Annotated in this window: 55 protein-coding genes and 3 riboswitches (2 of these 58 cut by a window edge); of the genes, 16 read left to right on the forward strand and 39 right to left on the reverse strand. The window is 42.6% G+C overall.

The window, feature by feature from the left end:
• The 13 genes from ACQYAD_RS12650 to ACQYAD_RS12710 all read right to left on the reverse strand — a co-directional run.
• Positions 1–767: the 5' portion of a solute carrier family 23 protein gene (locus ACQYAD_RS12650; protein WP_430238645.1), read on the reverse strand. 535 nt of this gene lie to the left of the window's left edge; only the first 767 of its 1,302 coding nucleotides appear in the window; it begins with the start codon at positions 765–767; its stop codon lies beyond the left edge, outside the window.
• Between the two features lie 150 nt (positions 768–917).
• Positions 918–1,028, reverse strand: a riboswitch (TPP riboswitch).
• 48 nt (positions 1,029–1,076) lie between these two features.
• Positions 1,077–1,772 (reverse strand): ECF transporter S component, encoded by a 696-nt coding sequence (locus ACQYAD_RS12655; RefSeq protein ID WP_430238647.1) that lies wholly within the window; start codon positions 1,770–1,772, stop codon positions 1,077–1,079.
• On the reverse strand, positions 1,751–3,376 hold the full coding sequence (locus ACQYAD_RS12660; protein ID WP_430238649.1) for an ABC transporter ATP-binding protein: 1,626 nt from the start codon (positions 3,374–3,376) through the stop codon (positions 1,751–1,753). Before ACQYAD_RS12660 ends, ACQYAD_RS12655 begins: the two co-directional genes overlap by 22 nt.
• Positions 3,358–4,236 (reverse strand): energy-coupling factor transporter transmembrane component T, encoded by an 879-nt coding sequence (locus tag ACQYAD_RS12665; protein ID WP_430238651.1) that lies wholly within the window; start codon positions 4,234–4,236, stop codon positions 3,358–3,360. The genes ACQYAD_RS12660 and ACQYAD_RS12665 overlap by 19 nt, the downstream gene beginning before the upstream one ends.
• A gap of 17 nt (positions 4,237–4,253) precedes the next feature.
• On the reverse strand, positions 4,254–5,000 hold the full coding sequence (locus tag ACQYAD_RS12670; RefSeq protein WP_430238652.1) for a DUF4430 domain-containing protein: 747 nt from the start codon (positions 4,998–5,000) through the stop codon (positions 4,254–4,256).
• A 16-nt stretch (positions 5,001–5,016) separates the two neighbouring features.
• Positions 5,017–6,831, reverse strand: coding sequence for a DUF4430 domain-containing protein (locus tag ACQYAD_RS12675; protein WP_430238654.1), 1,815 nt, complete (start codon positions 6,829–6,831; stop codon positions 5,017–5,019).
• 127 nt (positions 6,832–6,958) lie between these two features.
• Positions 6,959–7,153: riboswitch (cobalamin riboswitch) on the reverse strand.
• 141 nt (positions 7,154–7,294) lie between these two features.
• Positions 7,295–7,765 (reverse strand): 6,7-dimethyl-8-ribityllumazine synthase, encoded by a 471-nt coding sequence (gene ribH, locus ACQYAD_RS12680; protein WP_430238655.1) that lies wholly within the window; start codon positions 7,763–7,765, stop codon positions 7,295–7,297.
• A 67-nt stretch (positions 7,766–7,832) separates the two neighbouring features.
• Complete coding sequence (locus tag ACQYAD_RS12685; protein ID WP_430238657.1) at positions 7,833–9,026, reverse strand: bifunctional 3,4-dihydroxy-2-butanone-4-phosphate synthase/GTP cyclohydrolase II; 1,194 nt, start codon at positions 9,024–9,026, stop codon at positions 7,833–7,835.
• Between the two features lie 51 nt (positions 9,027–9,077).
• A complete protein-coding gene (gene ribE / locus ACQYAD_RS12690) occupies positions 9,078–9,734 on the reverse strand; it encodes a riboflavin synthase (RefSeq protein WP_430238659.1) in 657 nt (218 codons plus the stop codon).
• A 2-nt stretch (positions 9,735–9,736) separates the two neighbouring features.
• Positions 9,737–10,837: a bifunctional diaminohydroxyphosphoribosylaminopyrimidine deaminase/5-amino-6-(5-phosphoribosylamino)uracil reductase RibD gene (gene ribD / locus ACQYAD_RS12695; protein ID WP_430238661.1), complete on the reverse strand. Its 1,101-nt coding sequence runs from the start codon at positions 10,835–10,837 to the stop codon at positions 9,737–9,739.
• A 134-nt stretch (positions 10,838–10,971) separates the two neighbouring features.
• A riboswitch (FMN riboswitch) is annotated at positions 10,972–11,119 on the reverse strand.
• Between the two features lie 80 nt (positions 11,120–11,199).
• A complete protein-coding gene (locus ACQYAD_RS12700) occupies positions 11,200–12,516 on the reverse strand; it encodes a GH25 family lysozyme (protein ID WP_430238663.1) in 1,317 nt (438 codons plus the stop codon).
• A 195-nt stretch (positions 12,517–12,711) separates the two neighbouring features.
• Positions 12,712–13,191 carry a GyrI-like domain-containing protein gene (locus ACQYAD_RS12705; RefSeq protein ID WP_430238664.1) on the reverse strand — a complete coding sequence of 160 codons (480 nt, stop codon included), beginning with the start codon at positions 13,189–13,191 and terminating at the stop codon, positions 12,712–12,714.
• An 81-nt stretch (positions 13,192–13,272) separates the two neighbouring features.
• A complete protein-coding gene (locus ACQYAD_RS12710; RefSeq protein WP_430238665.1) occupies positions 13,273–13,794 on the reverse strand; it encodes a CBO0543 family protein in 522 nt (173 codons plus the stop codon).
• 196 nt (positions 13,795–13,990) lie between these two features.
• Between ACQYAD_RS12710 and ACQYAD_RS12715 the strand changes: the two genes are divergently transcribed.
• From ACQYAD_RS12715 to ACQYAD_RS12725, 3 genes are all read left to right on the forward strand, one after another.
• Positions 13,991–14,911, forward strand: a complete 921-nt coding sequence (locus ACQYAD_RS12715) for a DMT family transporter (RefSeq protein ID WP_430238667.1) — start codon at positions 13,991–13,993, stop codon at positions 14,909–14,911.
• An 83-nt stretch (positions 14,912–14,994) separates the two neighbouring features.
• Positions 14,995–16,431, forward strand: coding sequence for a 4-hydroxyphenylacetate 3-monooxygenase, oxygenase component (gene hpaB / locus ACQYAD_RS12720; protein WP_430238668.1), 1,437 nt, complete (start codon positions 14,995–14,997; stop codon positions 16,429–16,431).
• A gap of 44 nt (positions 16,432–16,475) precedes the next feature.
• Complete coding sequence (locus tag ACQYAD_RS12725; protein ID WP_430238670.1) at positions 16,476–16,652, forward strand: hypothetical protein; 177 nt, start codon at positions 16,476–16,478, stop codon at positions 16,650–16,652.
• A 125-nt stretch (positions 16,653–16,777) separates the two neighbouring features.
• On the opposite strand, the gene ACQYAD_RS12730 is transcribed toward ACQYAD_RS12725, so the two are convergent.
• From ACQYAD_RS12730 to ACQYAD_RS12775, 10 genes are all read right to left on the reverse strand, one after another.
• Complete coding sequence (locus tag ACQYAD_RS12730; protein ID WP_430238671.1) at positions 16,778–18,073, reverse strand: uracil/xanthine transporter; 1,296 nt, start codon at positions 18,071–18,073, stop codon at positions 16,778–16,780.
• A 60-nt stretch (positions 18,074–18,133) separates the two neighbouring features.
• Positions 18,134–18,502: a DUF3899 domain-containing protein gene (locus ACQYAD_RS12735; RefSeq protein ID WP_430238673.1), complete on the reverse strand. Its 369-nt coding sequence runs from the start codon at positions 18,500–18,502 to the stop codon at positions 18,134–18,136.
• 80 nt (positions 18,503–18,582) lie between these two features.
• Positions 18,583–20,211, reverse strand: coding sequence for an ABC transporter substrate-binding protein (locus ACQYAD_RS12740; RefSeq protein ID WP_430238675.1), 1,629 nt, complete (start codon positions 20,209–20,211; stop codon positions 18,583–18,585).
• Between the two features lie 22 nt (positions 20,212–20,233).
• On the reverse strand, positions 20,234–21,187 hold the full coding sequence (locus ACQYAD_RS12745) for an ABC transporter ATP-binding protein (protein ID WP_430238676.1): 954 nt from the start codon (positions 21,185–21,187) through the stop codon (positions 20,234–20,236).
• Positions 21,184–22,203: an ABC transporter ATP-binding protein gene (locus tag ACQYAD_RS12750; protein ID WP_430238677.1), complete on the reverse strand. Its 1,020-nt coding sequence runs from the start codon at positions 22,201–22,203 to the stop codon at positions 21,184–21,186. The genes ACQYAD_RS12745 and ACQYAD_RS12750 overlap by 4 nt, the downstream gene beginning before the upstream one ends.
• Before the next feature lie 12 nt (positions 22,204–22,215).
• A complete protein-coding gene (locus ACQYAD_RS12755) occupies positions 22,216–23,160 on the reverse strand; it encodes an ABC transporter permease (RefSeq protein ID WP_430238678.1) in 945 nt (314 codons plus the stop codon).
• A 2-nt stretch (positions 23,161–23,162) separates the two neighbouring features.
• Positions 23,163–24,089, reverse strand: a complete 927-nt coding sequence (locus tag ACQYAD_RS12760; protein WP_430238679.1) for an ABC transporter permease — start codon at positions 24,087–24,089, stop codon at positions 23,163–23,165.
• Between the two features lie 34 nt (positions 24,090–24,123).
• Complete coding sequence (locus ACQYAD_RS12765) at positions 24,124–24,972, reverse strand: M55 family metallopeptidase (RefSeq protein ID WP_430238681.1); 849 nt, start codon at positions 24,970–24,972, stop codon at positions 24,124–24,126.
• A gap of 44 nt (positions 24,973–25,016) precedes the next feature.
• On the reverse strand, positions 25,017–26,084 hold the full coding sequence (locus ACQYAD_RS12770) for a M42 family metallopeptidase (RefSeq protein WP_430238682.1): 1,068 nt from the start codon (positions 26,082–26,084) through the stop codon (positions 25,017–25,019).
• A 15-nt stretch (positions 26,085–26,099) separates the two neighbouring features.
• A complete protein-coding gene (locus ACQYAD_RS12775; RefSeq protein ID WP_430238684.1) occupies positions 26,100–26,546 on the reverse strand; it encodes an Lrp/AsnC family transcriptional regulator in 447 nt (148 codons plus the stop codon).
• Between the two features lie 189 nt (positions 26,547–26,735).
• On the opposite strand from ACQYAD_RS12775, the gene ACQYAD_RS12780 reads away from it, so the two are divergent.
• Positions 26,736–27,866 carry an amidohydrolase gene (locus tag ACQYAD_RS12780; RefSeq protein ID WP_430238685.1) on the forward strand — a complete coding sequence of 377 codons (1,131 nt, stop codon included), beginning with the start codon at positions 26,736–26,738 and terminating at the stop codon, positions 27,864–27,866.
• Between the two features lie 115 nt (positions 27,867–27,981).
• Here ACQYAD_RS12780 and ACQYAD_RS12785 read toward each other — a convergent pair whose 3' ends face one another.
• The gene (locus ACQYAD_RS12785) at positions 27,982–28,296 is read right to left on the reverse strand and encodes an iron-sulfur cluster assembly accessory protein (RefSeq protein WP_430238686.1); all 315 of its coding nucleotides are present in this window, start codon (positions 28,294–28,296) and stop codon (positions 27,982–27,984) included.
• Between the two features lie 136 nt (positions 28,297–28,432).
• Here ACQYAD_RS12785 and ACQYAD_RS12790 point away from each other — a divergent pair, with 136 nt between their 5' ends.
• A complete protein-coding gene (locus ACQYAD_RS12790; protein ID WP_430238687.1) occupies positions 28,433–30,499 on the forward strand; it encodes a peptidoglycan D,D-transpeptidase FtsI family protein in 2,067 nt (688 codons plus the stop codon).
• Positions 30,500–31,028: 529 nt separating this feature from the next.
• Here the strand turns inward: ACQYAD_RS12790 and ACQYAD_RS12795 are convergent.
• The 5 genes from ACQYAD_RS12795 to ACQYAD_RS12815 form a co-directional block, all read right to left on the reverse strand.
• Entirely contained in the window at positions 31,029–31,484 is a 456-nt protein-coding gene (locus ACQYAD_RS12795) for a (2Fe-2S)-binding protein (RefSeq protein WP_430238689.1), read from the reverse strand.
• The gene (locus ACQYAD_RS12800) at positions 31,481–32,323 is read right to left on the reverse strand and encodes an FAD binding domain-containing protein (protein WP_430238690.1); all 843 of its coding nucleotides are present in this window, start codon (positions 32,321–32,323) and stop codon (positions 31,481–31,483) included. Before ACQYAD_RS12800 ends, ACQYAD_RS12795 begins: the two co-directional genes overlap by 4 nt.
• Positions 32,323–34,638, reverse strand: a complete 2,316-nt coding sequence (locus tag ACQYAD_RS12805; protein ID WP_430238691.1) for a xanthine dehydrogenase family protein molybdopterin-binding subunit — start codon at positions 34,636–34,638, stop codon at positions 32,323–32,325. The genes ACQYAD_RS12800 and ACQYAD_RS12805 overlap by 1 nt, the downstream gene beginning before the upstream one ends.
• A complete protein-coding gene (locus ACQYAD_RS12810; RefSeq protein WP_430238693.1) occupies positions 34,629–35,240 on the reverse strand; it encodes an NTP transferase domain-containing protein in 612 nt (203 codons plus the stop codon). The genes ACQYAD_RS12805 and ACQYAD_RS12810 overlap by 10 nt, the downstream gene beginning before the upstream one ends.
• A gap of 89 nt (positions 35,241–35,329) precedes the next feature.
• Positions 35,330–36,328 (reverse strand): XdhC family protein, encoded by a 999-nt coding sequence (locus ACQYAD_RS12815; protein WP_430238695.1) that lies wholly within the window; start codon positions 36,326–36,328, stop codon positions 35,330–35,332.
• A 133-nt stretch (positions 36,329–36,461) separates the two neighbouring features.
• Between ACQYAD_RS12815 and ACQYAD_RS12820 the strand changes: the two genes are divergently transcribed.
• The gene (locus ACQYAD_RS12820; RefSeq protein WP_430238697.1) at positions 36,462–38,000 is read left to right on the forward strand and encodes a multicopper oxidase family protein; all 1,539 of its coding nucleotides are present in this window, start codon (positions 36,462–36,464) and stop codon (positions 37,998–38,000) included.
• A gap of 22 nt (positions 38,001–38,022) precedes the next feature.
• Here the strand turns inward: ACQYAD_RS12820 and ACQYAD_RS12825 are convergent, their stop codons facing one another.
• Both ACQYAD_RS12825 and ACQYAD_RS12830 read right to left on the reverse strand, forming a co-directional pair.
• On the reverse strand, positions 38,023–38,265 hold the full coding sequence (locus tag ACQYAD_RS12825) for a hypothetical protein (protein ID WP_430238699.1): 243 nt from the start codon (positions 38,263–38,265) through the stop codon (positions 38,023–38,025).
• Positions 38,266–38,336: 71 nt separating this feature from the next.
• Positions 38,337–39,029 (reverse strand): FUSC family protein, encoded by a 693-nt coding sequence (locus ACQYAD_RS12830; RefSeq protein WP_430238700.1) that lies wholly within the window; start codon positions 39,027–39,029, stop codon positions 38,337–38,339.
• Positions 39,030–39,188: 159 nt separating this feature from the next.
• Between ACQYAD_RS12830 and ACQYAD_RS12835 the strand changes: the two genes are divergently transcribed.
• From ACQYAD_RS12835 to ACQYAD_RS12845, 3 genes are all read left to right on the forward strand, one after another.
• On the forward strand, positions 39,189–39,890 hold the full coding sequence (locus tag ACQYAD_RS12835; RefSeq protein ID WP_430238701.1) for a response regulator transcription factor: 702 nt from the start codon (positions 39,189–39,191) through the stop codon (positions 39,888–39,890).
• Entirely contained in the window at positions 39,887–41,314 is a 1,428-nt protein-coding gene (locus tag ACQYAD_RS12840; protein WP_430238703.1) for an ATP-binding protein, read from the forward strand. Before ACQYAD_RS12835 ends, ACQYAD_RS12840 begins: the two co-directional genes overlap by 4 nt.
• Positions 41,315–41,524: 210 nt before the next feature.
• On the forward strand, positions 41,525–43,219 hold the full coding sequence (locus ACQYAD_RS12845; RefSeq protein ID WP_430238704.1) for a chloride channel protein: 1,695 nt from the start codon (positions 41,525–41,527) through the stop codon (positions 43,217–43,219).
• 53 nt (positions 43,220–43,272) lie between these two features.
• Here ACQYAD_RS12845 and ACQYAD_RS12850 read toward each other — a convergent pair whose 3' ends face one another.
• A complete protein-coding gene (locus tag ACQYAD_RS12850) occupies positions 43,273–43,683 on the reverse strand; it encodes a DUF4183 domain-containing protein (RefSeq protein WP_430238706.1) in 411 nt (136 codons plus the stop codon).
• Between the two features lie 197 nt (positions 43,684–43,880).
• Between ACQYAD_RS12850 and ACQYAD_RS12855 the strand changes: the two genes are divergently transcribed.
• The 3 genes from ACQYAD_RS12855 to ACQYAD_RS12865 all read left to right on the forward strand — a co-directional run bounded on the left by ACQYAD_RS12855 (position 43,881) and on the right by ACQYAD_RS12865 (position 46,422).
• Positions 43,881–44,264: a DUF4183 domain-containing protein gene (locus ACQYAD_RS12855; RefSeq protein WP_430238707.1), complete on the forward strand. Its 384-nt coding sequence runs from the start codon at positions 43,881–43,883 to the stop codon at positions 44,262–44,264.
• A 223-nt stretch (positions 44,265–44,487) separates the two neighbouring features.
• Positions 44,488–45,048, forward strand: a complete 561-nt coding sequence (locus ACQYAD_RS12860; RefSeq protein WP_430238709.1) for an isochorismatase family protein — start codon at positions 44,488–44,490, stop codon at positions 45,046–45,048.
• A gap of 15 nt (positions 45,049–45,063) precedes the next feature.
• Complete coding sequence (locus ACQYAD_RS12865) at positions 45,064–46,422, forward strand: MFS transporter (protein WP_430238711.1); 1,359 nt, start codon at positions 45,064–45,066, stop codon at positions 46,420–46,422.
• A 1,330-nt stretch (positions 46,423–47,752) separates the two neighbouring features.
• On the opposite strand, the gene ACQYAD_RS12870 is transcribed toward ACQYAD_RS12865, so the two are convergent.
• The 5 genes from ACQYAD_RS12870 to ACQYAD_RS12890 all read right to left on the reverse strand — a co-directional run bounded on the left by ACQYAD_RS12870 (position 47,753) and on the right by ACQYAD_RS12890 (position 51,278).
• Positions 47,753–47,947 (reverse strand): hypothetical protein, encoded by a 195-nt coding sequence (locus ACQYAD_RS12870; protein ID WP_430238713.1) that lies wholly within the window; start codon positions 47,945–47,947, stop codon positions 47,753–47,755.
• 428 nt (positions 47,948–48,375) lie between these two features.
• Positions 48,376–48,993: a LysE/ArgO family amino acid transporter gene (locus tag ACQYAD_RS12875; protein WP_430238715.1), complete on the reverse strand. Its 618-nt coding sequence runs from the start codon at positions 48,991–48,993 to the stop codon at positions 48,376–48,378.
• Positions 48,994–49,008: 15 nt separating this feature from the next.
• Positions 49,009–49,452: a GNAT family N-acetyltransferase gene (locus ACQYAD_RS12880; protein ID WP_430238716.1), complete on the reverse strand. Its 444-nt coding sequence runs from the start codon at positions 49,450–49,452 to the stop codon at positions 49,009–49,011.
• A gap of 14 nt (positions 49,453–49,466) precedes the next feature.
• Positions 49,467–50,090: a TVP38/TMEM64 family protein gene (locus ACQYAD_RS12885; RefSeq protein ID WP_430238717.1), complete on the reverse strand. Its 624-nt coding sequence runs from the start codon at positions 50,088–50,090 to the stop codon at positions 49,467–49,469.
• A 177-nt stretch (positions 50,091–50,267) separates the two neighbouring features.
• Complete coding sequence (locus tag ACQYAD_RS12890) at positions 50,268–51,278, reverse strand: LysM peptidoglycan-binding domain-containing protein (RefSeq protein WP_430238719.1); 1,011 nt, start codon at positions 51,276–51,278, stop codon at positions 50,268–50,270.
• 370 nt (positions 51,279–51,648) lie between these two features.
• Between ACQYAD_RS12890 and ACQYAD_RS12895 the strand changes: the two genes are divergently transcribed.
• From ACQYAD_RS12895 to corA, 3 genes are all read left to right on the forward strand, one after another.
• The gene (locus ACQYAD_RS12895; protein WP_430238721.1) at positions 51,649–52,842 is read left to right on the forward strand and encodes a TIGR04053 family radical SAM/SPASM domain-containing protein; all 1,194 of its coding nucleotides are present in this window, start codon (positions 51,649–51,651) and stop codon (positions 52,840–52,842) included.
• A 448-nt stretch (positions 52,843–53,290) separates the two neighbouring features.
• Positions 53,291–54,763 carry a hypothetical protein gene (locus tag ACQYAD_RS12900; protein ID WP_430238722.1) on the forward strand — a complete coding sequence of 491 codons (1,473 nt, stop codon included), beginning with the start codon at positions 53,291–53,293 and terminating at the stop codon, positions 54,761–54,763.
• A 44-nt stretch (positions 54,764–54,807) separates the two neighbouring features.
• Positions 54,808–55,758, forward strand: a complete 951-nt coding sequence (gene corA, locus ACQYAD_RS12905) for a magnesium/cobalt transporter CorA (protein WP_430238724.1) — start codon at positions 54,808–54,810, stop codon at positions 55,756–55,758.
• Positions 55,759–55,791: 33 nt separating this feature from the next.
• Here corA and ACQYAD_RS12910 read toward each other — a convergent pair whose 3' ends face one another.
• The gene (locus ACQYAD_RS12910; protein ID WP_430238725.1) at positions 55,792–56,100 is read right to left on the reverse strand and encodes a hypothetical protein; all 309 of its coding nucleotides are present in this window, start codon (positions 56,098–56,100) and stop codon (positions 55,792–55,794) included.
• A gap of 240 nt (positions 56,101–56,340) precedes the next feature.
• On the opposite strand from ACQYAD_RS12910, the gene ACQYAD_RS12915 reads away from it, so the two are divergent.
• On the forward strand, positions 56,341–57,363 hold the full coding sequence (locus tag ACQYAD_RS12915) for a M42 family metallopeptidase (protein ID WP_430238814.1): 1,023 nt from the start codon (positions 56,341–56,343) through the stop codon (positions 57,361–57,363).
• 45 nt (positions 57,364–57,408) lie between these two features.
• Here the strand turns inward: ACQYAD_RS12915 and ACQYAD_RS12920 are convergent, their stop codons facing one another.
• Positions 57,409–57,671, reverse strand: partial view of a hypothetical protein gene (locus ACQYAD_RS12920; RefSeq protein ID WP_430238727.1) — the final stretch only. It continues 571 nt past the right edge of the window; only the last 263 of its 834 coding nucleotides appear in the window; the start codon falls outside the window, past its right edge; its stop codon occupies positions 57,409–57,411.

Below are 57,671 nucleotides of genomic sequence, written 5' to 3' on the forward strand. Positions count from 1 at the left end.
CCCATTGCTTCAATTACGGCAACAACATAGGCAATAAAGAATGTGATGAAAGTTCCCCACTCAAACGTTAACCCGCCATATGGCAGAAAATGAGGCAAGCCGAACCAGCTTTTGTCAGCGATCATAGAAAAATTCGTCTTTCCCAAGGCAAATGCTATGATGTCACCAACAACTAATGCAATCAGAAACGAAAAAGACTTCCATGCCCCTTTGCCAAAAAGGGATAAAAAAATGACAATCACGGTAGTTGGAATCGACATGGCTAGCGTTGTCGCTGAAGCAAAAGTTTTCATTCCCGGTGTTCCGCCTAAAAATTCATATAAAGTAAAACCGGAAAGTGAGATTCCGACTACAAAAATAACGGTTCCAGATATGACCGGTGTAAACAAAGCCTTCAGTTTTCCGATCAGACCTGTAATCGATAAGAAAAAGACAATAATAGCGCTTAAGAAAATGGCACCGCTTGCTGCGGCGAGCCCGTTTGCCTTCCCAGCGGCAATCATAATCGAGTCAAAAGCAGCCGATGGGCCTTGAACAATCGGCAAGCGAACAAGCTTGGTTGCCTGAATGATGGTAACAAGTCCGGCGGCGATAAAAATCGCGTTGACAATATTAGCAGACAGCGTAAGTGGCAGCCCGACCATCGCTGCAACAAAAATCGGATCAAGCCAGACATTCGAAACAAAGACATGCTGCAGTCCATATAAAATTCCTTTTCCTGGCGGCAGTTTTTCGTCAAGTCCGACGACAATTTTTTCAGTTTCCATTTTCATTTTCCCCTTTTTCTAAATAAAATCGCTTCCGTTTTAACAAAAATATGTATAGTATAGCTCTTCTCAATCCCTCCTAACGATTGTTTCCTAAACGTAAAAAAGCCAGGAACCGATTGGAACCTGACTTTTAAAAGCAACAGAAAATCGTAATTTTCGCTACTTTCCTCCGCTGGAATAATCCAGATCAGGTTCGAAGGGTTGAAAAACAAACCGTTTTTCTCTCAGCCTGGTAAAAAGGCACCCCTAGTAGTCTTGTCAAAGTATGTCTTAATCTTATACTTTAGTAAAGAAAAGTGCAACCATTCAATTCTTGAGCAATCCATATTTTTTCCGAAATCTCGACAAAATTTGTAGCCAGCTGTTTCCGAACACAAGCAGAAAAAATGCATTTGAAAGGGCATGGAATGTATCGAACAAGGCACTCCCGGCAAAATAGCCAAGGACGGTCTGAAGCGTAACAGGGTTACCGAGCTGCACAAAGGAAAAGAACCCCCAAAGATTCATAATCCAGCCAAATAAAAAACCCCACACCACTCCAAATACAACTCTGCCGCATTTCCGATTCATGAAGTGTGTACGGCGAAATAAACCAGCCGTAAGACCAACCAATCCCCATGCGGCCATTTGCCAAGGTGTCCACGGTCCTTGCCCCAAGACCATATTGGAGGCAAGCGCAGCCACCGTTCCGATCATCAACCCGCTCTCAGCTCCAAAAACGAAGCCTGACATTATAATGATAAACGTGGTTGGCTGCACACTTGGAATACTTGCAAACGGAATTCGCGCAACCGCCGCAATGGCCGCCAAGACTGCCAGAAGAACGAGCTCTTTTGCTTCCACTTTCCTCTGTTCAAAACGGATGAACAAAAAAACAAGTGAGACAATCACAACCGCAAAGCTGATCGGAAAAAAATAGTCTTCAAACACAAGCGACAACCCCAGGAGGCTGCTAAACAAAAAAAGAAAAAAAAGATGGATTATGAATCTTTTAGCACGCATTGCCGGACCGCCTCCTCAATGGTCAGAACGCCATGATCAGCAATGTGGCGAAAAAGGCGCTGAACCATTGTGGTATAAAAGAAATTGCCATTAAAGAAACGATCGGGAACCTCTTCAGATGCGACTTTCCCCTGGAACAACATTCCACAGGCCGTTGCGTATTGAGCAGCAAATTCAATATCATGAGTGGACATCAAAATGGTCACCCCCGACTCCTTTAAATCGATTAAAATGGAAGCGAGGCTCTTTTTCGAAACAGGATCAAGACCTTTTGTTGGTTCATCAAGAAGCAACAATGCCGGTTTGCGCAAAAGCAAGCAGGCAAGAGCCGCTTTTTGCAGTTCCCCGCCGCTTAAATCGTAAGGATGGCTGTTCATTAAAGCGGAGATTCCAAGCCCCTCCACAAGTTGCTCAACTTTACTGTGATCTGGAATCCCCCATTGCTCCATCGTTGCTTCTAGTTCTTTTCCGACTGTATCGTGAAGGAAAAACAGCTTTGGATTTTGCGGCAAGTAGCCAATTCGTTGAATGATCTCTTTCTTTTTCCAGGCTTTTAACGGCTTGTTTTCGAAAACGATCTTTCCGAACTCTGGCTTTTCAATCCCGCAAACCAATTTTAAAAGCGTCGATTTTCCCGATCCATTTCCGCCCATCATCGCATAAATTTCGCCTTTGTTCAGACGAAAATCGAACCCTTCCAAAACAAATTGTTTCTGCCGATGGTAGCGAAAAAACACTTCTTGAATTTGCAAAAGAGCTTCCCCTGCTGCTTTTCTTGCTGGATTAATCGGATCTGAACGAAGCTGGAAGCGACTGATCGATTGCTTTCCTTCTTTTACTGTTAACGGAGCCTTGCCATCACCGTTTAACTTGAAAAAAAGTGCCGGGATACTTGGTACATAGTCATGATACGGAGAGAACCAAAGCTCTCGCAAAACTTGCCTTGGATCACCTTTGTCTGCTACTTGACCATTCTCTAAAAATACCATTTTATCTGCAAGAGCAGCTAACTCTTCCAGTCTATGTTCGGCTAAAATAATTGTCATGCCAAACTCTTCATTCAGGCGGATCAAAAGATCGAGTAATTCTCTTGCACTAACCGGATCCAATTGCGCAGTTGGTTCATCCAACAATAGAATGTCCGGCTGCATTAGAAGCACAGATGCCAGGTTAATTTGCTGTTTTTTTCCGCCGGAAAGATCTTGCGTCTTTTGTTCAAGCAGCGGCTCCAAACCGAAATAATGCACCATTTCGGCAACCCTGCTCCTCATTTCAGTTGTATCCAGACCCATGCTTTCCAGGCCAAACACCAGTTCATGCAGAACTTCATCAGCGACAACCTGGTTCTCCGGATCTTGAAAAACAAAGCCGATCGTTGCCGTTTCTTGAAGCGGCTCTCCATTTAAGAGAATTTCCCCTGAAAGCTCGCCATGTGGCTGTATTTCTTTTTTTAATAATCGCAAAAGTGTACTTTTCCCTGAACCTGATGGTCCAAAAAGGACAACAAATTGCCCTTTTTCAATTGTTAGCGAAAGGTTGCAAATGGCTGGTGCTGCGGCATCCGGATAGGAGAAAGACACATTTTTCATCTCAATATACGCCATCGAATCCTCCTCCCTACGTTAACCATCAGTGGAAAACTAAGATACAAACATTCAAAAATAAGAACTTCCAAGTCCATTCCGGTTAGATACCAATTTTCAAGACGCGGATAGACCGTTAGATAGCCATATCCGTTTACACGGCCATACGCAATGGCAATAAAGAGAAAAACAAGGAAAAGGCCTGCAATCCAATCTGCTTTTTTTAAAACAAAATATTCATACGATGAACGTTTTCTGAATCCGTATCCCCTGGCATTCATCGAATCGGCTGTTTGGATTGCTTCTTCTAGTGAAAAGACAAGCAATGCCTGAAGAAAAAGCAATCCCGTTTCTATTCTTTTACGCAGCGAACCGTCGGCTCCAGCAATTCCTTTACTTTTTTGAATGGCAGTGATGTCTTCTGCTCTTTTTTTCATTAGGGGGATAAAACGCAGTGTTAGCATCAGCAAAACGGCGAATTGCGGCAACCACTTTGCAAATAAAAACAATAGCTTATTCGGCGTCATGATCTCATTATACGAGACAAATAGGGCGATTACACCCATGACCGAGAGTGCGCTCATCCCTCCGTAAATAAAAGCCTCTAACGTAAAGCGATGCTGGAAAATAGTCAACAATACATGCCTGCCCCGTTCATTAAAAAGCGGGTTTAAGAGAAAAAGAAATAGCCCGGTAGTCAACATAAAAAAAAGCCACTGGCTCAGGCTTCTCCCGTGATCCCTTAGGAGATGAAGCAAAAGAACAAGAAAAAAAGCGATACTCAAAAAAAGTGGATGGAGCAATAAAAAGAACAAAATCATTGCTCCGCCATAATAGATGAACAGGATCAGCGGGTGAAATCGTTCGAATCGATCATACATGTCATTTTCTCCTTGGATTATTCAACATAAATCGCTTCAACACGATCACCATTTTTAACAGAGATGACGCCGGCGCTTTTCGGAATGCTCGTTCCATTTAATTTAAAGGTCCAACCACTTTTCGCCCCGTAATCGAACTCATAAATGTTTTTAATTCCCGAAACATAAGCCGAAGCACCGTAACCACTGTAATCCACGTTTGTCTTTCCGACTGCTGTCAGCAGCACATCAAGTATTGTATCGCCATCCTTTATTTTTACAGGCGAAGGAGCCCTGTCGGCACTGTGGTCTTCCTTTGGTCCAACGATCGAAAAGGTCACCGTTTTCGCTGGTGCTGGAGCCGGCGCAGGTGGCGGTGCTGCCGGTTTAACAGCGGCAGTTGCCGGCTGTTTCACAGTTGGAGTCGCCTGGCTAGCTCCAGATGTCGTTGCTTTGGCAGCAGGTGCTTTTGTGGCACCCGAATGAGCAGAAGGAGCAGGCGGCATTGTTTGTGCCGGCTGCTCACCATGTTTTGGTTCTTCAGTACTGTTCGTTTGCTTTGTTGTCTGCTCACTTTTATCCGGTGTAGCTGTTGCAGAAGTACTAGTTTTTACCTCTGTTGCTTGTTCGGAAGCGGTTTGATCCGAAGCTTTCTTGTCTGCAATTTTTTGGACTTTTCCTTTTGAATCTGCTTGTTTTCCTCCCGCTGCTGAACTGCAGCCAACTAAACTAAATAGCAAAATCAACAGAAGAAAGAAAGTTATCTTCTTATAAGGCCAATGCAAGTTGGGAACCCCCTTCTTACCATTTTTTTCGCAAACGGCCGATGTAATAAATCGCGCCAATCAACATGAAGCCCACACCGATTAAAATTAAATTCCCTGCATTTGTCGCCGTATCCGGCAGGGCGTATCCTTTCTGTTCTGCCTGAGCTTTGGTATTTTGTGAGGCTTGAGCTTGAGTTTGCGCCGGATCCGCTTTCGCTGCCGGGCTTCCGGCTGCAAGCGGCAAATGATACAGCAATCCTTTTCCATTTACCATCAGCTGATAAGCAACAAGCGCTTCAAATGGCTGCGATGTCGAAAAGGAATCACTTTTGTCGCCGCCTTGCCAGTCAAAGCCTCCATCCGCATTTTGGAATGATAACAAATACTTCAGCACACTCGTTCCATCTTTGGCAAAAAGCGATCCATTTGCGTCAATTCGGAGTGACGAAAGTGCAATCACAGTTTGGGCTGCACTGGAACTATTGTTTATTTTTCCGGCTGAATACTGCTTGGAAAGATACTGGACGGCTGCATCGATTTTCGCCTTCACATCTGTCCTGTCTTTATAAGGAGCAAGCGCGGTTAGAATCATCGCGGTTGAATCGACATCGCTTGCCGCGCTGCCATCCCATGCCCAGCCGCCATCGTTATTTTGTTTTTCTAAAAGCTGATTGACCAATTTCTCTTTTGTCCATAGAGCAGTTTCAGGTACAGGGAATTGGGCGCTGTCCAACGCAATCAAGGCATAGGCAACCCCATTTAATCCTTGTTTGCTAACATTCCCGTTGTAAACTGATTCAACTAAGTTGTAACCATTAATCGTTGTGGGATTCCCACCAGCAGCTAAAACACCCAAAATATAGCGTTCAGTATCTGTGATTCTCGAAAATTTTCCTTGCTTTTCGGCAATTTGGTTTGTTGCATTTTCAAGATAGGATGCCGGGATTGTTTTCCCAGCCTGTTTTAAAGCAATGGCATCCCACTCTCCTATTTGGTTTTTCAACGTGAAGTCTGCAGCTCGATCAATGGCGTTTTGAAGCTCATTGCTTGAAATGGCAGCTGTTGCTGGTTGCTGAGCGTTGCCGTTGGTATTATCTGAACCCGTTGAGCTATTCGTACCTGTGTTTGCCGGTTGCCATGTTTCATACTGAAAGCTGATTTGATCCCCTGGCTTCAGTTGATAGCTATCTGCTCCAACAGATGCCTGTTTTCCGTTTACGTAAAAAGCCCAATAATCGTTACCAGTTGGAGCGACCCCCTTAATCGAGGTGATGTATTTTCCGTATTGTGAGTCACTGTAACCGACTTTATCCCTTCCCATTGTCACTTGTAAAAGTTGAAAAGCGGTCGCTTTGTCCAAAAAGCTGATTGGATAAGCAGAAGTATAAAGATCTTTTTGATCTTTGCCGACAACTTTTAACGTTGCAGTGCTTTTTTGCGCAGTCGGGTAGTCCATGTATTTGAACGTTAAGTTGTCCCCATTTTGAACATGGTAGCTGTCAACTCCAACCGGTGAGGAAATTCCGTTAAGATAAAAAGCCCAATATAGGGTATCGGTTGAAGCAACTCCATTAATCGAGGTGATGTATTTTCCGTAGGTTGGATCGTCCGTAAAGCCAACATTGCTTGCCCCTACAGCGTTAACAAGAGCATTAAATGCGGTATCATTCGACGTAAACGATACTGTTTTTTCTGGAACCGAAGGCGGTGCTGCCGGATCTGTTCCAATTACTGTAACGGTTGCTTGATTTGTCTGTACAGCGGCGAATGTAGGCAGGTGTATACTGCCCATTACAAGGCCGAGAACCAGTAAGATCGCAAACGCCAACTTTGAATAATGTTTTGTCATTTCCTTTCCCCCTAATCAATCTAAAAATTCCCATAAAAAAATCCTCCCAAAAGGAGGAGGTTATGTACGTTAAGATGGTGCCGGCAAATGCCAACTTCAACTTAACACCCTCCTATCCGCGTAGGCTTTTGGTGCAAACAAACAGGCAGGTTTCCTGGCTCATGATCATCGCTTCCTATGCCTTCCCATCAATCGCTTGAAAGTGGCATGTTATAGGTTGCTCACATTTACAGTGGCGGGACCGCGTTGGCTTTTAACCAAACTTCCCTATTAAGCTAAAAATCTTTCAAAAGATTTTAGCACCCGTTTTCGTGGTTATTTTTTTATGACATTCACATTATACACTCTTTTTTAACAAAGAGCGATTTTTTTTAAGAAAAAAGCCAACCGCCCGAAATGCGGGCGGATTGTCTTTCATGGGATGTAGATTTTAATTTTGATAACAATTGTGTTCGAGCTTTTTTTATTGTTCCATTGCTCTTGACAAATTCGCCATTTCGATCGCAGCAGTTGCCGCATCCCAGCCTTTGTTGCCAGCTTTTGTGCCTGCACGTTCAATTGCTTGTTCAATGGAGTCCGTTGTTAAGACACCGAAAATGACCGGAATTCCACTGTTCAGTGCTGCAGCTGAAACCCCTTTTGCTGCTTCATTGCAAACATAATCGAAATGCGGTGTGGCTCCTCTGATTACCGTTCCTAATGTGATAACGGCATCATATTTCTTGCTATCCGCCATTTTTTTGGCAATCAGTGGAATTTCAAATGCTCCTGGCACCCATGCCACGTCAACGTCCGCTTCCTTGACGCCATGGCGTTTTAATGCATCCTGTGCCCCGCTCAATAATTTACTTGTGATCAATTCATTAAAACGACCGACGACAATGCCGATTTTTAAACCAGTACCAACCAAATTTCCTTCAAATAAGTTTCCCATTCTTGATATCCTCCAATTTTCGTTAAAATCAAATCAGTCTTAAGTTCTTTAAGAAGCTTCATTTCGATCAAAAATGAAGCAGGTGTCCAAGCTTGTCATATTTTGTTTTTAAATATTTTTCATTTTCTTCTCTTGCTTCCATTTGGATTGGAACCCGCTCAACGACTTCTAAGCCGTAGCCGCTCAGCCCTTTAATTTTTCGCGGGTTGTTCGTTAACAAGCGCATTTTTTTCACGCCCAAGTCTCGTAAAATTTGTGCGCCAATTCCATATTCGCGCAAATCGGCGGCAAACCCAAGCTTATGATTGGCCTCGACAGTGTCATAACCTTCTTCCTGCAATTTATAGGCACGCAACTTATTCAAAAGACCGATGCCACGCCCTTCCTGACGCATGTATAACAACACGCCATTTCCTTCCTCCTCAATTTGATTCAAAGCTGCATGCAGCTGCGGACCGCAATCACAGCGATAGGAACCGAATACATCACCGGTTAAACACTCCGAATGAACCCTGACCAAAATCGGTTTCTCCGGATCAATCTCTCCCTTAACCAATGCGATATGCTCTTTGTCATCTACGAGATTGCTGTAGCCGATTGCCCGAAAATTTCCAAACTCTGTTGGCAATTGGGCTTCGATTTCGCGCTGAACCAATTTTTCCTGATTGCGGCGATACTCAATCAAGTCTTTGATCGTGATCAATTTCAGACCAAATTGATCGGCAATTTTGCGCAATTGGGGAACACGTGCCATCGTACCGTCCTCATTCATGATTTCACAAATCACGCCAGCCGGTCTGGCTCCGGCTAACCGTGCCAAATCGACAGCAGCCTCCGTGTGACCAGCTCGTCTTAATACTCCCCCTTTTTTCGCAATCAGCGGAAAAATATGGCCTGGACGGCGAAAATCAAGCGGCATTGACGTCGGATCCAGCATTTTTTGGATCGTCAGCGACCGTTCAAATGCGGAGATTCCAGTTGTTGTCGTTTTATAATCGATGCTTACGGTAAAAGCTGTTTCATGGTTATCGGTATTCTTAGCTACCATTGGAGCCAGTTCCAGCTTCTCTGCAAGCTCCGCTTCGATTGGTACACAAACAAGCCCCCGTCCATGTGTCGCCATAAAATTGATGACTTCTTGGGTGGCAAAATCGGCAAGAGCGAGAAGATCCCCCTCATTTTCACGATCTTCATCATCACAAACAATCACAATTTTGCCATTTTTGAGTTCTTCAATCGCTTCTTCAATTTGATCAAACATTGTGTCCACTCCTTTTATCCTTGCCCAATGGACATGCCAAAGCGGCAAGTTTTAATAAAATCCATTTTCCGCTAAAAATTGTTCTGTTATGCCCGTTTTCTTTTCAGCCGGGTCGTCTGTCAGTCCCGTTAAAAAATGGCTGACGTATTTTCCGATCATATCGGTCTCAAGATTGACGATATCTCCGGGACCTTTATTTCCAAGAATCGTTTCTTTCATCGTGTGCGGGATGAGCGAAATCGTAAAACTGTTTTCGCTGACACCAAAGACCGTCAGGCTTGTCCCGTCAACTGCGATCGAACCTTTTAAAATAATGTACTTTAAAAGCGTAGGGTCAGCCTCAATTTCATAATAGACGGCATTTTCAAATGGTTTTTTGTTTTTGACGATGCCGGTGCCGTCGACATGGCCGGAGAGAAAATGACCGCCAAAGCGTCCCCCCGCTGCCATTGCCCGTTCAAGATTGACAGGGGACCCTCTTTTAACTATTTTTAAACTCGTCGCTTTCACTGTTTCCGGCATCACATCAACGCTGAATTGATCTTTGGAAAACCGGGTCACGGTCAGGCAAACACCGTTTACCGAAATGCTATCTCCAAGCTGTACATCTTCAAGAATTTTTCCCGCTTTGATTGTTAAAACAAACGACTCGCCAGATTGCTGGATTCCCGTAACTGTCCCAATCTCTTCAACAATTCCAGTAAACATGATTATTCACCTTCTTTCTCATTTGAACGTTCTGCGGTCACCTTAATATCGCCGCCAATCATTTCGACTGATTTTATTTTTAGTGGGATCGCATCGGCCATATTTGCGATTCCTTCACCGGAAAATGAAGTTGGGGCATTTTTTCCGCCAATTAATTTTGCGCCTATGTAGACAATCAACTGCTCAAAGGCTTGCTCTTTCAAAAAACTGCCGTTCACCTCTGCTCCGCCCTCCACAAAAAGCGAGGTAATCCCAAGTTCTCCTAAAATCGGCAACATTTCGTTTATTCTAATTTGCTGTTGCGGCATTTTAATGATTTTCACGCCCGCTTGTTCAAATAACTGTTGCCGCTCTTCTGGTGCGCCCGCTCCAGTGACGATCCAGGTCGGAGCCTCTTTGTCCTGAACCACCCTAGCATGCAGCGGGGTTCTTAGTTGTGTATCGAGAATCACGCGAATCGGATTTTTTCCGCCGCCAGCAAGCCTTGTTGTCAAGCTTGGGTCATCTTTTAAAACGGTGTTAACGCCTACCAAAATCGCATCATGCACATGGCGAAGCTGGTGAACGTCTTTTCTTGCGGCATCACTCGTAATCCACTTGCTTTCGCCTGTTTTTGTTGCTGTTTTTCCATCCAAACTGGCGGCGGATTTTAACGTGACATATGGAAGGCCTGTTTGAATCGAATAAAAAAATACTTTATTCAGTTCCCGGGCTTCCGTTTCCATTAAACCAATGACCACCTCTATGCCGGCCTTTCGCATCCGCTCAATTCCCGCCCCCGCAACTTGTGGGTTCGGATCGGTTGTCGCGACAAATACGTTTCTAATTCCCGAAGAGATCACCAAATTTGAGCACGGCGGCGTTTTACCGTAATGGCTGCACGGTTCTAATGTAACATAAAGGGTGGCGCCGTCTGCTTTTTCACCGGCCATTTGGATGGCATGAACTTCGGCGTGCGGTTCCCCTGCCTTTAAATGCGCGCCCATCCCAACAATTTGATGGTCCTTGACAACGACTGCGCCGACAACCGGGTTTGGCGATGTCTGCCCTATCGTTGCTTTTGCTAAATCGATCGCCAAACGCATATAATCCGCATCATTCAATTTTCTCACTCCCGTAAAAATAGGATTAAAAAAGAAAAACCCTGAAGCAAACAGAAGCTTCAGGGTACACGAAAAAGACAATAACAAATTAGGGCCTATAAATAGACTTTTTTTGCCCATTCATAAACCGTCCTTTTTTCCTTCTCCCATCCAGACTTTAACTGTCGGCCCTGGAGTTTCACCAGATCCACCGTTTAACCATAAGGCTAACCGGGTCACGGACTAAGAAGCAGCTGCTTCATCACCGCCGGTTCGGAATTTCACCTGACCCCGAAGGAAACCATATCACAGATATAGTTACGTTTATTTACTTGTTGGTTTCATCTTACAGCAGAACAATCAAGGATGCAAATAGAAAATCTTTATTTCACGCGCAACTTTTGACCGGCGTAAATGGTGTATTTGGCATTTAGATGGTTCAGGGCTTTGATTTGGGCAATGGAGGAACGATACTGAACTGCTAACTCAGAAACCGTTTCTCCCCAGCGGACGAGATGATAAACCGGCGTTGACGCTGAAACCGCTGGAACGGAAGTCGTTGTTCCAGAAGGAATTTTTAACACTTGCCCAGCGCGGATAAAGTTTTTATTGCGAATGTTATTGACGAAGGCCAAAGAATTAACTGAAACGCGAAACTTACCTGCGATGCCACTTAATGTGTCACCCCATTTGACGCGGTATGTTGCCGTGGCAGTTCCAGAAGTTCCAGAAGTTACAGACAGCGGCTTAAGCTGGCTGTTCTCAAAATTGACTTGAGCTGGCTTCATGCCGGTTTTTAACTTTGATAATAATGCAAGGTTTTGTGCCGATGTTCCCGTATAATTCGGAATCCCATACTCTTCGGCTAATACAGCCCTGTTGCTAAAAGAGGCATTCAAGCCTTTTTCTTTCATATAATCAACAAGTGATAGAGTTTCAATTTTTTTCACTACTATAGAAGACGATCTCACTTGGTTTGTATACTTGCCTGCATAATCTTCTGATACATCGAAATTCCCATAGGAGGCCAAGCCGTTAAAGCGATAGTCTGAAGCCCATTGCCATGCCCCGACTCCATTTGAGAAAACAGCCGTAGGATTCCCTTTTTGCGGATTAATCGGATAAGATGCAAGCCAAGGTTTATTAATTAGCAGCGATTTCGGCAGCAGCCGGTTATTGTAAAAATAGGAACCACTGTATAGATCAATCTTTGAATATCCTAATCTTCTCATTTCTTGGATAAATGTATTCGTGTATTCGGTTAATTTGGCCGGATCGTTTGAGAGATTGGTAGCTTCCACATCGACAACTACATAGCCGTCTTTGTTTTTGTCAAAGCCAACTAAATTCAATTTTTTATCAAACCATTGGGCTTCTGCTTTGGCAATTTCATTGCTTGTAAAACGTGCATAGTGATAGGCATGTACAATCATTCCCGCTTGTTTCGCATTGGCGATGTTAACAGATGCGGCTGGATCGACAAAGTAGCGATCCTCGCTCACTTTGATGACAACGGCATTTACACCGGCCTCTTTAATGGTTTGATAGAACGCAAGCGGCAATCCCGTTTCATTGTTATGGTGGGAAACATCAATAAAATCAACATTTGGTTCACTCGCAAAGGCGGAAATTCCAGACGACAAAGCGAACACGGCCGAGATGACTAGTAAACGAAGAAACTTCCACATTTTCTCCAACATTTTTCACTCCTTTTAGCAAATCACGCATTAGCTGGACAAATGATCAAGCTAATCCATTCTTTAAGACGTGTTACAATAGAGTATGCTTATTGGAAAGAACGAGTGAAATAATTGGACAATGTTAATATCTTCCTTTTTTGCTTCGAAAAAAATCAAAGCTTCCCAGCCCAAACCAAAAAAAGAGAACTAAGCATGTTAGTCCTCTTCTCTGTAGCGTTTTACCGGCAAGTAAATATCAAATTGAATGGTTTCATCCCTTTTTTTATTGTTCCTTTTTCCGAAGGGGTATATTTCAAGACTTAGTGCGTGATGGTCTTGTTCGTATCCATACTCTTCCATCCATTTGAACATTTGTATGTAGGTGTTTTCGACTTCCTCCGGCAAACCATCATGGCTGCCGAATACGTAACTTTTTTTCGGAATGGTGAAGCCTACCATTCCTTCCGGTACGTCTATAATTTTCTCAACCGGTGTTGTTACATAATACGTGATTTCTGTTTCCCGGCAATGAAATGGGTTAATCAGCACTTGTTCCCCTGTCGGGTAAAGAACCTCGTCTGCTCTAAATTCCATCTCGGTAAAAAGCTGTGGGAGCTTATCCAATTCAGAATAGGTACCGTTCCAGGCAATGCCAACTACTTGAAATGCTTCTTTCTCAATCACACGAATCTCCAACTTGATCCCCCCTACCCACATCATATTTCATTTGCCATGGTTTTATCCCTTTCAGCGCATGCAAAGTTTATTTTTGAATAATTATTTTAAAATACTTGTGGGCACTTCAAATACTTTCCACAAGAAAATCGTAAATACTGCCGATAAAATCCATGCCAAAAGCGGATTTTTATAATGAATGGATAAGATAGCAAACATTACAAATGTAAACAATGCCGACCATGCATAATTCCACCCATGCTTGTGAACAATTCCGCCCGTCATTAAATCAATTAGTTCATTGACTAGATAGAGAAGGGTCCATGCAAGAATGTAAAAAAATCGTTTTCTGCGACTTTCAGGTAAATGGCCGAGGAAGATCAGCATCGTCAATGGATATTTGATAAACAGAATGAAAAGGGAAATATGCGTGTGCTTTGCCCAGCTGGCATCACTGCCAATCGGTTTGTATTCCCACATGCTATAACGAAAAAATAAAAATTGGTACAATAAATCCCCAACCATGAAGAAAAGAATCGTTGGATAGTATTGTTTCCAATTTTTCCAATCCGCCCATTTCAGTGCGATTGCGATATAAAATGTTGCATACAAAAGGTTCGCCATAGATTCCCCCCTTTTTAACTAATGTATAACCAGTATTTTCCTTTTAGTGGGTAATTTATAACATTATTTTTAAATAATTTCTATTTATCATTGAAAATGATTTGTCATACAAATCTTCTATCAGTTTTTAAACTATTCTGTTAAAATCAATTCATAGGACGATTCATTTCCATTATCGAATGAAGGAGCTTTGCCAATGCCCATTTTTTATGCCTTCATCTTGCTGATAACAAGCTTTTTTTGGGGGGCGAATTTTGTCTTTAGCAAATTCTTGATTGGTCACGCTTCCCCCATTACGCTGACCATTTTACGCTGGATCATTGCCGTTCTTTTCCTTTTTCCGCTTGTTTGGAAAAAAGAAAAAAAGCTGAGCCTTCCAAAAGAGAGTCTGCTCCCCCTCTTATTAATGGGATTAACAGGGGTCGTTCTGTTTAATATTTTTCAATTTTTAGCAATCGCGGGAACTTCCTCGATTAATGTGAGTTTAATCTCAACAATGAATCCGATATCAATTGCGATTGCTTCTGCTTTTTTGCTTCACGAAAAAATGAGCGGGAAGCAAATGACCGCGATGGCTGTTTCGTTTTTCGGAGTTCTGGTCGTTTTAACAAAGGGGGACGCGAGCAAACTTTTTGCACTTCGTTTTAATATTGGAGATTTGTGGATGGTTACGGCAGTGATGATCTGGGGCATTTACTCCATTTGTGCAAAATGGGCAATGAAGACCGTCTCGCCAATGGCTGCTACCTTTTATTCCGGTTTATTCGGCGTTTTGATTCTCTTACCATTCAATCTTACAAACATGCAGGTCGAAAATATCAACCTTCCTTTCCTCAGTTCGCTTGTGTATACTGGGCTGATCTCGACCGTTGTGTGCATGCTGTTGTGGAATATGGGCGTTCAAAAAGTCGGTGCCACAAATGCGGGAATTTTTTTGAATTTTAATCCAGTCTTTACCGTGATGCTCGCCTTTTTAATCCTTAATGAAAAAATGAATGGAGCGGAATGGTTTGGCAGCGCGATCGTGATAACAGGTTGTTACCTCTTTTCCCGCTTTGCTTCAAGCAAGAAAATAGTCCCAGCGGAACAAGCAAACAGCCTACCTAAACAAGTTTAAAAGCTGGAAGTTGGACATTCATCCAATCCCTTCTTGGTCCATTATCTTACACTATACTAACGACTTTGTAAGAGGGTGATAGGATGTCTGTCATATCAGGGCAAGAGTATATTCGAAGAATCGATGATTTGCATGCAGAAGTCTGGATCGAGGGGGAAAAGGTAGAAGGAAAGATCTCCCGCCATCCTGCTTTTTCAAAAATCATTAATAGCCAGGCTAGACTGTATGATATCCAACTGGAGAAAAGTGAGTTAATGACCATTCCTTCTCCAAATTCGTCCGGCCGAATTGGAATCTCCTATTTGGAACCAAAAACAAAAGAAGATTTGGAAAAGCGACGCTTGATGATCGCCGAATGGGCAAAAACGAGTGCTGGGATGCTGGGACGTTCGCCAGATTACATGAACACAGCTATCATGGCGTTTAGCCGGGCTGCAGACGTTTTCGCTGTCGAAGGACAGCCGTTTGCTCAAAATTTTCGCACCTTATACGAGTTGGCATGTGAAAATGATCTTTCGTTTACCCATACGTTCATTAATCCGCAAGTGAACCGCTCGCTCTATTATTTGGAGGACACCGATGAATTGATTTCCGCACAAACAGTCGCACACAACAAGGAAGGCATTGTCGTAACGGGAGCACGTCTGCTGGCAACTCAAGGAGGCATAACCGATGAAATATTGGTATTTCCAACAAGCGCTGCCTCGTTAAATAAAAATTTTGCTTATGCCTTTTCAATCCCTAGCAATACCCCCGGGCTGAAGTTTATTTGCCGGGAATCGTTCGGGTACAAAGACTCCATCTTCGACCATCCGCTTGGGTCAAGGTTTGACGAAATTGATACGATTGTTGTTTTCGATCATGTGACAGTTCCATGGGAACGGGTATTTTGTTACCAAAACCCTGAAGCGGCTTTTAAGATTTTTCATGAAAGCAGCTTTACTCCTTTAGCGGCACATCAGGTAACCACACGCAGGATCGTTAAGACAGAATTTATACTAGGCGTTGCCCAGCTGCTTGTTGATACAATAAATGTCGGTGAATATCAACATATTCAAGAAAAAATTACAGAAATTATCATCGGTCTTGAATCATTAAAGGCACTTTTGCTAACTTCCGAGATGAATGCAAAGACAGACAAATGGGGAACGATGGTGCCAAGTTTTACTTCATTGGGTCCTGCGATTATGTTATACAACCGGCTCTACCCAAGAATGGTTGAAATCGTTCAGCTTATTGGAGCAAGCGGTCTTGTTTCCATTCCAACTGAGCGGGATTTCGCCTCTGAAATAAAGCCTGATTTGGAAAAGTATTTACAGGCGGCAAATGCCAATGCGGTTGAACGGGTACAACTTTTTCGACTAGCGTGGGATATCAGCATGAGCGCATTTGGCAGCCGCCAAAATTTGTATGAGCGCTTCTTTTTTGGCGACCCGGTTAAAATGGCAAGTGGATTTTATAAATCATACGACAAAAGCGCTGCTAAAGAATATGTGAAGAATTTTTTAAAGTCCAATTAAATACAGTATACTTTACGTAAGTCGGGGTGAAGGGAGTTGTACATTTGTTAGTAGCATTCCCCATTCTTGTTGTTTATCTCCTTTTTTTCATTTTCGTCATTTATTTTCTTGTTCGAGTCTTGCGGTTTATGGATGAAAAAACAATGCTTGAGAAGGAACGAAATGCCAATCTGCTGCAGATCGTAAAACAACTTGAACAATTAAACACGAAAGATGATTAATTTGCAATGCAAAAAACGCCTGGCCGGCCCGCTTATGCCAGACGTTTTCTCTTTTTCTTTGTAAAACGAACTACCCCTCTTAGCGATAGACCAAACCATTCACTAAACAGAGCAGCCTCAGACGATCACGATTCTTTTTTTATCAAGCCAATTTCAAGTTTTGACCAATCGATTAGATTTTCAAGGACGATCGAAATGAGAATTCCAACGATCAGGCCGTTACTTACAAGTGGTCGGATCAGCAAAGGAATGCTCGAAAACATACTGGCTGGTATGTTCATTACGGCAATGCCCAACAACACCGGCAAAGCGATCCGATAGATCGTCTTTGAAGTAAAAACGATCCCCTTTAAGTTCGACAGCGCTCCGCCAAATAATTGCAAGTATGCTACAAATAAGACAGCGTCCCCGACACTCACTGGCAATGACGAGAATAAATGTCCCAGAAATGGAACAAGACCAAGGATCATAAACAGAATAGCTCCCAGAATAAACGGAGCAACTTCAATGATTTGGGTTGATTGTAAAAAACCAACTGACGAGATGTATGGCGCATATGGAACAAGGCCGAAAAATCCGGAAACGATCGAATTCAATCCCGTCAAGAAAAAAGAACGGCGGTACTCTGTCTCTGTTGTCTTGCGACGAAGGACAGGTTCTGCTCCCTTTAAAGCACCAATTGTATTGGTCGTATTCACAAGGCCTGTTAACACAATCATTAGCACAATGCCTATATTGAAATTCGGCTGACCCCATGGAAATAAATGAATCAGCTGTGGTGCAACAGCCTTCGTTTCCACTTTTGGAAAGAAAAGCACATAGGCAATCCAGCCAACAATAATACCAATCAAGATTGCAAAATTGCCAATCAGACCTTTTCCTTTAATATTGATTGCTGCAACGAGAATAACTAGAAAAAGGGATAATCCCGCTATTGGTAGATTGATTTTTCCCGTAGTGGTCAACCCGAGCATCCCTTTTGTAAAAATAACAATCAGCTGGGTTGCGAGTAAGAATAAGACCGTACTCATGACAACAGGAGAAAACAAACGGTTTAAAATTTTTCCAATACCAAGTGCACCAAGCACCGCAACAATCATTCCGGATAAGAGAATGCCGACACTGATTCCACCGCCAAGCTCACTGACACTCATTCCAGCTGAAGATGCCGCGGCACTCAAACTAAGTATCGTCCCCCACCATAACCCCGATTGTCCTTCCATGATCGGCGATTTATGCCCAAAAAGCGCCTGTAAAATACAAGCAGCCCCTGTAAAAATAAACGAACGCTGCAGCGCTCCAGCTATTTCTGCTGCCGGCAATTGAAAGGCATCCCCGATTGTAAGCGGTATCACCACTGTGTTCGCAAACATAAAAAAAAGCCATTGAAATCCGGCGAGAAATGTATTCGAAAGCGGCATGCGGTTTCCCCCTTTTTTAGCGAAGACTTAAATTTATAACATAGCGCGAAATAGATCCCTTCATCCCCGTAAAGCAAGCCCAATCAAGGAAACGGTAATCGAACTGCACCCTATTAAAAAACTTAAGACAATGATTTTATGTATAAACTTGTTTTTAAAGTCTTGCAAGATCTCATCTTTTTGGATTAGTTCTTCTGCCCTTTCCATTGCATTCGATTTAGGAAAAGCAAATAACTGTATCCTGCGGAACCCAACAAAAAAATTTGTTAAAAATCCAGATTTAAAAATAAAGAAGGAAGAAGCAATGATAAAACAAATAAGACCGGCAAGGAAAGAAGCATTGATCCAGTCAACAAGCGACATTTTTGCAGCAATCTTGTATATAAACCATATTAGAATACCCAATAAGTAGACAAAAGCATGCTTCATCCTTAAAATCTCCTAGTTTTTTATGTAGTCAGAAAGTTATAAGCAGGTGAGGAAATCATAGCTCACCTGCTTGCAACTCGTTATTCAGAAACTTTTTTGGCCCATTTAACTGTTGGATAGCGGTTAAACGGATATACAACACCTTCAAATTTTGGTGATGTTAAATACGTATTCGTATAATGATATACTGGCATAAATGGAAGATCCTCCATTAAGATTTTTTCAGCATCGTGCAGAAGTTGGAAATGTTTATCTGGATCCTGTTCGATCTTTGCTTGTGCAATTAGAGAATCGTATTTCGGATTTACCCATCCAGTACGGTTATTCGGACTATCACCTAAATAGTAATCTAAAATAACTGCCGGATCAAGCAAAATTCCAATCCAGCCCATTCGAGCCATTTGGAAATTACCTTGCGCAGTCGTATCTAAATACGTTTTCCACTCTTGGTTTGCAAGTTTAATATTCACACCGAGGTTTTTCGCAATCATCTCTTGAACTGCTTCTGCCATTTTCTTATTGTTTTCAGCAGTATTGTATAATAAGGTGACTTCAGGTAATTGAGTCCAGCCTTCCTCAGCCATACCTTCTTTTAATAGTTTTTTCGCTTCTGCCGGATCCTCTTTGAAATATTTGCCGCCAACTTTGCGGAAATCTCCCTTAGATGTTTTTACACCAGGAGGAACGAATGCATAGGCAGGAGTTTCTCCCGCTTTTGTGATGTTCTTAGTTAAAGCATCCCGGTTAATAGCTAATGCAAATGCACGGCGAATTTTTGCATTTGTAAACGGAGCTTTCTTAACGTTGAACATGTACATATATGTTCCGAAGTAAGGAACATTTTTGTAATCCTTATTATTTTTTTCTTGTGCAATGACGTCTGTTGGCAAGGTTTGAATTAAATCCAGTTCACCAGTTTTGTACATTTGATAATAGGTTGTTGCGTCATTAACCATTTTCCACGTAACTTTATTTAAATTCACAACTTGCTTATTCCAATAATTCTCATTCTTTTCGGCAACAACAACACTGTCATGTTTCCAATCCGATAATTTGAACGGACCATTGCTGACATATCCCTTTGCATCAGCTGCCCAGTTTTTATTGGCTTCAGCTAATTCCTTTTTCACTGGATAGAATGTCCACATTGTTAAAAGTTCTTTGAAATAACTAAGAGGAGCATTTAATTCAACAACAAGTGTTTTATTATCTGTTGCTTTTACTCCGACATTATCAACGGATCCTTTCCCTTTGTTATATTCCTCAGCACCCTTAATATAATAGAGATAAAAAGCAAACTGGCTCCCCGTTGCCGGGTTTAAGACACGCTTCCATTCATATTCAAAGTCCTGTGCAGTTACCGGAGATCCATCAGACCATTTCGCATCGTCGCGTATGGTAAAAGTGTATTTTTTTCCGTCTGCAGAAGCTTTGACATCTTTAGCAGCCCCTAAAACAGGCTTGCCATTTTTATCTTTTGTGTAAAGACCTTCAAAAATATGGTCGATTACCCATCCGGAAGTTGTATCTGTTGCCATTGCCGGATCAAGTGATGGTGGTTCGCTCAGTGCATTTAACGTAATTTCCTGCTTAACATTTTTGCCACTATCCTTGCTGTTTGATGATGTTTTGTCTCCACTGCCGCTGCAACCTGCTAAAGCAGTGCTTAATAAAAGCACAGCAGCAATGATCCACAACCATTTTTTCACGTAATTTCCTCCCTTTTATTCTTTAATTGTATAGATGGCAGGCTGTCCAATGTTCGACCTTAACTTCTTTCCATTCCGGAACAGCCTCGGCACATATGGACATAGCATGCGGACATCTTGTACGGAATCGGCATCCGCTTGGCGGATTAACCGGACTTGGCGGATCACCCGCCAAAACGATTCTTTCTCTTTTAGCAGCTTTCGGATTTGCAACAGGAATGGCGGAAAGAAGAGCCTGTGTATACGGGTGTAACGGTTCTCTAAACAGCTCATCGCTGTTTGAAAGTTCCATCATTTTTCCTAAATACATGACACCGATCCGGTCGCTGATATGCTTCACCATTCCTAGATCATGGGCAATAAACAAATAGGTTAATCCTTCTTGTTCTTTTAAATCTTCCAATAAATTAATGACCTGTGCCTGGATGGACACATCCAATGCCGAAATGGGTTCATCTGCAACGATAAACCTTGGATTAACAGCAAGAGCACGGGCAATGCCAATACGCTGCCGCTGACCGCCGCTGAATTCGTGAGGGTACCGCTTTGCCTGTTCCGGCGTTAAGCCAACTCGGCTAAGAAGATCATAGATTCGGTCTTGTCTTTCCTTTCCCTTTGCCAGCAGGTGAGCGTCCATTCCCTCAGCGACAATATCGCCAACACGCATTCTTGGATTTAAGGACGCGTAGGGATCTTGAAAAATAATTTGCATCTCGCGGTTTACAACTTTTTTCTCTTTTTTATCAAGTGAGTCGACATTAACGCCATTATAGAAAATTTTTCCTTCTGTTTGTCTTTGCAAACCGACAATTGTCTTTCCAAGTGTTGATTTACCGCTTCCGCTTTCTCCAACCAAGCCAAACGTTTCACCTTTTCGGATCTCGATTGAAATGTCATCCACCGATTTTACCACTTGATCCTTTTTAAGCTTGAAGTATTTTTTGATCCCTTCAGCTTTTAATAGAGCCTCAGTCATTTCTTGTCCTCCCCTGCTGCAATTTCGATTTCCGATTTTGGTGCCCGAGGATCGTTTAACCAGCATTTAGCATAATGATTTCCCTCAATTTCGAAAGCAGGAGGCATTTCTTCCATACATATTTCCATTGCATATTTGCACCTTGGAGCAAATGGACAGCCCTTTGGAGGAGAGAACAAGTCTGGCGGAGAACCGTCGATTGGTATCAATCTTGACTTTTGTGCTGACTCCAGGTCTGGGATAGACTCCATTAATCCCCAAGTGTAAGGATGTTTCGGATTTTCAAACAATTCCATTACTGTTCCGCTTTCAACCATCATCCCTGCATACATCACAATCACCCGTTCTGCAGTCTCGGCAACAACTCCCAAATCGTGAGTAATTAAAATAATGGCGGTATCCGTTTTTTCTCGAAGATCTTTCATTAAATCCAGCACTTGTGCTTGGATGGTTACATCAAGGGCTGTTGTTGGTTCATCCGCAATAAGCAGTTCCGGGTTGCAAGCAAGGGCGATGGCAATCATCGCACGCTGCCTCATCCCTCCACTAAACTCATGTGGATATTGATTGTAGCGTTCTTCCGGATTTGGAATTCCGACTAACCGAATCATCTCAATTGCTCGTCTTTTTGCTTCAGTTTTTGAAAGCTTCTGATGAACTAGTAAGCCTTCTTCAATCTGCTTGCCAATTTTCATCGTTGGGTTCAATGAAGTCATTGGATCCTGAAAAACCATACTAATCTTTGAACCTTTTATTTTTTGAAACTCCCGTTTTGACAGCTTTAGTAAATTTTTATTCTGAAAAAGAATTTCACCATTTTTTATTTTGCCTGGAGGAGCGGGGATCAGTCCCATAATGGATTGTACAGTGACACTCTTTCCACTGCCGCTTTCCCCAACGATAGCAACAATTTCTCCCTTCTCAACATGGAAAGAAACATTGCGAACGGCCTGAACTTCGCCTCCATAGGTTTTAAAATTTACTTCCAAGTTTTTTACTTCCAGCAGATGCGCCACCAAAACACCTCCTTACTTACGATTACGCGGATCTAATGCATCTTGCAAGCCATCACCAAAGGAATTAAAAGCAAACATGGTAAGGGAGATCATAAATCCTGGGAAAAACAATCTCCACCATTGGCCGCTTAAAATGACACCTAACGCATCATTTGCCATTGTTCCCCAGCTGGCAAAGGGTGCTTGAACTCCTAATCCAAGGAAACTTAAGAACGATTCAGCAAAAATAGCCTGTGGGATCGTAAAAGTTAAATTGACAATAATAATTCCGAGCGTGTTCGGCAATAAATGCCGCAGAATAATTTTTCCGTGAGAAGTTCCCAGCTTTTCAGCTGCTAAAACATAATCTTGAGATTTTAATTGTAAAATTTGCCCGCGCGTGATTCGCGCCATTCCAACCCATCCCGTTACAGAAAGCGCAATGATAATTGTGGTAATTCCCGGATCCATTATGACCATTAACAAGATAACAACAAGGAGATATGGGATTCCGTAAAGAATTTCAATAATCCTCATAATAATGCTATCCACCCGGTCGCCGAATTTACTTCTACCAGCCATATATCCGGATATCCCACCAATAGTTACTCCGATAAACAGATCGATAAGGGCGGCCACGATGCCAATTGTGAGGGATACACGTGCACCATACCATGTTCTTGTCCACATGTCTCTTCCTAAATCATCCGTACCAAACCAGTACTTCCCACCCGGCTGCACATTTGCTTTCATTAGATCTTGACTGGATGGACTGAATGGAACCATTAATGGGCCAAAGACCGCCAAAAAAATGATAACTACTAATAGAGACAAACCCAAAATTGCTAATTTGTTTTTTAAAATATTAAGGATCGTTTCTTTCCAAACACTTAAGGATGGTCTTTGAATTTCTTTTACTTTCTTTTTTTCTGGAGAAACAGGACGAAACAGATTACTTTCTACTGGATTTGTCTGCAAGGTCAGTTCCCCCCACTCGTCAATTTAATTCTTGGATCAATCAATCTGTAAGAAATATCGATTAAAAATAAAATCACTACAAGAATTGTACTAAAAAAGATCGTCGTACCCATAATGACTGGATAATCGCGATTAAATATGCCATCCACAAAGTATTTACCTAATCCAGGGATAGCGAAAATTTTCTCAATGACAAACGTACCAGTGATTAATACAACAGCCAATGGTCCTATAAAGGTAATGACCGGTAAAATAGCATTGCGGATTCCATGTTTTACAACCAATTTAAAGGTCGAAAGCCCTTTTGCATTAGCTGTTTTTATATAATTTTGATTCATGACATCAATCATGCTTGAACGCATAAACCTGGCAATAACTGCCAGAGGGGAGGCTGCAAGTGCAACGGACGGCAAGACAGTATGCTGCCATGTTCCCCAGGAAGCAACCGGAAAAAACTTCCACTCTACTGCAAAATATTTAATCAAAAGAGGTGCAAGGATAAAGTTTGGTACAGAGATCCCAACAATGGCGATAAGCATGGCCAGAAAATCGATGGTTCGATTGTGATAAAGGGCTGCAAGAATACCCAATAAGAGACCAAAGAACAATGCAATGACAAGGGCTTGAACCCCTAGTTGTGCGGATACAGGAACACCCTGCCCAATGATGCTATTAACCGAGCGTGTTTCGGATTTAATCGATGGCCCCAAATCAAACATTGCAAGATTTTTCATGTAAAGAACATATTGTACCGGTAGCGGTTTGTCCAAGTTGTATTTTGCACGAATGTTCGTCAATACTTCCTTTGGAAGAACATTTGCATCTGATGCAAACGGATCACCTGGAATAGTTTTCATAATCACAAAGGTTAATGTAATAATGACCCAGATGGTCAAAAGCATCGTCAGCAATCTTTTGATGATATACACGCTGATTCACCTCCATTTTTCCGCTCGGGTTAAATTAGGCATTAACCGAACCGAGCACCCCATTTGTCGCTGTCATGGCGATAATGACACAGCCCCACATATGTTTATACGCCGTGACGATATCATCACATGTAAACCGAATGCTTTTAGGTCCAGTTAGTTCAACTGTTGGCAATGTCGTTGTCATCTTTGCTTGTTGCGGTCCCTTAAACTCAATCTCGAAAGTAATCGGTCCGTTTACTTTCAGTGGCTTTGCTTCTTTTATCTTTCTAACTGCTGCTTCGGCTTTTGTTCTGATTTCAGCTCTGGCGGTCTCCGGATGAATCAGCTCGGCTGCAAAGCGGTCAACTGCTCTTTTAACAACAGCTGCCTCTACTTCCGGGAGCGTTTCTTTTACTTCCTTTACGTATGCATCATCACCGCTGATAAATAGTGGCGGCACCCCGAATGCCCCGGCAACAAATGAGTTCATCTCTGTTTCTCCCACAACTTTACCATTGATCTTCATTTCATTTACGCATATTCCTGCAAGGGTGTGACTGATAACTGTTACATCAGACCCTCCTTCACGGCCGTGATGGCCTACAAACATGATGCCATCAAATGTTTCATCCAGCCCTTCTAACTGGCACATCACTCTGTTATTTCCTGAGACGAGGCGTGCACGGGAATCCAATTCCTCAATTAAAATGTTTGACATATTTCCATGCCCGTCTGCAACGACCACTTCTGTTGCTCCCCCATTAAAAGCTCCCTCTATAGCAGCATTTACATCTAAGGTCATCAACTTGCGAAAACGTTGATATTCCGAGTTTGTTTTAAGTTGTTGATTGGCTGCAACTCCCGAAATACCTTCCATATCTGCCGAAATAAAAATTTTCATTTTAATCCCCCATTTTTTCAAATATTTTGATAATTTATTTTTAATTAACTGCAAAAAGGAAATGTTTGCCCTTCTCTTAAAGAGAGAATAAATGCTTTCAATAAATTTTTTGTAGCCTCAAGGTCATGCAAATCAACTACTTCGATAGGAGAGTGAGCGTATCGGGAAGGAACGCTCAATACCCCCGTTGGAATTCCTTTGTTTGCATAGTTTACAGCACCGCCATCTGTCCCAATTCCTGTAAAAACTTCAAGCTGGTACGGAATTCCTTTCTCTTTCGCCAGTTGAATCAATAGATCCTTCATCGTTTTATGTACAATTAAGCTAAAATCCATGATCTTAATTCCAGCACCTTCACCGAGCTTAAGACTTTGATCCATTGTGTCTTCCAACGTATCACTCACGGCGGTAGTATCTACCGCAATAGCAGCAGCAGCTTCTATGGTTTCGGAAGCTGTTTTGGCTCCTCGTAAGCCAACCTCTTCTTGAACAGTAAATAGGAAAATTAATTCCCCTGCAAAAGGTTCATCTTGGATTTCGTTTAACGTTTGTAAAAGAACCGCACAGCCCACCCGGTCGTCCAATGATTTTGCTCTTACCTTTCGGGCTGCTTCAGGACCAAATTCTTGAAAAGGGGTACCCCAAACAACCGGAGTTCCAACATCTATTCCCATTTCCATTGCTTCACTTTTGGATCTTGCTCCAATGTCAATGTACATTTGGGAATGTTTTCTTACTTTCCCTGGATCATCGAATTTCGCATAATGGGCAGAAATTGTCCCAATAACTCCTTCAACATCTCCCAACTCTCCCATCACTTTTACCGGTTGAGCAAGTAAGATCCGGTCGTCATTTCCACCAAGTTTTTCAAATCGCAGCAAACCGTTTTCCTCTATTTTTTTAACAATAAATCCAATTTCGTCCATATGTGCAGTTAATAGAATAATAGGACCTGGGCTCGTTCCTCTTTTTCTTGCGATCACATTGCCAATTGGATCAATCGTTACCTTGTCAACTTTATCACTTACATATTCCTTTAAAAATGAAACAACTGAATGTTCATAACCACATGGGCCCGATAACGCAGTTAACTGTTTTAAAAGTTCTTTCAACTTCAAATCACTCCTTTAAAAATATTCAAAAGTATTTTTATAAACTTCCATTTGGACGATTAAATTAACATCGGTAATATAGGGAATTTCGTTTATTTTAAGCAACACCTCGGTAATATCATCGTGTTCAGGTACAGCGATTTGAACCAGAAGTGAGTATTCGCCTGTTGTTAAAGTAATGTATCGAATCTCCCTAAACGATTTTAATAGTTCAATTGCTTTTTTAATGCTGTTTGGCATTGCTTTTAATTGGATTATCGCACCTGATTTAATTCCCAATGCAATCGGATTGATAATACCTACAACTTCGAGAATTCCGTTATCTAGTAAATTTTTATAGCGAAGCCGAACCGTTTTTTCCGTTACGTTTAAATTTGCCGCAATCTCTGTAAATGACATCCTCCCATCTTTTGATAAATGCTGGATGATTCCTCTGTCTAATTCATCTATTTCGTATTTCAAAACATTTCCTCATTTCAGTCGTAATTCTGGATAACCATTCCTCTAAAAAGTATTAGGATTGTTATCGACTGACTATTTACATGATTAAGAATTTAATTTATTATCAGAATTAGGAATTTTAAAGTAATTATAGGTAAATAGTTTTCAGAATGCAATAACTTTTTAAAAAATATTTTGGAGGGATTTTTAATGCTGATTCTTAAAAACGTAACCGGCTATGATGGAACTGGTCAAAGATTTACAGGCTCTACCATAATAATAGAGAACGGAAAGTTCAAAGAAATCGGGAATCGTCATCAGATTTCTGAAGACATTACAGTAATCGATTTAAGTGGCAAGATTATTACTCCAGGATTGATTGATGTACATACCCACCTCGGCGTTCATGAAGAGGGGATCGGCAAGGAAGGCCAGGATTTTAATGAATTAAGTTCTGCCAATACTGCAAAAGTTCGCGCATTGGATGGAATCAATCCTCGTGAAAAAGGGTTTGAAGATGCCCGCAAAGCTGGGGTTACGACTGTTCAGATCATGCCGGGGAGTGCAAATGTAATTGGCGGCGAAATGGTTGTCCTAAAAACCTTTGGGACAGTAGTCGATGAGATGCTTTTACGCAGCCCATCCGGATTAAAGGCTGCAACTGGCGAAAATCCAAAAAGAATTTATGGTTCAAAAGGAGTACTGCCGACTACCCGTATGGGAATCGCAGCATTACTTCGTGAAAAACTAACTGAAGCACAAAGCTACCTGGAAAAAAGAAGTGAAGGAACAATTGATCGGAACCTTGATTTGGAAGTCATCGGGAAAGTATTAAAAAAGGAAATTCTTTTGCGGGTACACGCTCACCGGGCTGATGACATCGCAACGGTTTTGCGGATTAAACGGGAGTTTGATATTGATGTTACGATTGAACATTGTACGGAAGGGCATCTAATTTCGCAATTTATAGCCCAGCACAATGTTCGAGTTTCGGTTGGACCGACAATGTCGTCTCGCTCCAAAATAGAGCTTGCTGATAAAGGCTGGCATACACTTCTCGCTTTAGCAGATGCCGGAGTTCCATTTTCCCTTACTACCGATCACCCTGTTATCAGTATTGAACATCTAATGACAAGTGCCATTTTAGCAGTTAAATATGGATTAAGTGAGGAACTTGCATTAAAAGCAATCACATTAAATGCAGCCAAACACTTAGGGGTTGAGAATCGGGTCGGCTCAATCGAAGTTGGAAAAGATGCAGACTTTGTTATTTGGAGCGGGGATCCCTTTGATTTAAGAAGCAAAGTTGAAAAAACGTTTATAAATGGTGCTGAAGTTTAGTTTTGACTTTAATCATTCCTGGCATATGGGAAGGATTTTTAAACTTGGACAGTTAACATAATAAAATTATAATCAATAAAAAGGACGTGCATTAAAGACGCCCTTTTATTATTTCTTAATGATGGTGCTGATGATGGTCATGTCCTTCTGTTGAAGGGTTTGTGATCACCCATTCCGGCTCGGGCACGTAGAAAAATTGAATCCAAACACCGTCCAGGTATTCTTGCCCTTTTTCGAGAATAATGTCAATGCCTTTGTCTGTTTGGACGACCTCGTCGTTTTCCGACGGCGTATCGAGCATCAAGTCATAATGGGCATGATCTCCATGCATATGGGTTACGTACACCCGAAATAATTTTTCCGTATCTCCCTCTTTTTCTAACATCTTTTTCAATTCTTTTGCTGCATTTCGATTAATCTTGCACTTCATCTAGCTATCTCCAATCATCTAAATTTCCTGTATATTATCTCATTTTCTTATCAAAAAGCAAAATGTGAACTTTTTTCATCATTTTCAATAAAAAAGGCAAACTAAAGTGAACATTTGCAAAGGATGTGAACGGCTTTTGAAAAATAAGGTATCATCCTTCCCTTTTCGTCTGAACCTTCTTTTTTTCTTTATTTTTATTCTATTTTTACTGCTAGTTTTGCGGCTTGGCTTTGTGCAAATCGTTTTTGGTGAAAATTTCAAAAGAGAAATTGCTCGAAAAGACGATATCACGATAACTAATCCCGTCCCCCGTGGTAAAATGCTCGACAGAAATTTCAAAGTGATTGTTGATAATATCCCAAAAAATGCCATCTCCTACACGAGCGAAGGGGCAGGACAGCAGGATATGCTAAAAACTGCTGAAAATTTAGCAAAATTGATTGAGATAAAAACAGATACACTGACGGTGCATGATAAAAAAGATTTCTGGCTGCTCAAACACCCCGAACAAGCGGCTGCAAAGATAACGAAACAAGAGCAAACGTTGTATCGCTCGAAAAAAGTAACTGAAAAAGACATTTATCAACTAAAGCTGAAAAGAGTCACACCTAAAGATTTAAATCAATTGACAAGCGAAGATTTAAAGGTTCTGGCCATTTTTCGCGAATTCAAAAAAAGTTATAAATACACCCCACAAATGGTTAAAAATGATGGCGTCACTAGCAAGGAGTTTGCGCTTGTCACTGAGCAACTTCAATCCCTTCCCGGCGTGGATACAACAACTGACTGGGAGCGCTCCTATCGATTCGGCAACACTTTGAAATCTGTGCTCGGCAATGTTACGGATGCAAATGAAGGAATCCCTGCCGATCAACTTGATATTTTTTTATCAAAAGGATACAGCCGAAACGATCGCGTCGGAAAAAGCTATTTAGAACTGCAATACGAAGACGTGCTTCACGGTTTTAAAGGAAAAGTAAAAAATAGTACTGACCAAGTCGAAAGTATTTTCAATCGAAACATCATTTCATCAGGAAAACGCGGCAGTGATTTAGTATTAAGCATTGATATGGATTTGCAATTGACCGTTGAAAAAATTATTGAGGAGGAATTATTGGCTGCAAAAAAATGGCCGGATACTTCCCTTTTAGATCGTGCTTACGTGGCATTAATGGATCCCCGTACAGGTGAAATTTTAACAATGGCGGGGAAAAAAATGGTGAAAAACAAAGAAACCGGTCATATTGATTTGCTTGACGATGCGCTCGGAACTTTTACAACGACATATAATGTCGGCTCCACCGTAAAAGGGGCTACCGTTTTAACCGGTTTTAAAACAGGTGCCATCACACCCAATACGTTTTTTGACGATCAAGGACTAAAAATCAAGGGAACGCCATTGAAAAAGTCGTATGCTTATTTAGGCACATTAAATGAGATTGATGCCTTAAAAAAATCTTCCAATGTGTATATGTTCCACACGGCAATTCAGATCGGAAAGGGCCATTACGAATACAATCAGCCACTCAGATTGAATGAACCGCATGCGTTTGAAATCATTCGCAATTCCTTTGCAAGCTTTGGACTTGGCGCAAGGACGGGAATCGATCTGCCTAATGAACAAACTGGTTTTAAAGGGACAAGCAGACTTCCCGGCTTTTTACTCGACCTCGCAATCGGGCAGTATGATACGTATTCGGCAATGCAGCTTGTTCAGTATGTTTCGACCATTGCAAATGGCGGCTACCGGATGCAGCCGCATTTGCTGAAGGAGATACGACAACCGATAGATAATATGGGTGAGCTCGGTCCGCTCGTGATGGAAATGAAGCCCAAAGTATTGAATACGATTGATGTACAAAAAGAATGGTTGGATCGCGTTCAAACCGGATTTCGTAAGGTGATGCAAGATTCGGAAGGCACTGCCTATAAGTTTTTCGGAGATGCCCCCTATTCGCCTGCGGGAAAAACCGGAACTGCCCAGGCCTATTACGATGGACCCGATCGGAATCGCTTTGGCAAGGAACCTCCTCAAGTGATGAACTTAAGCCTAGTTGGATATGCCCCAAGCCAAAACCCTGTGATCGCGATGGCGGTCATTGTTCCATGGGCGTATCAAGGAAAAGACGACCATCGTGCTAATTTAAAGATCGGCCGCCGAGTCATGGATGCATATTTCCAACTACATAAAATAAACCATTAGATGCCCCGATCACCTCCCTCTATTCGAAGGGAGGTGATCGGGGCATGGATCTTTCGCATATGGTCAAAATGGCTTATTCATGGAATTTGAAACTGTATCAGTGGATTTTGAACTTTTATCCGCGGGTTTTGACGTTTTATCCGCGAGTTTTATCGTTTTATCCGCGGGTTTTTGCTATTTATCCGTATCATTGACCTTTTATCCGCGGGTTTTGACGTTTTATCCGTGAGTTTTATCGTTTTATCCGCGGGTTTTTGCTATTTATCCGTATCATTTGACCTTTTATCCGCGGGTTTTTGTCATTTATCCGTATTTGTCACTTTTTGGACAAATTCACCTTGCTGGGTCACGGGATTTTTCCTTGGGAAACGTTCCACCGATTTCCTATCCGCGTATTTTGGCCTCTTATCAGCGGAACCCATCCTTTTATCCGCGAGTTTTATCGTTTTATCCGCGGGATCCACCATTTATCCTTATTTGTTAATATCCCGACAAAGTCTTCTACCCCTTCCCACCGACTCGGTATTGTTCATTTCCGTCGCAGGACGGATTTAACCGCCTGTTCGATCTCTGCATAACCGGTACAGCGGCAAATATTGGACTGGAGCCATTCACGAATCAGCTGATCATCTGCATCGGGATAATTTTCAATCAATGAATGGCAATTCATAATAAAGCCGGGTGTGCAATAACCGCATTGAAAAGCAAAATTTTCGATAAATGCCTCTTGAATCGGCGCAGCTTCAAGTCCTTCAATCGTTGTTATTTTTTTCCCAACAGCTTCAATCGCCAGCATCAGGCAAGATTTCATTGGCCGGCCATCAATAGTAACCGTACAAGCACCGCAATCACCATTCAGGCAGCCGGGTTTCGCACCCGTTAACCCAAGCGGACCACGCAAAACAAATAACAAGGTATCTGCCGAGCGCACAGTTACCATCCGTAATTCGCCATTCACATTTAATGCAATCGTGTGTGTCTTCATACTCTCCCCACTCCCTCAAACTGCATCAAAACATCTTCCAACAAATTTCCTAACACAAACAAGCGGTAATCAGCCGATCCTTCCACATCATCCAAAATAGGGCCTGGCAGTACCTCTAGTGCACCCTTTATCCTTTCTGCAGCCGAAAGGATCCGATTGTTTAAAAAAGCTTCCACCTCCGTTGAGCGAAATGGAAAAGGACAAAGTCCACTAACAGACACACGCAGTTCTCCGTTTATTTTCACTGCAGCGATTGTGATCAATGGATATCCTATCTCCCACTGTTGGCGCCGCTTCACTGCAAAAAACGGCGCCTCCACGATCTTTCTGTCCGTTACAAACTGAACAACGAGCTCGCCCTTATCAAGCTGCAGCTGTTCGGAAAACAACTTATTAAATGATGCCTGCCGCACCCCTTTAGGGCCAGCAATCACGACTTGACTGCCACCGAGCAAAAACGGCAAAGCGGCTTCACGATAAAATATTCGCGCACACACATTGCCGCCAAGCGTAATTTTTTCACGGGCCGTATGGTCGGCAATCCCGCTGGCCACTTGAGAAAGCAGGGGAAACACATTTGCATCAGCAATCTTTGTTAACGATACACCAGAACCAAGAAAAAGCTGGTCTTCGCTCCACTCAACCGCCTGCAAGTCAAGGATCCCCTTTATATCAATGACCGCTTCTGTATAAGCAAGATTGAGGCGCCCCAAGGTGATTAACTCCGTACCGCCGGAAAAATAAACCGGCTGCTTTCCCTGATGGTCTAGTTTGTGATAAAGCTGGACCGCTTCTTCCAAGGAAATAGGTTTATAATAGTCAAAATCAAACGGTAACATTACTCCCTCCTCCCCTTTGCCTGCCAAATGGTTTCGGGAATCAGCGGCAGTTTTTGTAAGGATACGCCAGCAGCCGAGGATAAGGCATTTCCTAGAGCTCCAGGTATTCCAAGCAAACCATGTTCGCCTACCCCTCTTGCCCCGTAAGCTGCATCTAGCTGCGGTGTCAAAACAAAATCCACCAAATAGTCCGGATTTTCTCCATAATGAAGCGGCCGGTATGTACGCAGCTGCGGATTCAACACACGGCCAAGCTCGTCAAAATAAAACGTTTCCCGACCGGCAAATGCGAGCCCCATACTCATTGCCCCCATCACCTGTCCCTTTGCCGCCTTTTCATTCAGAACGGTTCCAATATCGATCACGGAAACGGCCTTTACGAGCCGATACGTACAATCTCGTTTGTCAAATTCCACTTCAACTCCATATGCGCCAACCGTCCACTCAGGACCCGGCTGCCCTTTGCCGGTTTCCGGATCCATATGCGACATTCTGCGCAAAACATACTTTCCTTTACCAATAATCTGCCCGCCAATCGTATTGCCATTTGGATATTGGTACCCATAAGCAATTTCTTTAAATTCAAGTCCCACTGCCGGGTCATCCCGCAAAAACACCCGGCTGTCTGCCACTTCCAAATCTTCTAGGGGCGCCCGCAATACGCAGGCGGCAACTTCCTTTAATTGGCGGATTACATCTTCTGCAGCTTCAAGTACAGCTTTTCCAGCCATAAACGTTCCCCGGCTGGCAACCGTTTTCCAATGTTCAGGGGTTGTTTGCGTATCGACGTCCATTCGGACATGGATCTGATCGATATCCATCTTTAACCGTTCCGCTAAAATTTGAGCAAGCACCGTTTTCGTGCCTGTGCCAATTTCAATGACTCCCGCCATCAAATTGAGGCTGCCATCCGGATTGAACGTTAAAATCACACCGGAAGGCGCGTTCGTATCAATGGTTGACGTTTTCCAACTGCAGGAAATCCCTTTTGCGCGAAGAAATCGATCACTGATGTTTACAATCTGACCTTGCTCCCACTGCATCAATTCTTTTAACCGATTAATGCATTTGGGCAAGTTGCCGACATTGCTTTCGTTTAAACGCACTTGTGTCGGCGTACAATGCCCTGGTAAAATCGCGTTCCGCCTGCGAAGCTCGAGCGGATCCATCGCCAATTTTTCCGCAAGCAAGTCCATCGTCCGCTCAATTGCAAACGACAGTTCCGAATGGCTGAATCCGCGATAGGGCGAGGCGTACGGATGGTTCGTATACATGCAGTACGAATCGCACCATACATTTTCAATATTGTACGGTCCCGTACAGTCTGCCGCACCCGAACGAGCCAAATCGACACCCTTATCTGAATAGGCGCCAGAATCCCATAAATACCGGATTTCGGCCGCTTTGATTAAACCGTTCTGATCCGCGCCAAACTTGATCGTCGCATCAAGGCCAACATGGCACGGTGAGGTAATGATGTCTTCTTCCCTTGTGTTTACTAGTTTCACAGCTTTGCCGCCTACCGATTTCGATGCAAGATATGCAAGGATTTCGAGTTGAACGGCAGCTTTACCGCCATATGCTCCGCCGACGAGTGGAGTATGGACAATAATTTTTCCAACCTCCTCGCCAAAATAGCTCGCAATCAATTTTTTTACCATAAAAGGCGCTTGCGAAGAGGTCATGATCTCGATCGTGCCGTCTGGAAAAATTTCCGCTGTTGCACACCTAGTCTCCATTGCCGTATGGTCCGATGGTGAAAACGAAAAACTGGCCTCAACAATGGTCTCACACTCTGACCAGCCCCGTTTTAGATCGCCTTTGCGGATCTTCACTTGCGCGGCAATGTTCGTTCCTGGTACTGGCTTCACACCTTTTTCAACTTCATACTCCCCCAGCCGTTCATGGACAAGTGACGCACCCTCCTGAAAAGCTTCTGTTGGCGAATTGACAACTGGAAGCAGCTCATACTTCACCCTCACCAAATTGGCCGCTTTTTTAGCCAAAATCGGCGTATCCGCCACCACAAGCGCGACCGGTTCCCCATGGTAGCGCACTTTCCCTGAAGCAAGCGGAGGACGATCACGAATCGCCTCACCGTTCAGCGGAAATCCCCCACCTGTCACAATCGCCCGAACGCCAGGAATCTTTCTCGCTTCCACCGTATCCAATTCTACAATCCGCGCGTGACCGTACGGACTGACTACCATTTGAACAGACAATGTCTGCTTTCGGTAATCATGCGTATAGCGCGCCCGGCCTGTTACTTTGTCATACGCCTCTTTTCGAATCACGCTTTTTCCAATCACTCGCACATCCAACCCTCCCCCCTATAAATCTCGTATTCTTCAACCGTATCAATATCAAGTAAACAAAGCCGATCCCTTAAACCGATCACTTTCCCTTGCTTTCTCCACTTTCCGCGAAGCAAACATCCTGCCCCACGGTCCCCCTCAAGCCGAAAAACATCCGCAACCATCTTGTTAGCCAAAAGCACCGGAGGCTGAAGCGCCGCAGCAACAAACGCACGATCCGACGATTCCCTAAATCCTTTAACAAGCCTGTTCAGCAGCAAACAATCCACAAACGGCTGATCCGCCAACATCACCACTACCGCATCTGCCCCCATCACCATCGCTGCCTTTACCCCAGCCTTCAGCGAAGCACTCTGCCCCTCATCCGCCTTCTCACAGCACAAACATCCCCACCCCTTCTTTTTGGAAAAAGGAGCAAGCCACTGAAGCCCATCGCCCTTGCGGGTGACTGCGATGATCCAATCCAATTCGGATTCAATTGCCGCCCGAAGTCCCCAGCTCCCTAAACAAAGTTCGCCAAAAGGAAGCTCCAGTTTGTTTTGACCCATCCGCCTGCTTCTGCCTGCACCAAGATACACGCCAATAATACGGGGACTATTCATCAACTCATCCTTTCCAATCAGAATCGTCTGCCAAATGGGGTTTTAGGATAAACTATTCGCCAATCTTCCATCAATTTAACTATATATCCTTATCGGACGTTTAGTTTGTTCCGTGATGGGCTGCGGCACTCGGCAATTAATTGGGCAACAATGCTGACAGCGATTTCCTCTGCACCGACAGCCCCGATCGAAAGACCGGCCGGAGTATAGACCGGCAGCGGAATCTCTTCTTGGCGCAGTAACCGTCTTGTTCTCTCTTTTGATCCGAGCACACCGATATAGCTCACGTTTTCAGCTAAAATCCAATCTAAAAGCTCTCGATCCCGTTGAAAATCATGCGTCATAATCACAACACGATCGTCATGGGCGAATGAAAGCAATCGCATTAGCTTTCTTGGAAATCCTAGCAGCAGCTGATGCGCATCAGGAAAGTTTTTTTTCGTACAAAGGGCTTCCCGCCAATCGCAAACGACTACCTTGAAACCAGTTTTCACTGCAAGCGAAACAAGCGGTTGTGCATCCTGGCCGGCTCCAAAAACAATCAATCTCGGTTTCGGTTTTACAAGACATTGAAAAATGGAAGTACCCGGAATTATGCCGCTTTTTTCTGCTGTTTCCTCAATAAAGGGAACGTCTCCTTGCCACCAGCCAAATGGCTCACCCTCAAAAGGAACGAATAAATATTCAATCTCAGACTCAATCTTTTTCAACAGAACAACAGGAATATGGTCATCAAGTAATTTCTTCACTTTCGCAAAATCTGCAGCCAGTTTGTCATCTACTGGTTCCAATAGGACGGTAACGATGCCGTTACAGCCCGATCCACGCCCCCACCCCTCATCCGACTCACTCCTTAAATCATACTGAACCGTAATCGCCTGTCCGCTTACCCATACATCATCGGTTCTAATTGCCAAATCTTCCTCTAAACATCCACCACTGATTACTCCAAGACGATCGCCATTTTCCAAAAAAAGCATCGATGCCCCCGCTTTTTTATACGAAGACCCTTCTGTTTCAATAATGGTTGCTAGAACTTTTTTCCCAGACATTACAATACCATCTAATATAAGGTGAATATCGTCCATCACACACCCCCACATATGCAAAAAAGCATCTAAAATATGTATATTCAAACTGAAACAATTCCTAGAATTTATAATTTTTAGGGCCAAGCGTTCATATGGTTAAATAGAATCTTTTTTTAAAGGAGCGTATAGGATGCAGCTAACAAAATATATAGATCCGCTACCGATCCCGCCAGTCTTGAAACCATTGTCAAAAAATGGTGAAGCGGCCTATTACGAAGTTTCAATGAAACAGTCGTTGCAATCCCTTCACAGCGAACTGCCAGCATCCACGATTTGGGGATTTGAAGGAATGTATCCCGGGCCAACAATTGAAGTCCATTCAGGGGAAAAAATTTATGTTAAATGGAAAAATGACCTTCCTAAAGAACATTTTTTGCCAATCGATCATACTGTCCATGGTGCTGATTCTGTGACACCGGATGTCCGCACGGTCGTTCATTTGCACGGGGGGCGGACCGAAGCTGCCAGCGATGGCTATCCCGATGCCTGGTTTACAAAAGACTTTGCAGTAAAAGGGCCTTTTTTTCAAAAAGAAATTTACGAATATCAAAATGGACAAAGCTCTCGTTGTCTCTGGTATCATGACCACGCGATCGGGCTTACCCGGTTAAATATCTACGCGGGGCTTGCCGGATTTTATATTATTCGTGATCAGCATGAACGTCTGTTGAATTTGCCTGAAGGCGAATATGAGATTCCGCTGATGATTCAAGATCGATCGTTTCATGAAGATGGATCGCTTTTTTACCCAGATCAACCCGAAGAACCCGTTCCGGGAATCAATCCATCGATTATCCCATCTTTTTTTGGCGACACGATTTTGGTCAATGGCAAGATATGGCCGTATTTGGAGGTCGAACCGCAGAAATACCGCTTTCGCATTTTGAATGCAGCAAATGCCCGCTTCTTTCAGTTAACTCTTGATTCGGGTCAGGTGTTTTATCAAATTGGAACAGATAGCGGCTTTTTGGAGCGGCCGATCGGGGTGAAGAGCCTGCTGCTGGCTCCTGCTGAGCGGGTCGATGTGATTCTCGATTTTAGCCACCATGCGGGAAAAACAATTGTGATGAAAAATAATGCGCCAACCCATTATCCGGCTGGAGAATCTGTCGATGTTGATACAACCGGAAGCGTGATGCAGTTTCGAGTAACAAAGCCGCTTACTGTGCCGGACACCAGCATCATTCCTGCCTATCTTGGGCCGATTTATTGGATTCCTGAACGTGATGCAGTTCGTGAACGGTTTTTGGAATTAAGCGAGGAAAAAGACCGATATGGCAGATCATTTTTCTTGTTGGATAAACGAACATGGGATGACCCGATCAGCGAGGAACCATTTGTAGGAACAACGGAAATCTGGAGCTTTGTCAATACGAATCATGACAACCATCCGATTCATTTGCATTTAGTGCAGTTTCAAATCCTTGATCGCCGTCCGTTTGATGTTAAATTTTTTAAAAATACGAGACAAGTGCGCTATACAGGTGCACCGCTTCCACCTGAGCCGCAGGAACGCGGTTGGAAAGATACTGTCAGATGCCCGGAGCAATATGTCACCCGGGTCATCGTCCCGTTTTATCCGTTTACGGGCCAATATGTATGGCATTGTCATATGCTTGAACATGAGGACTATGAGATGATGCGGCCGTACAAGGTTTTACCAAGGTAACAAGCGATTTTAGCCTATGCAGTTACAGATTCGATTGGCTTGAACGGTTGATTTTCCGAAGCAATTGTTCCGTCTCAACCATAAGGGCAATGTGATATTGCTCCTGCCGGCATCCCGGCGGAATGACAACAGTCCATTTCTCCCCTGGTACAGCTTGATCGGCCGGGGGTTCTTTTTCTCTAAAAAAAGGGATAAGTGCCCTTACTTGATCCGCCCAAAGTAATTGTTCAGCCGGACTGATGGTTCCTTCTTTTCCCCAAGCCATAAACAAACCCACCGCCGAAGAGAGATACACATACCCTTGATTTAAACTGTACATTCGCTGTTGATAGTCCTTTAGCTGGCTTTGGCTCTTTCGGCTGAATGGATTGAAGTCAAGACTATCAGAAGCTTCTTTGATAAATTCCTTTGTTTGATGGAGGTCGCCCAATAGTTTTTTGATCTCGAGCTGTAGCAGGTAGCCTGCTTTTTTTCCAAACCGTTTTGAAGCCAATCAGCCGTCTGCAAAAAGGCTGCTGTTAAATGTCTTGAATAATGCTGGAAACTTTGTTCTGCCTGTTTCGTAAAATTCGGCGGATATAGGAACATATTAACCAAAACTGCGATCATCGCACCAATAAGGGTATCGCGAAACCGGTCATAAAAATAGGTACCCGATTTCAGGCCGATGACAAAAACAAGCAGAATGGTGAGTGCTGCCTGATGTATCGCTGTCTCGTCACGTTTCAGCCATTTAACGAGAAAACTGCCGATTAAGATCAACAAGCCGATGGTCCAAGCATTTACGGATAAATAAGGGGCTGTTGCAACCGTCACGCTAATGCCAATGATCGTTCCAGCCATTCGATGAAAGGAAAAACGAATAGAATTCTTCACAGTTGTTTGCACACAGAGAATAACAGAAATCGGCGCCAAAAAAGGATGATTTGATCCCATCCATTTTGCGATTTCCCATGAGACAGCTGAGGCAACCGCCATTTTCCAAATCAACCCGACTTTATTTTCCATTCGTTTCTTGGATGGTTTCACATTAGAGTCTCTCCATTCCTGAAAATTTGTTCGCATGTTCAAAATTCGAGCATTTTTTAGAATTCCTCCCTGCCAGTTTCTTATGCCGTTTTTCATACTTCAGAAACATTTTTCCTTTATAATGGAGACAAAAAGAAGGACAAGGGGTATCCAATTCAGATGAAAGAAGATTTTACGATCCTTGTGGTAGATGATGATCTTTATATCAATGAAATGATTCATCTTTATTTAAAAAATAAAGGCTTCCGTACAACAGCAGCTTTTACGGGAAAAGAAGCATTGGAAAAATGGCAAAAAGAAGGTGCCCATCTCATTATTTTAGATATCATGCTGCCGGATTTAAATGGCTGGGAGGTTTGCAAAGAGGTGCGAAAGACAAGCCAAATCCCGATTTTAATGCTGACGGCAAAAGGGGAAAGCGAAGACAAATTAAAAGGGTTTGAAATCGGCGCGGACGATTATCTAGTCAAGCCCTTTGACCCGAATGAAATGGTTGCCCGTGTACAATCATTGCTCAAAAGGGCCTACCTCATCCCCCCACCTGACAACCATTCGCTATTTCAATTTGGCCGTTTAAAAATCGATCCGGCGGGCCGGTCGGTGACAATCGAAAACATCCAAGTGGAGCTAACCCCGCGCGAGTACAAGCTGCTTTTGATTTTATGCCAGCATCCTAATCAAGTTCTTGCGAGACAGCAGCTTCTTGACCAAGTATGGGGAGAAGATTTCCTGGGCGAGGACCGGGTCGTTGATGTGTTTGTTACCCGCCTGCGTGCAAAGCTTGCTTCCGGAATGGATGGGTGGCGAATTGAAACAATCCGCGGCATTGGCTATAAATTTAAGGTGGAAAAAACGTTATGAAATCGATTTTTCAAAAACTCTTAACCTATTATCTCGGTGCAACGTTGATTGGCTTCATTTTATTTGCGTTTGTCATCAATTATTTCCTTCATGATTTTCTTTTTCAAAAAAAAGAAGATGCCTTGTTCCAAAAAGCAGAGCAATTGACAACACTAATAGAACAAAGCGGCGATCCAAGCAAGGATACTTTTTATAAAGCAACCGTACTCAACAATAAAAAAATAGAAAACATCAAAATGCACCTATTTCTTCTTGATGAAGACAGACCAAATAATCTCGCAAATTTTAAAAAGAATCTTTTAAGAAAGAGTGATGCATTCGACCCAACTATTGTTAATCAAGTCCTCTCCGGAAAAAAGGTGAAACAAATCGGCCAGCTGCAAAAAGCGGCCGATAAAGCGCTGATCATGGCTGGAGTGCCGGTGAAAGAAAATGGTGCAGTTGTTGGCGCATTGTTTTTAACCACCCCGGTAAAAGAAATCCCAACTGATCAAGTCTCCAAACTAATTCTGTTCGCCTTCTTCATTATTGCCATTCCGGCAATTGCGGTTTTATATTGGATTTCCCGGAGGATCTCAAAACCGCTAATTGTTATGAACCAATCCGCCCACTTAATTGGCGAAGGACAATTTCAGCAGCGCATTAAGGCAACGGGGAAAGATGAAGTAGGGCAGTTGGCAGTCACGTTCAACCAAATGGCAGAGCAGCTCGAGAAGCTTGAAAAAATGCGCAAGGATTTGATCATGAATGTGTCCCATGAATTGCGGACACCGCTCACCTCTGTTCGCGGCTTTATCCAAGGAATGCTTGAAGGCGTCATTCCCTTTGATCAGCAGGAACGTTATTTGCAAATTTGTTATTCTGAGATTGCGCGGCTTAGCAAACTATTAAATACAATGCTCGATTTATCAGCGATTGAAACCGGAAAAGTGAAACTCCAGCATACAACTGTTTCGGTTGTTCCCATCATTGAAAAAGTGGCTAGTACGATTCAGCCCCGCCTCGAGGTAAAACAAATCTCTTTTCGGATGGAAGTACAGGGATTAAAAACGGCAGCCATTTGGGGAGATGCCGAAAGGATCCAGCAAATTTTTTTCAATTTACTTGACAATGCGATCCGACATACTCCTATCGGCGGTTTGATTTCGGTTTGTGTAAAAAGTAGTGAGGAAACCGTTGAAGTTCGCATAGCCGATACAGGCAGCGGCATTCACCCTGACCATCTGCCACATATTTGGGAACAATTTTACACAGAAGATGTGTCGCGTCAGTCTCACCGGGAGAGAAGCGGCCTTGGGCTTACCATCACAAAGCAGCTAGTTGAACGAATGGATGGAAAAATTACAGTCGAATCAAACATTGGAAAAGGTACCAGTTTCACATTGCTATTTCCTTTACTGCAGGATTGCCAGAGTAAAAGTTAGAGAAATCAAACGGAAAAGATGCTTCACCCCTTTTCCGCTTACACCTTTTTTGGAATGGAAAAAAACAGATTTTATCGTATCTATCAGCAAACCATATTTTAGTCCCTTTATCCTAAAAGTTCTTCAATTTTACAAAAAAAATGATCCTTTTCTTTGCTATTATAAAATAAATAGAGATTACGATTTAAGTACAGGAGGAATTTAGACATAATGATTTCTTTGTATCATCGAATGAGTAAGGCGTTTTCGGAACAAACAACACTGCTTATTTACGCAGCCATTATCGGGGTCGGAGGCGGATATGGTGCTGTCGGATTTAGGTGGTTAATCAATCAATTTACCTATTTATTTTTTCACCGCACACAGACCGAACTTGCTTCCTACCACGGTGTCCGGACTCTGTTTGTACCAATTATTGGCGGTTTGATGGTCGGATTGCTGGTTCACTTTTTTGCTAGGGAAGCAAAAGGCCACGGCGTTCCTGAGGTTATGTATGCGATAACTGAGAAAAAAGGTGTGATCCGGCCAAGAATCGTTGTGTTTAAAGCAGTTGCCTCAGCTATTTCAATTGGATCCGGCGGCTCAGTAGGAAGGGAAGGTCCGATTGTTCAAATTGGTTCTGCTTGGGGCTCCACTTTTGGGCGGTTATTAGGCATTCGGGAGCAAAATTTAAAAATTCTTGTTGCCTGCGGGGCTGCTGCAGGGATTGCAGCTACATTTAACGCCCCTATCGGTGGAGCGCTTTTTGCTTTCGAAGTTATTTTAGGAAACTTTTCACGAACAAATGTCAGTGCCATTGTTATTTCTTCTGTTCTTTCAGCAGCAATTGGGCGTCTTTACTTTGGGAATATGGCTTCCTTCCCTATTCCTAATTATCATGTTTCAGGAATTATCATCTTATTGTTTTTTGCCATTCTTGGCATTGTTGGTGGTTTATACGGGGCTGTCTATGCAAAAGTTTTACTCTTTTTTGAAAATTTATGGGATAAAATGAATTCTCTCCCCGAATGGCTAAAACCGGCATTTGGCGGGATCATTATTGGTGCTGTCGGTTTCTTTTTCCCACAAGTTCTCGGAGTGGGTTATCCATCGATTGAAAAAGCATTAGTCAATCATATTGATTTAAATATGCTTGTCGTTTTATTAATTTTAAAATTATTTTTAACTTCCATAACGATCGCCTCAGGAGGTTCGGGAGGTGTTTTTGCTCCTGGTTTATTCATGGGAGCAATGCTTGGGGGCGCAGTCGGCATCATTTTTCAAAACCTTTTTCCTGGAATGGATATAAGTGAAGGTGTTTTTGCAGCAGTTGGAATGGCTACTGTTTTTGCTGGTTCTGCACATGCGCCGATCACTGCAATGGTCATGTTATTTGAAATGACCGGCAATTATCAGCTTATTTTGCCGCTAATGCTGGCCACAGTCATTGCAACGACCGTTTCAATGAAATTAAGCAGGGAAAGTATTTATACAATGAAATTAATGAGGCGCGGGTTTGACATTATTCGCAAGCGCGCAACTGACCGCCTTTCTTCTATTCTTGTGGGAGAAGCGATTCACCCTGAAAAGCTAACTCTTCAAGCAACGATTACTTTAGAAGAAGCTTACGTAAAATTTGAAAATAGTGCAGAATGGTTTGCCACAGTTCGGGATAAGGAGGGAAAATTGTTAGGGAGTGTTTCCCGGGCACAAGTATTGGAAGAACTTCAGCACCAACATGGCGGCAATTTGATTACAAACATACTTCCAAAGAAAATGGGCCATGTATCATCGAATGCTACTTTAAGTGAAGCCAGCCAAATCATGAATCAACTTGGAATCAACTATTTGTTAGTTGATGATGAGACGAAAAATTCAATAGGTGTAATTGGAAGTTCCGATATTATTAGATGCTATAAGGAATAAACGACTAGTTTTTTGAAGCTAGTCGCTTTTTATGCATGATTAAATAATCGAACTTAACTGCCCCGTAGAACTTTCACAAATTGTAATATAATTGCGGCACCTTTGATTGGCGGTTCATTGCAGTTTAAAGTGAGCACCCCTTTTGAAACTTTGTATAATGCAGGGGGCTGCAGTACTCCATTTATAAAAAGATTATAATAAGAAACTTTTTGCGGATCGAGAATGCCTGTTTTACCATAATCAAGAACTTCATCGTCGTCGATATAGATTAATTTCTTTCCATCCGAAACCGCATTGTAATGAAAGGTTTCTGTCTTTAGTACCTCTTCCTTTTGCTTTTTTTCGGCGAGTATAAGTAATTCGATCAGCCACCTTGGCGGGCATAATTGCGGACATTGATGGCAATCAGCACAGCAAAGATCATTGCGAATCCCGATCCTGGTCTTTCCTTCTTTCACCTTCATTTTCTGCTTACATCCTTTTTCATTATTTTATCGATACAAACGTAAAAAGGTGAAGCTTTCCATTCCATTTTTTACAAAATTGTGAACAATTATTGAAAATGTACTTTCGTGAGTGATACTTTTCCCATTCACTAAATTGGACAAATTCATACGTTAAATGGAGAACGATTAAATTTATTCAGAATGGAGGTTCAAGCATGGCCTTACAGTTGATGAAATTGCTCATTACTGCTTCGACAACAACCAATGTGGTGCCAAGCCCGCAGAAATTTTTCTATGTAACAGCAGCTGAAACGGCAGCCGGAAGTACACTAACCGTCGATGCAGCATCGTTTTTCCAGGATGATGGTGCTGCGGCAACGGCACTGCCTGCACTTACTTCCAGCAACAGCTATTTCAATGTGTATATTAACGGTGTTTTGCAGCAGCAAGGAAACTCAACCTACACACCTGGTGCTACCACTATCGGTTCACTTGCATTTGCCGTTCCTGCAGGAGGAAGTCCGATTTTGCAAAATACTTCTGTTGTGCTAGAAGTTGTAAACTATGCACCTGCTTCAACCACAACCGTTGCAACCTAGACAAAAAATACCCAGCAGATGACTAAAGGGAAATAAAACAATCGAAAGCCTAACTTCTCCATTTAACAAATGTAAGAAATTAGGCTTTTTGTTATGAAACATTGTTCGCTATGAAATTTGAGTGAGATCTCTCTCTAATTGTATAAGTATTGCAATTTGCGTTTTATCTGCAAGTAGAGGTATGATACATATGTTTTCTTTATCGGTAAGGGAGGAATTTTTTATGAACAATTTACAGCTTGATTTTGCTAAAACAGCATTGGTTTTGATTGACCTGCAAAATGGGATTGTGTCCATGCCTGGCGGAAAGGCAGTTGTTGATAAAGCTGTACAGCTAGTGGATTTGTTTCGGCAAAAAAACGGTTTTATCAGTTTTGTGCGGGTCAGTTTTTTGGATGGTAAAGATGTCTTAAATCCCCAACTGGATCAGGCACCAGCTGCAGTCAATCGCCCCAAAGGTTGGGATGAACTTGTACCTGAGCTCGGGGTTTTGGAAAAAGATTATGTCGTTACAAAGCGGCAATGGGGTGCGTTTTTTTGCACAGATTTAGATTTGCAGCTGCGCAGACGCGGAATTGATACGATTGTTCTTAGCGGGATTGCGACGAATATTGGTGTGGAAACGACTGCTCGTGAAGCATTCCAATATGGTTATAACCAAATTTTTATTACCGACGCAATGGCAACCTTTAGCCCGGATGCACATGAGGCAACGATCAAATATATTTTTCCGCGCATCGGCAAACTGCGGACAACGGAACAATTTTTAGCAGAAGTGATGTAAGGTTTGGGCTGCACTATGAAAAACAATCGTGGTTTATTTTTAACAGCCGTTGCAACGGGAACGATGCTCAATCCGCTCAATTCTTCGATGATTTCATTAGCACTGCACAGCATTCAGCGCGATTTCCACCTCTCGTTTACAACGGTATCATGGTTAATTTCTTCATTTTACTTGGCTAGTGCTGTCGCACAGCCGGTTACTGGAAAAATCGGTGACCTGATCGGCAGCAAAAAAACCTTTTTCGCCGGACTCATCCTTGTCCTAATCTCCGCTATTGGAGCACCGCTTGCAACTAGTTTCCTAATGCTTTTGTTGATGCGCCTATTCCAATCGGTCGGAAGCAGTGCGATTTATCCATCCGGGATGACGCTGATTCGCGACCATATTAACGATCGCCAAGCATCTGCTTTGGCTGTCTTATCCATTTTTGCTTCTGCGATGTCGTCTTTAGGCCCGACGCTTGGCGGCTTTTTGATTATTTGGGGCGATTGGCCGGCAATTTTCAAAGTGAATTACCCGATTATCTTGATCAGCTTGCTGCTCGGGTGGTACATGTTTCCAAAGGATGAGAAAAAGGGCGGGCGTTTGAAGGATTTGCTGCTAATGCTCGATCTGATCGGGATTGCTTTTTTTGCTATCGGTATGGTGTTAATTTTGTGGTTTTTATTATCGTTAAAAACAGCCGTTCATCTCGCCTCCGGAATTGGCGGACTTTTATTTCTTGGCCTGTTTATTTGGTGGGAGCTGGAGGTAAAAGAACCCTTTATTGATATTCGCTTATTTAAAAAACATCCAAAGCTCTCATGGGTGTACTTACAGTTTATTTTTTTAAATATCTATTTCTATTCACTCTTTTTCGGCCTTCCCAGCTATTTTCAGGACGAAATGAATTTAAGTGTTAAAACAAGCGGTCTATTGATGCTGTTCATGTCAGGAGTTAGTATTTTTGTTTCGCCGTTAACCGGAAAGTGGATTGACCGGCGCGGCATCAAACAGCCGATTTGGATTGGTTCTATGCTGGCGGTTCTTGGCGCTGTTGTGCTTACAGTATTTTTTGTTCATGCACCAAACTGGGGAATGGGGTTAATCCTCTCAATTCTCGGGATCAGCTACGGAATTTTAAATGTCGTCTTGCAGGCAGCGATGCTAAAGGAAAGCCCGGCTGAAATGATTGGGACGACATCAGGCTTATTCCAAACATGCCGTTATTTCGGTTCGATTTTATCATCAATTGTGCTTGGCCTTGTTTTCGGCAAAGCAATCACAGCCGGGCACTTACAAATTCTTGGCATCGTGTTGATTTTTACCGGAGTTGGCAGCTTGTTGATGAGCCTGCGCTTTACCGGGATGCTTGGAAAAACAGAACGAGGTTGAGTTGGTACTGGGTTCATAAAACTTTTCGAGGGGTAATTGCGGTTTTTGGGATTTCATAATAACCGTTTGCGCAGTGCGTGACCCTTTTTGGGCACTATGAACCCTTTATAACGACCATTTGCGCGGCGCGTGACCCTTTTTGGGCACTATGAACGGTTTATAACGACCATTTGTGCGGCGCGTGACCCTTTTGGGGCACTATGAACGGTTTATAACGACCATTTGTGCGGCGCGTGACCCTTTTGGGGCATTATGAACTCTTTATAACGACCGGTTGCGCGGCGCGTGACCCTTTTGGGGCACTATGAACGGTTTATAACGACCGGTTGCGCGGCGCGTGATCCTTTTTGGGCACTATGAACGGTTTATAACGACCATTTGCGCGGCGCGTGACCCTTTTGGGGCACTATGAACGGTTTATAACGACCGGTTGCGCGGCGCGTGACCCTTTTGGGGCACTATGAACGGTTTATAACGACCGGTTGTGCGGCGCGTGACCCTTTTTGGGCACTATGAACGGTTTATAACGACCGGTTGTGCGGCGCGTGACCCTTTTGGGGCACTATGAACCTTTTATAACGACCGTTTGTGCGGCGCGTGACCCTTTTGGGGCACTATGAACTCTTTATAACGACCGTTTGCGCGGCGCGTGACCCTTTTTGGGCACTATGAACGGTTTATAACGACCATTTGTGCGGCGCGTGACCCTTTCGGGGCACTATGAACGGTTTATAACGACCGGTTGCGCGGCGCGTGATCCTTTTGGGGCACTATGAACCCTTTATAACGACCATTTGCGCAGTGCGTGACCCTTTTTGGGCACTATGAACCCTTTATAACGACCGTTTGCGCGGCGCGTGACCCATTTGGGGCACTATGAACTCTTTATAACGACCGTTTGTGCGGTGCGTGATCCTTTTGGGACACTATGAACCTTTTATAACGACCATTTGTGCGGCGCGTGACCCTTTTGGGGCACTATGAACGGTTTATAACGACCGGTTGTGCGGCGCGTGACCCTTTTTGGGCACTATGAACCTTTTATAACGACCGGTTGTGCGGCGCGTGACCCTTTTGGGGCTTTATGAACTTCATAGAGCCCGTTTTAACTGCTGCCGACCTTTTTCATACAGTCCGAGCCGCATTTACAATTCATTTCACCGATAATCAGCTGCTCTTTTCCTACGGGAACATAAAAAAATTGTTTTTTTTGCAACAAAATTCCACATAAACATCTAGAAGCCATTCAGGTGCCAAATGATAGGGAACTATTTTTTCAGTTGACCTGATCCTTTTAAAGCAGCCTCCACCATCTAAGAAGTGAGCATGATTATTTTTCAGCTTCTCGTTTTCGAATACTGTCATACTCTTTCACATCGTTCTCCTTATTCAAAATATCATTCAGTGTCTCGGCTATATGATAAAGAAGGCCAATAATAACGCCTAGTAATATAGAAACAGAAATCCCATCTGAAATCGGCTTTCCGTTCCAAGACATCATTACGATTGACATATATATAGTCAAGCCCGCGACCCCACCTGCAAACATTGAGAAAGCAGCTAAATTTTTTGACTTTTTTGTTTGATGTTTACTTTTATCCCTCCTCTTGTTTTTTCATCAATCTCTTAATGTCTTCCCTCGGGTTCCAGCAGTTAAATTGATCGTTTGTTTTGGTTTCATAGCCGAGACGGCGGCAAAAATAGCGGGTGTCGAGCACATCCTTTTGAGTGCGAAAATGGATACAGGTAGCGCAACAGTGGTAATTTTTCAACGAAATCCCCTATAAAAATACGACTTTTTTTACGAACTATTCAAGGTTTGGACATAGTTTGTTCACTCTTTTTCGTTATTCTATATACAGGTTCAAACGAACCTCCACCTCCTGTCCTATAAACGAAAACTAGCGTCACGCCCGGCCTGTGTGCCGGGTATTTTTTTCTACTTGCTCAATTTTATCTTTCCCAAAGCGAAACAGTTAAATAGAGTGCTGTTCCCCACATAATCAACGCAGAAATTTTGTTTAGAAAAAGGATCATCCTGCCAGAAGTATCGAGCGATCCGACAATCTTCCCCGCAATCGATAAACCGAAAAACCACAGCCAGGAAACGAGAATACTAGCGATGGTAAACGTTATTTTTTCATTACCGGTGTACGATAATGAACTAGTACCAATCACGCCAATCGTATCCAAGATGGCATGAGGATTGAGCAATGAAACCGATGCGGCAAATGCAATTTGTTTTCTTGCGGTGAAGGAGTGCAGATTTTCACTCGATGCCGCCTGCGGCTTGCTGTTCCAAGTCGTATAGCCCATAAAAAGCAGAAATAAAATTCCGCCGATTAGAAGAATGGTCTTGATCCACGCGATTTCCAGCACGACGGCAGATATACCGAAAACTGCCAGAAAGATGAGAAACGTATCGCAGATCGATGCGGTTAACACAACAGGAAGCACTTTTAGCCAGCTTTTGTGCATTGCCCCCTGGTTAAAAACAAAAACATTTTGAACCCCAAGGGGCAAAATAAGGCCAAATGCCAGCAAAAAACCGTGAATGGCTGCTTGCAACATATTGATCTCCTATTCTTATCTTATCAATTTCATATAGTGCTCTGGATCTTTAATCACCTCAAAGCCATACTGCGTATAAAGCCCATGTGCATCAAACGTACTTAACATTAATTTGCCAACCTGTCCCAATTCAGATCGTTTTGTTAAAACCTCCATAAGCCACTTCGACAGACCTCTCCCCCTATATTCTTTCAAAATAAATACATCCATGATCCAACCCATGCGGACGAAATCCGTTATCACACGGGCAAAACCGACTTGTTTTGCCTCACCGTTTTTAGGATCTCCTTCATATAAACCGAAGCAAATGGCGGAATGGTCAATCGAACTTGAAACTTTTTCGAATGAGATTCCTTTTGCCCAATAAGAGTCTTCACTTAAAAAGCGATGAATCGTTTCCAAATCCAATAATTCCTTATCTGTATAAATGGTAAAGCCATGATTTGACCATTTTGCCATGCAAGATACCCCTTTTATGTATTTTTTGAAATCTTTCGATAGAACACCACAAAATAAATGATACCAAGAATAAGCATATAGGCACCATATAAACCAATTGAAAGCCATTTATTGCCAGTAAAGGAAGCGCCGGCAAACGATAGAAGCAAAACGTTTGGTATTTTTCCAATCGCGGATGCCGCAAAGAAAGTTAGCCAGTTTACCCTGCTTAGGCCACAGCCAATATTGACAACGGGCGCTGGGATAATCGGGATAATTCGGCTGATCAAAATGGCGGCAAAGGCATGTCTGTTTAAAAAAACTTCAAAATCTCTTATTTTCGGATAGTTTTGCAAACGGGTTTGGGCTGCTTCCCTGAAACCGTAGCGGCTTAGAAAGAAGAAGCCCATTGTTCCGACCATTGATCCGGCTAATGTAATGGCTAAGCCTTGAGTGGTTCCAAACAGCGCGCCGATCGTTCCAGCCAGAATCGGAAACGGAATCAGCGGAAAAAATACGCAAATTGCAACCAATAATGCACTTACAACCATCGCCAAACTGCTGCCGGATTTAATGATTTCCAAAAGCATTGCTTTTTGCGTGTAACCAACCGCAATGATGAGGAGCAAACTGGTGATGCTGATCATTTTTTTGAACATAACTTCCTCCGAAATCGGGTTGATGTTTAAGTGTAATTTAATTCTACCATACTATTTTGGAAAACTCGCCTATTGTTGAACTTCCCGAGTACAGATGGTCAGAGCCTTCCACCTTCTATAACAAAAAAGACCTTCCATCCCTTTATTTAGGATAAAAGGTCTTCTTGTATCAATTTTTTAAAATGCTGAACGGGATCCCAAATATCTTGATGTCCAATACGAGTAGGTCATATCAGAAATGGTAATCCCGGATGATCCCGCATGGATAAATTTATTGTTTCCTAGATAGATTCCATTATGGGATGGACCGGATTTGTATGTTTGATAGTAAACAATATCGCCTGGCTGCGGCGAACTTACTGGTCTTGTTGCAGTCCACTGGGTCGCAACTGTCCTTGGTAAGCTGATTCCTACCTTATTAAACACATATTTTACAAATCCACTGCAGTCAAATCCGGCTGGGGTATTGCCTCCCCATAAATAAGGCGTACCGATATATTTCTTCGCTTCCTCAATAACTGCCTGTGCTTTTGACACAGAAGTACTGATAGGTGTGGCAACAACCGTAGTTGCCGGTGCAGAAACAGGGGTAACAGTCGCTGTTGCTGCGGCAGTTCCACTGATTTTTAATGCTTGTCCAACATAAATGGTATCAGAAGTTAAACCGTTTAAGGCTTTTAACTGTGCCACAGTTGTATTGTAACGGACTGCAAGGACAGAAAGGGAATCTCCGCTTTGCACAGTATAGGTTGATAGATTAGCAGGACTGGCAGCCGCTGCACGAACAGGCTCGCTTGCCCCTGTCACATTCAGTTTTTGACCAATGCGAATCAGATCTGAAGTCAGTCCATTGGCGCTTTTTAACTGACTAACTGTAGTTCCATACACTTTGGCGATGCCGGAAAGCGTGTCGCCCGCTTTCACGATATAGGTCGAACTGCTACTCCCATTTGCAGAAGTAACCGCTGAATCTTGAATTGATAGATTTTGATTTACATAAATAAGGTCACTGGAAAGATTGTTCCATTCTTTTAGTTGATTAATTGTCACATGGTAATTTTGTGAAATTTTCCATAAGCTGTCCCCTGGCTGAACGGTGTATGTATTTCCTGCTGCATTTGCAGACGCACCAAATCCGGTGAATAAAATTCCCGCGGCTGCCGCTGCACTCATAAGCTGTTTTCTCATGATTGCACTCCTTGTTTTTTCTTTTTTACAAATCTATGATAATGGAGTTTCAAACCTAAAAAACACCCATAAATTGTGGTTTGTGAGGAAGTTTATTCCTCCAGTGGAAACGGCAGCCCTTTCTATGACAAACATAGAAGTTTGTCCAAACCCGTATAACAACTGGTTTTTCCACCCATTTACCACTACGAATTCACCTTCTCCTGTAACCTGTATGTAATTTACTTTTAATTTTTCTAAAAATTCTTTACTGAATTATTCAGCATATGTCCAAAGAACCAGCTTTGAATGTAGAAATTTTGTAACAAAACATCCATGCATTACGTGGGATCAATTTTATAATGAAAGTAGATAAGCTTGGAAAAAAATAATGAAGTTTGGTGATAAAATGCAGATAACTGGCCATCCGTATGGAAATGGGCACCCACATGCCTATGGAAAAGAAATTAATTATGATCAAAACCCGTTTATTGTCATTTGGGAAGTCACCCGGGCATGTCAATTAAAATGTGTGCATTGCCGTGCTGATGCGCAAATCCTTCCCGATCCGCGCGAATTGACGCATGAAGAAGGAATCAAACTCATTGATGAGATTTATGAAATGAACAACCCGATGCTCGTGTTTACAGGTGGGGATTGTATGTTGCGCGAGGATCTGTTTGAGCTTGCTGATTATGCAGTGAAAAAAGGAATGCGCGTTTCGATGACGCCAAGTGCAACCCCGAATGTGACGAAAGAAAAAATGGAGCGTGCCAAAGCAGTGGGTCTTTCACGCTGGGGCTTTAGCCTTGATGGGCCGAATCCGGAAATCCACGATCATTTTCGCGGGACACCTGGTTCATTTGACCTAACGATCGAAAAAATTAACTATTTGAACGAGCTTGAAATGCCGCTGCAAATCAATACTGTTATTTCCCGGTACAACTATGACCATTTAGAAGAGATGTCCAAGTTGGTAGGCGAGCTAAAAGCTGTCATGTGGTATATTTTCCTACTAGTGCCAACAGGAAGAGGTCAAATCAAGGATTGCATCTCTCCAGTGGAACATGAGAAAGTTTTCCGCTGGCTTTACGAACTCAGCAAAACGGCACCATATGATATTAAAACAACCGCAGCGCAGCATTATCGAAGGGTCGTACTTCAGCAAAAAATGCGCGAACATAAAATCGCATCCGGCGAAATCCATTACGAAGACTCGATTACAACCGACTTCGCCTCAATGCATGATGGCTTAAAACGGGCGCCTAAAGGCGTGAATGATGGCAATGGGTTCGCGTTCATTACCCATATTGGCGATGTGGTTCCAAGTGGTCTGTTGCCGATTGTTGCCGGAAATATCCGCGAATCGTCTCTGGCATCGATCTACCGGGAATCAAAAATATTTAAAGACCTTCGCCAGCCCGATCAATACAAAGGCAAATGCGGCGTTTGCGAGTTCAATAAAATTTGCGGTGGCTCCCGTTCAAGAACGTATGCGGTAACGGGCGATTATATGGAAAGCGAGCCATTCTGTGTTTATATCCCTGAAACGCTGCGAGGAAAAGAAAAACAGGTGTCTATATAATAGAAGGGCGAAAAAATAAAGGCCGTCTTTACGGTCAATAACCATAAATGAAAACTCGCCGACTGGCGAGTCCTTTGGACGAAGACAGAGGCGTAGTTGAATTTATGCGTTCAGAATTTATCCATATAAATTCTGATTAGCTGAATAAAGGGGCTGCAAAATTGCGCCCCTTCTACTTAATAAATCCGTTATCTTCAATCATTACCTTCTGGATTTTGTATTTTCAGTGACTGCTGGATCGCATCCATTTTTGTGACTGCCATAAATTCCCTCATTTTCCATATAGGTATAACGTTCCTCACTGCAATTGATTTTACTGGCAAACAAGTCCGCAAAATGGCTCCCCTAGTTAATTTAGTAAGTTCATTCCTATTTCATTACAGTGATTAATCCAAGAACCATTCGGGTATGTTGTGTATATATGGTCATATTGAAAGGAAATAGGAGAATGAACACGATTGAGCTAAAAGAAAAAAAGTTAGATGTTGGTCTATTTCAATTTATTTTTCCCTTTTCACTAAAAGACGGCTCGGAACCGGACGTATTTTCATGGTTACGAAACCACGATTTTCGCTCCTTCCGTTTAAATCAGTTAGAAGATGAAACGCGATACTATGGAAGCTTTCATGTTTCCCACCGCGACATTGAAGCCTATTACCTTCCATTTACAAATAAACTCCTTTTCCCGCACTCGGATAATGAAAAAGGATTCCATCGCTTTTCCAAGGCTTTGAATAAACCGTTTTATTTAGAAACGGAACAAGTAAACATACCATTTGACATCCATTCGCTTGATGTCATCATTTGCTCCTATCAGCTCGGTTTTTTAACGGTTCGCACGCAAATTGCAGAGTCTGCCCAAAGGACTTTATCAGAAGCTATTGAATTTGCATCGCGCTTTCGTGTGCTCGAACCAAGGACAACAAGGGATCGGAAAACGAAAATTCATGACGGTGATCATACATACAATCAAATTGAGAACTTTCTGTTTGACCAACTTCTGCCCGGCATAACAGTTTATTTTGATTGGGAAAATTCAAAAGGCTCTTATTTTGAAACCTTTCCTTTTTTCGAGGACGAAAGAATGTATGTTCAAGCATTGATTAGCCTGAATGAAGAGGAAGAAATCACATATCCTGACATTTATCGAACGGTCGGCTTAACAGGAATCAATCAAGCGGGAAAACCATTTGTAGGTGCAAACAATCTTGAATATATAAAAACGTACTTGAAAAAGCACAGTTATGAGCGGTGGGCACCCAACACGTATTATGTAATGGAAGAGCATTGTTTTGTTTGCATCACAAATGAAACGCAAGAGATGCTCCCCATTTTGGCGAGTCAAATGTACGGGGAATTTTATTACGGCTTACTGTTAAACTTGTTCCATAAAATTGTTTTGTTGACGATTGCCAACGATTATTCCAAAATAAATATTGATCGAGATACAAAGGAGATCAATAAATTAATTTTTACGATCAATTCGTTTACCGCAAATTTTTTCTTTTTGGAATTGGCGACCCAATCGCAAGGCCGGGATCTTTTCATTTATTTGCGAAAAGTTTTTAAAATCGATTTACTATACAATGACACGAGACAGACCTTATCCAGTCTATTTAAATACCAAGAAAATGCCGCAACAAAAAAAGATAGCACCCTGCTATTGATTTTAACGCTCTATACGGTTATTGGCGGAATTTTCGGCATGAATCTTGTCATTGATGATTTAAAAGGAAAGATTCATTGGCAAAAAATGCTTTCCTATAGCCCTTTTGAATACATTGCCTTATTTCTGGCCATCAGTGGCTTATTCATTTCTGTCTTTTTGGGCATTCAGAATTTGATCCAATGGCGCAAGGAAAAAAAGGAAAAAAAACGGTGGATGTCCGAAACGATTATTTCAGGGAAAAAGCAGCCCTGAGTAAAAAACGGCTGTTTTTTCGAGTGAACATGCAAGGAGAACCCATGATTCGAACAATTGCCATTAACCAGCATCACAAGTTAGTTAAAGATCTTCAAGTAGCCGATGTTGTTTCCGGGAATTATCTTTGGTATTGGATTGATTTTTGTGAAGCAAGCAAAGAGGAAATTGATTTATTAAGGGATCCACTAAAATTTCATCCACTGGCGATAGAAGATTGCATCTACACGCTGCAGCGGCCAAAACTGGATTATTATGAAGATTATACGTTCTTTGTAACCCAGGCATTGAATCAAAAGACCATTTCACGGGAAGAAGTTGATTTTTTCCTTAGCTCCGGCTTTATCGTCAGCTTCCATCACAAACCCTCGTCTGAAATTGAGGAAGTGTGGAGACGATTAAATGAAGCCCATGATAGTAAGAAATGGGATCCTTCCCATGTTCTTTACTATGTACTGGATAAAATGGTCGATAATTATTTTCCGCCTGTATACCAAATTGAAGACAATTTAAACGAAATTGATGAAAATTCAAAGCGGCGGACGATGGAAGCGCTGCTTGCTGATTTATTTGATACACGGCATGATCTCCTTTCGCTCAGGCATACCATTACGCCAATGCGGGATCTTGTGTATCGAATCCTTAACTCGCAGCGTCTGCCTGGGATGAAGGGAAAAATTGAATACTTCTCCGATATTCATGATCATTTATTGAAATTATCGGAAATGATTGAAGCAAACAGGGAGCTGGCAAGTGATATTCGTGATAGCTATATTTCGCTCAATTCGCATCAGACCAATCATGTTATGAAAGTGTTAACCGTATTTACCACCATTTTTATGCCGCTTACCTTTATTGTTGGTGTATACGGTATGAATTTCCACTACATGCCTGAATTATCGTGGAAATACGGCTATTTTGCCATTCTGCTTGTCATGTTTCTTATTGGCGGTGGCATGGCGCTATGGTTTAAGAAGAAAGGGTGGTTTAAATAAAGCAAAAAGGGAGCACGGTGATCGCATGCTCCCTTACCAATTTTTATAGTCAATCGTCCCGCCTGTTAAATCAATCGTGTTGCGTTCACCTTTGTAATAGGTTTTTCCGTCCTTTTTTACGATTAAGTTTTCATATGTGTAAACTTCCTGGCCATTTGGCAAATGGACTACCACCTTCTTCCCCAGGTTTTCCTTCGGCGCATCAATCCGAATCGTATCATGCCAATACTGGTTCAATTGATAAATGCCAAAGGCTAAAATGAAACACGCCAGGATGATCAAAAACGGACCTTTCCAGTGAAATTGCTTCGGCTTATCATGGTATAATTCAACTCTGGTCATTTTCTCCTCTTCCCCTTTAAACTAGCTTTTTCTACAGAAATAACCGATTTACCTCATTTATTCCCAAATTTATTAAAAATATTCTCAAAAGTTGAAAAAACAGTCTCTTTTTATCTTATGCAGTCAGTGTTTCAAAATTGCCTGTTCGCTTTCTTTTTTCGTTTCGATGTATAATAAAAAGGCAGCTGTTTTAAAAAGAAAGGAGAAGTAACTTTGGCCTATCCAAACACCGATGAAATCATGAGTTTATTAAAAGATTTAGTTTCAACGCCAAGTCCAACGGGCAACACTTATCAAGTGATTGCGTTTGTGGAAAACTTTTTACAAGAATTAGGAATTCAAACAAGAAGGAGTCGCAAAGGCGGTTTAATCGCCACGATCAATGGAGAAGATTCAATCCGGCAACGGATGCTGACTGCCCATGTTGATACCCTTGGTGCGATGGTGAAGGAAATCAAACCAAGCGGACGTTTGAAAATGGATCTAATTGGGGGATTTAAGTTTAACTCGATTGAGGGCGAGTATTGTCAAATTGAAACAAGCAGCGGCAAAACGTATACCGGAACGATTCTAATGCATCAAACATCCGTTCATGTATACAAAAATGCCGAAAAAGCGGAACGAAACCAGGAAAATATCGAAGTACGAATTGATGAAAAAGTAAATAATGCAGAAGATGTCCGCGGCCTTGGGATCGAAGTCGGCGACTTTATTTCCTTTGCCCCGCGCGTTCAAATTACCCCAAGCGGCTTTATTAAATCACGTCACTTGGATGATAAAGCAAGTGTGGCCATCCTGCTCGAGCTTTTAAAGCAAATTAAGATAGAGAATTTGCGTTTACCCCATACAACGCATTTTTTGATTTCGAATAATGAAGAAATTGGCTATGGTGGCAATTCGAATATTCCTCCCGAAACGGTAGAATATTTAGCCGTCGACATGGGCGCCATTGGCGACGGCCAGGCAACCGATGAATACACGGTATCGATTTGCGTTAAAGATGCGAGCGGTCCATATCACTATGGACTACGAAAAAAATTGGTTCAACTTGCAGAAGCAAACCAAATTGATTACAAGCTCGATATTTATCCGTACTATGGCTCTGATGCCTCTGCCGCCATCCGCTCCGGCCATGACATTGTTCACGGATTAATCGGGCCTGGCATTGATGCTTCCCATGCCTTTGAACGCACCCACCGATCATCGATCGAAAACACAGCAAAACTGCTGTATCACTATGTGCAAACGGAAATTATTCAATGAAAAACGGCAGTAATAAAGGTGCAGAACGGTGTCTGCACCTTTGCTTTACTTCTGTTTTCTCCACGGTTTTTCTTTAAGCCAAAGGATCATAAAGCCGGTTGAAAACCAAAGGACGGCGAGCGCAATAACGAGGCCGAAGAAAGGAAAATTGAAAATGGCGATGGTTACAAACGCTCCGGCAAAGTCCTTGAGCCATACGGGCAGTTGCCGGTTTACCAACAGTTTTTCGCCAATGATTCGGCTTAATAGCGTAACACCAATCATAAAGAAAACGAACGGCACAATGGCCAAGAGAATCGCTAATGGAA

The organism is Neobacillus sp. SM06 (assembly GCF_050496765.1).
GTDB lineage: Bacteria > Bacillota > Bacilli > Bacillales > Cytobacillaceae > JAEVLT01.

Bases quoted from the DNA above. Each gene is read 5' to 3' on its own strand.
- ACQYAD_RS12745 (WP_430238676.1), bottom strand. From the start codon at position 21,187: ATGACTGAGGCTCTATTAAAAGCTGAAGGGATCAAAAAATACTTCAAG.
- ACQYAD_RS12890 (WP_430238719.1), bottom strand. From the start codon at position 51,278: ATGAGAAAACAGCTTATGAGTGCAGCGGCAGCCGCGGGAATTTTATTC.
- ribH (WP_430238655.1), bottom strand. From the start codon at position 7,765: ATGGGAAACTTATTTGAAGGAAATTTGGTTGGTACTGGTTTAAAAATC.
- ACQYAD_RS12840 (WP_430238703.1), top strand. From the start codon at position 39,887: ATGAAATCGATTTTTCAAAAACTCTTAACCTATTATCTCGGTGCAACG.
- ACQYAD_RS12660 (WP_430238649.1), bottom strand. From the start codon at position 3,376: ATGGCGTATATTGAGATGAAAAATGTGTCTTTCTCCTATCCGGATGCC.
- corA (WP_430238724.1), top strand. From the start codon at position 54,808: ATGATTCGAACAATTGCCATTAACCAGCATCACAAGTTAGTTAAAGAT.
- ACQYAD_RS12880 (WP_430238716.1), bottom strand. From the start codon at position 49,452: ATGGCAAAATGGTCAAATCATGGCTTTACCATTTATACAGATAAGGAA.
- ACQYAD_RS12855 (WP_430238707.1), top strand. From the start codon at position 43,881: ATGGCCTTACAGTTGATGAAATTGCTCATTACTGCTTCGACAACAACC.
- ACQYAD_RS12815 (WP_430238695.1), bottom strand. From the start codon at position 36,328: ATGGACGATATTCACCTTATATTAGATGGTATTGTAATGTCTGGGAAA.
- ACQYAD_RS12850 (WP_430238706.1), bottom strand. From the start codon at position 43,683: ATGAAGGTGAAAGAAGGAAAGACCAGGATCGGGATTCGCAATGATCTT.
- ribE (WP_430238659.1), bottom strand. From the start codon at position 9,734: ATGTTTACTGGAATTGTTGAAGAGATTGGGACAGTTACGGGAATCCAG.
- ACQYAD_RS12895 (WP_430238721.1), top strand. From the start codon at position 51,649: ATGAAGTTTGGTGATAAAATGCAGATAACTGGCCATCCGTATGGAAAT.
- ACQYAD_RS12860 (WP_430238709.1), top strand. From the start codon at position 44,488: ATGAACAATTTACAGCTTGATTTTGCTAAAACAGCATTGGTTTTGATT.
- ACQYAD_RS12765 (WP_430238681.1), bottom strand. From the start codon at position 24,972: ATGAAAATTTTTATTTCGGCAGATATGGAAGGTATTTCGGGAGTTGCA.
- ACQYAD_RS12910 (WP_430238725.1), bottom strand. From the start codon at position 56,100: ATGACCAGAGTTGAATTATACCATGATAAGCCGAAGCAATTTCACTGG.
- ACQYAD_RS12800 (WP_430238690.1), bottom strand. From the start codon at position 32,323: ATGTTACCGTTTGATTTTGACTATTATAAACCTATTTCCTTGGAAGAA.
- ACQYAD_RS12865 (WP_430238711.1), top strand. From the start codon at position 45,064: ATGAAAAACAATCGTGGTTTATTTTTAACAGCCGTTGCAACGGGAACG.
- ACQYAD_RS12810 (WP_430238693.1), bottom strand. From the start codon at position 35,240: ATGAATAGTCCCCGTATTATTGGCGTGTATCTTGGTGCAGGCAGAAGC.
- hpaB (WP_430238668.1), top strand. From the start codon at position 14,995: ATGTCTGTCATATCAGGGCAAGAGTATATTCGAAGAATCGATGATTTG.
- ACQYAD_RS12820 (WP_430238697.1), top strand. From the start codon at position 36,462: ATGCAGCTAACAAAATATATAGATCCGCTACCGATCCCGCCAGTCTTG.
- ACQYAD_RS12780 (WP_430238685.1), top strand. From the start codon at position 26,736: ATGCTGATTCTTAAAAACGTAACCGGCTATGATGGAACTGGTCAAAGA.
- ACQYAD_RS12795 (WP_430238689.1), bottom strand. From the start codon at position 31,484: ATGAAGACACACACGATTGCATTAAATGTGAATGGCGAATTACGGATG.
- ACQYAD_RS12825 (WP_430238699.1), bottom strand. From the start codon at position 38,265: ATGGCTTGGGGAAAAGAAGGAACCATCAGTCCGGCTGAACAATTACTT.
- ACQYAD_RS12665 (WP_430238651.1), bottom strand. From the start codon at position 4,236: ATGTATGATCGATTCGAACGATTTCACCCGCTGATCCTGTTCATCTAT.
- ACQYAD_RS12875 (WP_430238715.1), bottom strand. From the start codon at position 48,993: ATGTTGCAAGCAGCCATTCACGGTTTTTTGCTGGCATTTGGCCTTATT.
- ACQYAD_RS12710 (WP_430238665.1), bottom strand. From the start codon at position 13,794: ATGGCGAACCTTTTGTATGCAACATTTTATATCGCAATCGCACTGAAA.
- ACQYAD_RS12900 (WP_430238722.1), top strand. From the start codon at position 53,291: ATGAACACGATTGAGCTAAAAGAAAAAAAGTTAGATGTTGGTCTATTT.
- ACQYAD_RS12685 (WP_430238657.1), bottom strand. From the start codon at position 9,026: ATGTTTGATCAAATTGAAGAAGCGATTGAAGAACTCAAAAATGGCAAA.
- ACQYAD_RS12730 (WP_430238671.1), bottom strand. From the start codon at position 18,073: ATGCCGCTTTCGAATACATTTCTCGCCGGATTTCAATGGCTTTTTTTT.
- ACQYAD_RS12735 (WP_430238673.1), bottom strand. From the start codon at position 18,502: ATGAAGCATGCTTTTGTCTACTTATTGGGTATTCTAATATGGTTTATA.
- ACQYAD_RS12700 (WP_430238663.1), bottom strand. From the start codon at position 12,516: ATGTTGGAGAAAATGTGGAAGTTTCTTCGTTTACTAGTCATCTCGGCC.
- ACQYAD_RS12675 (WP_430238654.1), bottom strand. From the start codon at position 6,831: ATGACAAAACATTATTCAAAGTTGGCGTTTGCGATCTTACTGGTTCTC.
- ACQYAD_RS12655 (WP_430238647.1), bottom strand. From the start codon at position 1,772: ATGCGTGCTAAAAGATTCATAATCCATCTTTTTTTTCTTTTTTTGTTT.
- ACQYAD_RS12845 (WP_430238704.1), top strand. From the start codon at position 41,525: ATGATTTCTTTGTATCATCGAATGAGTAAGGCGTTTTCGGAACAAACA.
- ACQYAD_RS12715 (WP_430238667.1), top strand. From the start codon at position 13,991: ATGCCCATTTTTTATGCCTTCATCTTGCTGATAACAAGCTTTTTTTGG.
- ACQYAD_RS12835 (WP_430238701.1), top strand. From the start codon at position 39,189: ATGAAAGAAGATTTTACGATCCTTGTGGTAGATGATGATCTTTATATC.
- ACQYAD_RS12885 (WP_430238717.1), bottom strand. From the start codon at position 50,090: ATGTTCAAAAAAATGATCAGCATCACCAGTTTGCTCCTCATCATTGCG.
- ACQYAD_RS12785 (WP_430238686.1), bottom strand. From the start codon at position 28,296: ATGAAGTGCAAGATTAATCGAAATGCAGCAAAAGAATTGAAAAAGATG.
- ACQYAD_RS12915 (WP_430238814.1), top strand. From the start codon at position 56,341: ATGAGTTTATTAAAAGATTTAGTTTCAACGCCAAGTCCAACGGGCAAC.